At 37.9% G+C, this 57,671-nt stretch carries 51 protein-coding genes and 1 pseudogene (1 of these 52 running past the window's edge); 23 read left to right on the forward strand and 29 right to left on the reverse strand.

Annotated features, from left to right (window positions below):
• Window positions 1-152 precede the first annotated feature (152 nt).
• The 5 genes from AC4IF5_RS11900 (at window position 153) to AC4IF5_RS11920 (ending at window position 5,535) form a co-directional block, all read left to right on the forward strand.
• Window positions 153-806 carry an NAD-dependent epimerase/dehydratase family protein gene (locus AC4IF5_RS11900; protein ID WP_490734762.1) on the forward strand — a complete coding sequence of 218 codons (654 nt, stop codon included), beginning with the start codon at window positions 153-155 and terminating at the stop codon, window positions 804-806.
• On the forward strand, window positions 803-952 hold the full coding sequence (locus tag AC4IF5_RS11905) for a hypothetical protein (protein WP_490734764.1): 150 nt from the start codon (window positions 803-805) through the stop codon (window positions 950-952). Before AC4IF5_RS11900 ends, AC4IF5_RS11905 begins: the two co-directional genes overlap by 4 nt.
• 142 nt (window positions 953-1,094) lie before the next feature.
• The gene (locus tag AC4IF5_RS11910) at window positions 1,095-4,133 is read left to right on the forward strand and encodes a choice-of-anchor I family protein (protein ID WP_490734766.1); all 3,039 of its coding nucleotides are present in this window, start codon (window positions 1,095-1,097) and stop codon (window positions 4,131-4,133) included.
• Between the two features lie 91 nt (window positions 4,134-4,224).
• Window positions 4,225-5,052 carry an SIR2 family NAD-dependent protein deacylase gene (locus AC4IF5_RS11915; protein ID WP_490734768.1) on the forward strand — a complete coding sequence of 276 codons (828 nt, stop codon included), beginning with the start codon at window positions 4,225-4,227 and terminating at the stop codon, window positions 5,050-5,052.
• Between the two features lie 90 nt (window positions 5,053-5,142).
• The gene (locus AC4IF5_RS11920) at window positions 5,143-5,535 is read left to right on the forward strand and encodes a DUF3060 domain-containing protein (RefSeq protein WP_490734770.1); all 393 of its coding nucleotides are present in this window, start codon (window positions 5,143-5,145) and stop codon (window positions 5,533-5,535) included.
• Window positions 5,536-5,671: 136 nt separating this feature from the next.
• Here the strand turns inward: AC4IF5_RS11920 and AC4IF5_RS11925 are convergent, their stop codons facing one another.
• Window positions 5,672-5,920: a NifU family protein gene (locus AC4IF5_RS11925; protein WP_002977212.1), complete on the reverse strand. Its 249-nt coding sequence runs from the start codon at window positions 5,918-5,920 to the stop codon at window positions 5,672-5,674.
• A gap of 49 nt (window positions 5,921-5,969) precedes the next feature.
• Complete coding sequence (locus tag AC4IF5_RS11930; protein WP_490734773.1) at window positions 5,970-7,076, reverse strand: Mrp/NBP35 family ATP-binding protein; 1,107 nt, start codon at window positions 7,074-7,076, stop codon at window positions 5,970-5,972.
• Between the two features lie 149 nt (window positions 7,077-7,225).
• Here AC4IF5_RS11930 and AC4IF5_RS11935 point away from each other — a divergent pair, with 149 nt between their 5' ends.
• Together AC4IF5_RS11935 and AC4IF5_RS11940 are read left to right on the forward strand one after the other, a co-directional pair.
• Window positions 7,226-7,681 (forward strand): hypothetical protein, encoded by a 456-nt coding sequence (locus AC4IF5_RS11935; protein WP_490734775.1) that lies wholly within the window; start codon window positions 7,226-7,228, stop codon window positions 7,679-7,681.
• Between the two features lie 82 nt (window positions 7,682-7,763).
• Window positions 7,764-10,565, forward strand: a complete 2,802-nt coding sequence (locus tag AC4IF5_RS11940; RefSeq protein WP_490734777.1) for a GH92 family glycosyl hydrolase — start codon at window positions 7,764-7,766, stop codon at window positions 10,563-10,565.
• A gap of 154 nt (window positions 10,566-10,719) precedes the next feature.
• On the opposite strand, the gene AC4IF5_RS11945 is transcribed toward AC4IF5_RS11940, so the two are convergent.
• Together AC4IF5_RS11945 and AC4IF5_RS11950 are read right to left on the reverse strand one after the other, a co-directional pair.
• Window positions 10,720-11,442, reverse strand: coding sequence for a phytanoyl-CoA dioxygenase family protein (locus tag AC4IF5_RS11945; RefSeq protein ID WP_490734779.1), 723 nt, complete (start codon window positions 11,440-11,442; stop codon window positions 10,720-10,722).
• A gap of 3 nt (window positions 11,443-11,445) precedes the next feature.
• Window positions 11,446-12,696 (reverse strand): dicarboxylate/amino acid:cation symporter, encoded by a 1,251-nt coding sequence (locus AC4IF5_RS11950; RefSeq protein WP_490734781.1) that lies wholly within the window; start codon window positions 12,694-12,696, stop codon window positions 11,446-11,448.
• A 221-nt stretch (window positions 12,697-12,917) separates the two neighbouring features.
• On the opposite strand from AC4IF5_RS11950, the gene AC4IF5_RS11955 reads away from it, so the two are divergent.
• From AC4IF5_RS11955 to AC4IF5_RS11970, 4 genes are all read left to right on the forward strand, one after another.
• On the forward strand, window positions 12,918-13,400 hold the full coding sequence (locus AC4IF5_RS11955) for a BON domain-containing protein (protein ID WP_490734782.1): 483 nt from the start codon (window positions 12,918-12,920) through the stop codon (window positions 13,398-13,400).
• Between the two features lie 6 nt (window positions 13,401-13,406).
• On the forward strand, window positions 13,407-13,826 hold the full coding sequence (locus AC4IF5_RS11960; RefSeq protein ID WP_490734784.1) for an SH3 domain-containing protein: 420 nt from the start codon (window positions 13,407-13,409) through the stop codon (window positions 13,824-13,826).
• Between the two features lie 92 nt (window positions 13,827-13,918).
• Window positions 13,919-16,636 carry an outer membrane beta-barrel protein gene (locus tag AC4IF5_RS11965; protein ID WP_490734786.1) on the forward strand — a complete coding sequence of 906 codons (2,718 nt, stop codon included), beginning with the start codon at window positions 13,919-13,921 and terminating at the stop codon, window positions 16,634-16,636.
• Window positions 16,637-16,788: 152 nt separating this feature from the next.
• Window positions 16,789-18,648 carry a CocE/NonD family hydrolase gene (locus AC4IF5_RS11970; RefSeq protein WP_490734788.1) on the forward strand — a complete coding sequence of 620 codons (1,860 nt, stop codon included), beginning with the start codon at window positions 16,789-16,791 and terminating at the stop codon, window positions 18,646-18,648.
• Between the two features lie 185 nt (window positions 18,649-18,833).
• Here AC4IF5_RS11970 and AC4IF5_RS11975 read toward each other — a convergent pair whose 3' ends face one another.
• The 3 genes from AC4IF5_RS11975 to speB all read right to left on the reverse strand — a co-directional run bounded on the left by AC4IF5_RS11975 (window position 18,834) and on the right by speB (window position 21,355).
• Window positions 18,834-19,445: an alpha-ketoglutarate-dependent dioxygenase AlkB family protein gene (locus AC4IF5_RS11975; protein ID WP_490734790.1), complete on the reverse strand. Its 612-nt coding sequence runs from the start codon at window positions 19,443-19,445 to the stop codon at window positions 18,834-18,836.
• A gap of 140 nt (window positions 19,446-19,585) precedes the next feature.
• Window positions 19,586-20,428 (reverse strand): bifunctional helix-turn-helix domain-containing protein/methylated-DNA--[protein]-cysteine S-methyltransferase, encoded by an 843-nt coding sequence (locus AC4IF5_RS11980; RefSeq protein ID WP_490734792.1) that lies wholly within the window; start codon window positions 20,426-20,428, stop codon window positions 19,586-19,588.
• A gap of 69 nt (window positions 20,429-20,497) precedes the next feature.
• On the reverse strand, window positions 20,498-21,355 hold the full coding sequence (speB, locus tag AC4IF5_RS11985; RefSeq protein ID WP_490734794.1) for an agmatinase: 858 nt from the start codon (window positions 21,353-21,355) through the stop codon (window positions 20,498-20,500).
• Between the two features lie 184 nt (window positions 21,356-21,539).
• On the opposite strand from speB, the gene AC4IF5_RS11990 reads away from it, so the two are divergent.
• Window positions 21,540-22,199: an HAD family hydrolase gene (locus AC4IF5_RS11990; RefSeq protein ID WP_490734796.1), complete on the forward strand. Its 660-nt coding sequence runs from the start codon at window positions 21,540-21,542 to the stop codon at window positions 22,197-22,199.
• 188 nt (window positions 22,200-22,387) lie between these two features.
• Here the strand turns inward: AC4IF5_RS11990 and AC4IF5_RS11995 are convergent, their stop codons facing one another.
• Window positions 22,388-23,782 (reverse strand): type III PLP-dependent enzyme domain-containing protein, encoded by a 1,395-nt coding sequence (locus AC4IF5_RS11995; protein ID WP_490734798.1) that lies wholly within the window; start codon window positions 23,780-23,782, stop codon window positions 22,388-22,390.
• A gap of 712 nt (window positions 23,783-24,494) precedes the next feature.
• Here AC4IF5_RS11995 and AC4IF5_RS12000 point away from each other — a divergent pair.
• Entirely contained in the window at window positions 24,495-27,167 is a 2,673-nt protein-coding gene (locus AC4IF5_RS12000) for a M36 family metallopeptidase (RefSeq protein WP_490734800.1), read from the forward strand.
• A 75-nt stretch (window positions 27,168-27,242) separates the two neighbouring features.
• On the opposite strand, the gene AC4IF5_RS12005 is transcribed toward AC4IF5_RS12000, so the two are convergent.
• The 4 genes from AC4IF5_RS12005 to AC4IF5_RS12020 form a co-directional block, all read right to left on the reverse strand.
• Window positions 27,243-28,118, reverse strand: coding sequence for a tyrosine-protein phosphatase (locus AC4IF5_RS12005; RefSeq protein ID WP_490734802.1), 876 nt, complete (start codon window positions 28,116-28,118; stop codon window positions 27,243-27,245).
• A gap of 172 nt (window positions 28,119-28,290) precedes the next feature.
• Entirely contained in the window at window positions 28,291-28,938 is a 648-nt protein-coding gene (locus tag AC4IF5_RS12010; RefSeq protein WP_490734804.1) for a thiamine diphosphokinase, read from the reverse strand.
• Window positions 28,928-29,497, reverse strand: a complete 570-nt coding sequence (locus AC4IF5_RS12015) for a cob(I)yrinic acid a,c-diamide adenosyltransferase (RefSeq protein WP_490734806.1) — start codon at window positions 29,495-29,497, stop codon at window positions 28,928-28,930. The genes AC4IF5_RS12010 and AC4IF5_RS12015 overlap by 11 nt, the downstream gene beginning before the upstream one ends.
• Before the next feature lie 142 nt (window positions 29,498-29,639).
• Window positions 29,640-30,224, reverse strand: a complete 585-nt coding sequence (locus AC4IF5_RS12020) for a hypothetical protein (protein ID WP_490734808.1) — start codon at window positions 30,222-30,224, stop codon at window positions 29,640-29,642.
• A 172-nt stretch (window positions 30,225-30,396) separates the two neighbouring features.
• Between AC4IF5_RS12020 and AC4IF5_RS12025 the strand changes: the two genes are divergently transcribed.
• The gene (locus AC4IF5_RS12025) at window positions 30,397-30,888 is read left to right on the forward strand and encodes a DinB family protein (protein ID WP_490734810.1); all 492 of its coding nucleotides are present in this window, start codon (window positions 30,397-30,399) and stop codon (window positions 30,886-30,888) included.
• A gap of 216 nt (window positions 30,889-31,104) precedes the next feature.
• Here AC4IF5_RS12025 and AC4IF5_RS12030 read toward each other — a convergent pair whose 3' ends face one another.
• The 3 genes and pseudogenes from AC4IF5_RS12030 to lptB form a co-directional block, all read right to left on the reverse strand.
• On the reverse strand, window positions 31,105-32,058 hold the full coding sequence (locus AC4IF5_RS12030) for a helix-turn-helix transcriptional regulator (RefSeq protein WP_490734812.1): 954 nt from the start codon (window positions 32,056-32,058) through the stop codon (window positions 31,105-31,107).
• A 51-nt stretch (window positions 32,059-32,109) separates the two neighbouring features.
• Window positions 32,110-33,837 (reverse strand): ABC transporter ATP-binding protein, encoded by a 1,728-nt coding sequence (locus AC4IF5_RS12035; RefSeq protein ID WP_490735066.1) that lies wholly within the window; start codon window positions 33,835-33,837, stop codon window positions 32,110-32,112.
• A 506-nt stretch (window positions 33,838-34,343) separates the two neighbouring features.
• A pseudogene (gene lptB / locus AC4IF5_RS12040) lies at window positions 34,344-35,069 on the reverse strand (LPS export ABC transporter ATP-binding protein); the annotation flags it as partial.
• Window positions 35,070-35,251: 182 nt separating this feature from the next.
• On the opposite strand from lptB, the gene AC4IF5_RS12045 reads away from it, so the two are divergent.
• Entirely contained in the window at window positions 35,252-35,545 is a 294-nt protein-coding gene (locus AC4IF5_RS12045; RefSeq protein ID WP_490734814.1) for a TM2 domain-containing protein, read from the forward strand.
• A gap of 79 nt (window positions 35,546-35,624) precedes the next feature.
• Entirely contained in the window at window positions 35,625-36,353 is a 729-nt protein-coding gene (locus tag AC4IF5_RS12050) for a hypothetical protein (RefSeq protein WP_490734816.1), read from the forward strand.
• 141 nt (window positions 36,354-36,494) lie between these two features.
• On the opposite strand, the gene hemB is transcribed toward AC4IF5_RS12050, so the two are convergent.
• Window positions 36,495-37,484 carry a porphobilinogen synthase gene (gene hemB / locus AC4IF5_RS12055; protein WP_490734818.1) on the reverse strand — a complete coding sequence of 330 codons (990 nt, stop codon included), beginning with the start codon at window positions 37,482-37,484 and terminating at the stop codon, window positions 36,495-36,497.
• Between the two features lie 118 nt (window positions 37,485-37,602).
• On the opposite strand from hemB, the gene AC4IF5_RS12060 reads away from it, so the two are divergent.
• The 3 genes from AC4IF5_RS12060 (at window position 37,603) to AC4IF5_RS12070 (ending at window position 40,286) form a co-directional block, all read left to right on the forward strand.
• A complete protein-coding gene (locus AC4IF5_RS12060) occupies window positions 37,603-37,953 on the forward strand; it encodes a T9SS type A sorting domain-containing protein (protein ID WP_490734820.1) in 351 nt (116 codons plus the stop codon).
• 106 nt (window positions 37,954-38,059) lie between these two features.
• Window positions 38,060-38,971 carry an ABC transporter ATP-binding protein gene (locus AC4IF5_RS12065; protein ID WP_490734821.1) on the forward strand — a complete coding sequence of 304 codons (912 nt, stop codon included), beginning with the start codon at window positions 38,060-38,062 and terminating at the stop codon, window positions 38,969-38,971.
• A 4-nt stretch (window positions 38,972-38,975) separates the two neighbouring features.
• Window positions 38,976-40,286 (forward strand): ABC transporter permease, encoded by a 1,311-nt coding sequence (locus AC4IF5_RS12070; RefSeq protein ID WP_490734823.1) that lies wholly within the window; start codon window positions 38,976-38,978, stop codon window positions 40,284-40,286.
• A gap of 304 nt (window positions 40,287-40,590) precedes the next feature.
• Here the strand turns inward: AC4IF5_RS12070 and AC4IF5_RS12075 are convergent, their stop codons facing one another.
• The 8 genes from AC4IF5_RS12075 to AC4IF5_RS12110 all read right to left on the reverse strand — a co-directional run bounded on the left by AC4IF5_RS12075 (window position 40,591) and on the right by AC4IF5_RS12110 (window position 48,361).
• Window positions 40,591-41,262 (reverse strand): porin family protein, encoded by a 672-nt coding sequence (locus AC4IF5_RS12075; RefSeq protein WP_490734825.1) that lies wholly within the window; start codon window positions 41,260-41,262, stop codon window positions 40,591-40,593.
• Window positions 41,263-41,278: 16 nt separating this feature from the next.
• Window positions 41,279-42,151, reverse strand: a complete 873-nt coding sequence (gene sucD / locus AC4IF5_RS12080; protein WP_490734826.1) for a succinate--CoA ligase subunit alpha — start codon at window positions 42,149-42,151, stop codon at window positions 41,279-41,281.
• Between the two features lie 90 nt (window positions 42,152-42,241).
• Window positions 42,242-43,144, reverse strand: a complete 903-nt coding sequence (locus AC4IF5_RS12085; RefSeq protein WP_490734828.1) for a UDP-3-O-(3-hydroxymyristoyl)glucosamine N-acyltransferase — start codon at window positions 43,142-43,144, stop codon at window positions 42,242-42,244.
• Between the two features lie 70 nt (window positions 43,145-43,214).
• The gene (gene efp, locus AC4IF5_RS12090) at window positions 43,215-43,778 is read right to left on the reverse strand and encodes an elongation factor P (protein ID WP_047378738.1); all 564 of its coding nucleotides are present in this window, start codon (window positions 43,776-43,778) and stop codon (window positions 43,215-43,217) included.
• Window positions 43,779-43,846: 68 nt separating this feature from the next.
• Window positions 43,847-44,641 carry an acyl-ACP--UDP-N-acetylglucosamine O-acyltransferase gene (gene lpxA, locus AC4IF5_RS12095; protein ID WP_488837498.1) on the reverse strand — a complete coding sequence of 265 codons (795 nt, stop codon included), beginning with the start codon at window positions 44,639-44,641 and terminating at the stop codon, window positions 43,847-43,849.
• Window positions 44,642-46,039, reverse strand: a complete 1,398-nt coding sequence (locus tag AC4IF5_RS12100) for a bifunctional UDP-3-O-[3-hydroxymyristoyl] N-acetylglucosamine deacetylase/3-hydroxyacyl-ACP dehydratase (protein ID WP_490734831.1) — start codon at window positions 46,037-46,039, stop codon at window positions 44,642-44,644. It lies immediately after the preceding gene.
• Window positions 46,032-47,063 (reverse strand): UDP-3-O-(3-hydroxymyristoyl)glucosamine N-acyltransferase, encoded by a 1,032-nt coding sequence (lpxD, locus tag AC4IF5_RS12105; RefSeq protein WP_490734832.1) that lies wholly within the window; start codon window positions 47,061-47,063, stop codon window positions 46,032-46,034. Before lpxD ends, AC4IF5_RS12100 begins: the two co-directional genes overlap by 8 nt.
• Window positions 47,064-47,134: 71 nt before the next feature.
• Window positions 47,135-48,361 carry an HD domain-containing protein gene (locus AC4IF5_RS12110; RefSeq protein WP_490735068.1) on the reverse strand — a complete coding sequence of 409 codons (1,227 nt, stop codon included), beginning with the start codon at window positions 48,359-48,361 and terminating at the stop codon, window positions 47,135-47,137.
• Between the two features lie 265 nt (window positions 48,362-48,626).
• Between AC4IF5_RS12110 and AC4IF5_RS12115 the strand changes: the two genes are divergently transcribed.
• The 4 genes from AC4IF5_RS12115 to AC4IF5_RS12130 all read left to right on the forward strand — a co-directional run bounded on the left by AC4IF5_RS12115 (window position 48,627) and on the right by AC4IF5_RS12130 (window position 53,107).
• A complete protein-coding gene (locus tag AC4IF5_RS12115) occupies window positions 48,627-50,267 on the forward strand; it encodes a S41 family peptidase (RefSeq protein WP_490734834.1) in 1,641 nt (546 codons plus the stop codon).
• A gap of 132 nt (window positions 50,268-50,399) precedes the next feature.
• Entirely contained in the window at window positions 50,400-51,944 is a 1,545-nt protein-coding gene (gene porX, locus AC4IF5_RS12120; RefSeq protein ID WP_490734836.1) for a T9SS response regulator signal transducer PorX, read from the forward strand.
• Window positions 51,945-52,052: 108 nt separating this feature from the next.
• Window positions 52,053-52,343 carry a YciI family protein gene (locus AC4IF5_RS12125; RefSeq protein WP_490734838.1) on the forward strand — a complete coding sequence of 97 codons (291 nt, stop codon included), beginning with the start codon at window positions 52,053-52,055 and terminating at the stop codon, window positions 52,341-52,343.
• Window positions 52,343-53,107: an exodeoxyribonuclease III gene (locus tag AC4IF5_RS12130; RefSeq protein WP_490734840.1), complete on the forward strand. Its 765-nt coding sequence runs from the start codon at window positions 52,343-52,345 to the stop codon at window positions 53,105-53,107. Before AC4IF5_RS12125 ends, AC4IF5_RS12130 begins: the two co-directional genes overlap by 1 nt.
• Window positions 53,108-53,178: 71 nt before the next feature.
• On the opposite strand, the gene AC4IF5_RS12135 is transcribed toward AC4IF5_RS12130, so the two are convergent.
• The 5 genes from AC4IF5_RS12135 to rfbC form a co-directional block, all read right to left on the reverse strand.
• Window positions 53,179-53,550 (reverse strand): septal ring lytic transglycosylase RlpA family protein, encoded by a 372-nt coding sequence (locus tag AC4IF5_RS12135; RefSeq protein WP_490734842.1) that lies wholly within the window; start codon window positions 53,548-53,550, stop codon window positions 53,179-53,181.
• 755 nt (window positions 53,551-54,305) lie between these two features.
• A complete protein-coding gene (locus AC4IF5_RS12140; protein WP_490734844.1) occupies window positions 54,306-55,040 on the reverse strand; it encodes a hypothetical protein in 735 nt (244 codons plus the stop codon).
• A 20-nt stretch (window positions 55,041-55,060) separates the two neighbouring features.
• On the reverse strand, window positions 55,061-55,702 hold the full coding sequence (locus AC4IF5_RS12145; protein WP_490734846.1) for a phage tail-like protein: 642 nt from the start codon (window positions 55,700-55,702) through the stop codon (window positions 55,061-55,063).
• Window positions 55,703-56,058: 356 nt separating this feature from the next.
• A complete protein-coding gene (gene rimO / locus AC4IF5_RS12150; RefSeq protein ID WP_490734848.1) occupies window positions 56,059-57,360 on the reverse strand; it encodes a 30S ribosomal protein S12 methylthiotransferase RimO in 1,302 nt (433 codons plus the stop codon).
• Window positions 57,361-57,455: 95 nt separating this feature from the next.
• On the reverse strand, window positions 57,456-57,671 hold the final stretch of the coding sequence (rfbC, locus tag AC4IF5_RS12155) for a dTDP-4-dehydrorhamnose 3,5-epimerase (RefSeq protein WP_490734849.1). Its footprint extends 330 nt past the window's final position; 216 of the gene's 546 nt are visible here — the last part of the coding sequence; the start codon falls outside the window, past its right edge — the gene reads right to left on this strand; its stop codon occupies window positions 57,456-57,458.

Below are 57,671 nucleotides of genomic sequence, written 5' to 3' on the forward strand. Positions count from 1 at the left end.
TTTATCTTTTATCTTTTATCTTTTATCTTTTATCTTTTATCTTTTATCTTTTATCTTTTATCTTTTATCTTTTATCTAATAATTTCTTATTTTTTTAAAGTATTCCCCCTCCCCCATCCGTCATACAACTTACAACGATCAACAGCAAAACAATGAATCCGATCAAAATAATTCTTACAGGCGCTACAGGAATGGTAGGCGAAGGTGTTCTACTGGAATGTCTTGAAAATCCGAATGTCTCTGAAATACTGAGTGTAAGCAGAAAACCTTCAGGAAAAACGCATCCCAAACTGAAAGAATACCTGGTCCCTGACTTTTTGTCAATTGACATCAATGATGAAAATCTGAAAGGTTATGATGCCTGTTTCTTCTGTGCAGGCATCAGCAGCGTAGGAATGAGTGAAGAAGAGTATACCGGAATCACGTATGATACAACCCTACATTTTGCGGAAACTGTACTTCATCAAAATCCGGAGATCGTGTTCAATTATGTTTCAGGAGCCGGTACAGACAGTTCGGAGAGTGGAAAATTGATGTGGGCAAAGGTAAAGGGGCGGACAGAAAACGCATTAAAAAAGATGAACTTTAAAGGAGTTTATAATTTCCGTCCCGGATTTATGAAACCAGTTGATGGCCAATTGAATGTAAAATGGTTTTTCAAGCCTTTTATTTGGATTTTCCCTATTTTTTTGCCGACAAAATCACTAACTTTACACGAAGTAGGTAGAGCAATGATCAATGCAACACAAAAAGGGTATCCTACATCAACTTTAGAAATTAGAGACATTAAAAATTTAGCGATATGAGAGACATGTTAAAAAGAATTGTTCTGGTTATTTTTGTACTCTTACTTTTGACTGCCGTTTCAGGATTTTTCTACATGCAGAAACATCCGCTGGAAGATAATAAGGCAGGAAAGATTCTGAACTTTTCCGGACAGCGTGCAAAATAACGGAATGTAAAATATATTCACTTTTTATCATTTTAATCATTTATCTGAAATAAACCTATTTTTTAAACATTTCTTAAGATTCCATTAAAATAGTTGCGAAACATAAAGTTCATTTTTGTACTTATCTAATTGAAGTTAAAAAATGATCAACAACTACCTATTAAAAGGGGCTGTCATTGCCGCATTCTTTTTTCAGAGCGGACTTTTCGGACAGACACTGATCCACTACTGGAATTTTAATAATAATACATCCGCAGCTGCCATCACGGCACCTTCATCTACACTTACAAACGGATCTCTTACAGCTATTGCAGGAGGTACCAGTATAATAGACTTTGCAGGAGGTACGGGACAAAATTTTAATGTCGAGAATTTAAATGCCAGGAATGGTGACGGATCAGGAACTCATTTAAGATTCAATAACCCGATTGGAGGAGCGTTGCAGTTCAATCTTCCCACCACAGGATACCAGAATGTAATTGTCAAATTTACGACACGAAGATCCGGCCAGGGAGCGGGAACGCAGACATGGTCTTACTCTACAGATGGAGCGACCTTCGTTCAGTACCAGACAGTGAATCCTCAGGACGCCAATCCTCAGCTGATTACTTTTGATTTCTCTTCTGTTCAGGGAGTTTCCGATAATCCGAATTTTAAATTAAAAGTTGAATTCAACGCCACAGGAGGAGGAACAGAGGGGAACAACCGCTTCGATAATTTCACTGTAGATGCTGCTCCTGCCGGAGGTATTGACACAACTCCGCCAACCGTAACTTATCTTCCGGCGCATAATACCAATAATGCGTCCATTGCTGTAAACCCTACGCTCTCTTTTAATGAAAATATAAGATTGATAGACAATTCTGCGATCAACGATTCTAATGCACAAAGCCTTGTAGAATTCCGACAGGGAAGTTCTGCAGGGACACAAGTTCCCTTTACTACTGCTTTCAGTAATAACACCATCACAGTCATCCCGACTTCCGGCTTGATGCCGGGGCAAACTTACTATCTTGCTCTGAAACCTAATATGGTTGAAGATTTCAGTGATAATGCGGTAACAGCAGCCACATCCTCTACATTCACTACTGCAGGTACTTCAATTGCATTAGAAAAGAATTTTATTAAAGTCAATGAAAATGCAGGAAATCTCGCATTCAAAATTAATGTATCCAATCCTTCAGCAGCCACTGTAAATCTTGTTGTAAAGCCTGCTCCCTTCAGTACTGCTGACAGCAATGATTTTACCCTGGCCAACCAAACGATCAATATTACTCCTTCCACAACAAGCTATACCGTTAATATTCCCATTATAGATGATACGCTGGAAGAGCAACAGGAAGAATATTTTGTGGTAAGCCTTGAAAATCCGGTCGGAGCCACCATTTCAGGAGATAATACCGCAACAGTCTATATTGTGGATAATGATAAGCCTGCTCCTGTACCGTCCAATCAGATCCAGCTGAATTATATCGGTAGTTTTGATCCTTCAGGGACCAATAACAGCTCTACAGAAATCGTCGTTCATGATCCGGCAACTCAACGTTTATTTACCATAAGCTCTCTCACTGATGTTTTTGATATTATTGATTTCAGCATTCCAACAACCCCGTCAGTGATAAAAACAGTCAATATGGCTCCTTATGGAGGCATCACAAGTATTGCTGTGAAAAACGGAATTATCGCAGCTGCTTCTCCCAATGCCAATCCGCAGCAGAATGGCTCCGTGGTATTCTTTGATATTAACGGAAATTTCTTGAAGCAAGTTACCGTGGGCGCCTTACCGGATATGGTCACTTTCACTCCTGACGGAACAAAAATCGTTACCGCCAATGAAGGAGAGCCTAACGATGCCTACACCGTAGATCCCGAGGGCACGATCAGTATCATTGATATTTCGGGCGGCATCGGAAACCTTACCCAAGCCAATGTAACTACCCTTAATTTCAATAATTTTGATTCTCAGCTTGCTGCATTAACGGCTACAGGTCTGAGAAAAGTCAGAACCAACAATACCCTTTCCCAGGATCTGGAGCCTGAATATGTGACCATCAGTGCCGACAGCCAGAAAGCATGGGTTACACTGCAGGAAAATAATGCAATCGCTGAAGTAGATCTTGCAGCTAAAACCATTACAGGAATCTGGGGATTGGGCAAAAAGGATATGAGCCTTCCGGGGAATGGCTTTGATGCCTCTGACAATAACGGTGAGGTTTTAATTGCCAACTGGCCGGTAAAAGCCTATTATGTTCCTGATGCCGTGCAGAACTATAAGGTTGGAAATACCCATTATATCGTAACAGCCAATGAAGGGGATGAAAAAGACCTTTCAGGATATAGTGAAAGAACAACGGTAGGGGCAAGCAATTATATTTTAGATCCTGCTATTTTCCCAAATTCAGCCATATTAAAAGCATCTCACAATCTGGGAAGGTTCAGGGTTTCCTCAGCTACCGGAAATACGGATGGAGATGCAGAATTTGAAGAAATAGCAGCATTAGGGGCACGTTCATTCTCCATCTTCAATGCAGACACTCGACAAATCGTGTATGACAGCGGAGACCAGTTTGAAAGATATATCGCCGCCAATCATCCTTTACTGTTCAATGCTGACAATGAATCCAATGCCGTTAAAAACAGAAGCCGTGCAAAAGGTCCGGAGCCGGAAGGAATAACGCTGGGTACCATTAACGGCCAGACTTACGCTTTCATTACCCTGGAAAGAACCGGCGGTGTGATGGTTTACAATATCACTGATCCTAACAATCCTACTTTCACCGATTATAAGCACTCCCGCTCCACTTCAGCCTATGGTGGGGACAACGGTCCTGAAGGAATTATTTATATTGCTCCGGAAAATACAACGACCAATAAAGGCTACGTTATCATTGCCAATGAGATCAGCGGAACTTTATCGATGTATGAAGTAGCAATGCCACCTACTTTGGGGACCGGTGAAACGAAATCCGGAACAGCAACATTCAATATATTCCCGAATCCTGTCAACAAGGGGAATACACTTTACTTCAACAGAAAGCAGGATTATGAGCTGTATGATATGTCAGGAAAGCTGATCAGAAAAGAGAAAAATGCTTTAACAATCAATACTTCTAATCTTTCTGCAGGGGTCTATCTTGTAAAAACCTCAGAAGGACAATTAAAAAGAGTGATTGTAAAGTAGCATATATTGAGTTGATAGAAAAAGCTCCGGGAGATTTCCGGAGCTTTTTTGTTATAAATAAATTGATTAGCTTTAAACTTTTATATCATCTATGAAAACACAATTAGAAAATATTATTCATCATGTTTACCAAAAAGAAAAACGAAACCTTTTCACCTTCCTGACCGGAGCAGGAATCTCCTCCGACAGCGGGATCCCGACATACCGGGGTATAGACGGAATCTGGGTAAAGGGTACACAGTTTCATAAACCGGAAGAATTCGGGACCTTACGATATTTCAGACAGCATCCGGAAGAGGTTCTTCAGTATTCTCTTTTCAGAAAAAAGATGTTTGAGAGTGCTTCTCCCAATGAAAGCCATTTTGAACTGGCAGATATTGAAAACATGCTTCACGACAGATTTCATTTAATCACTCAGAATATTGATAACCTCCACCGCCGGGCCGGAAGCCAGAGAATCTATGAAATACACGGAAATAACCGGGAAATTAAATGTTCAAACGGATGTAAGGATATCCTGGATCTGCCAAAGGAAATAAAAGGGAAGGATATAGATGAAGATCTTACGGATCATGATAAAGAACTTCTTACCTGCCCTCATTGCGGCTACTGGATGCGTCCTAATATCTTGTGGTTTGATGAATATTATAATGAAAAAACAAACAAAAGATTCAGTGCTTTAAAAGTTGCCAAAAACAGTGGTGTACTATTCATCATCGGAACTTCGGGAGCAACAGGACTTCCTATCGCCATTGCGGAAACAGCCATAAAATATGGTGCATTTATAGTAGATATCAATATTGAGGATAATAATTTTACAGAGCTTATCAGAAATAAAAAAAATGCTTTGATCATCCGGGAAAAATCAACAGATGTATTGAAAGCGATCAAAGAGAGTATTGAAAATATAGCCATATAGTGTTCAATATTTAAGATCATTTAACTTTTGTTTTATTCTACTCCATTCATTTTATATCTATATTTACCCCAACAAAAAAACCAATTCACAATGAAAAGTATTAAAACGATGGGCGTTCTGGCCGTTCTGTTAGCCGGAACAGGTACAGTATTTTCTCAATCCCAAAAGACTGAATCATCAAAAGGAGTAGAGCAGTCAGACAATAACAAAAAAATACAGGTAGAAGGTGTAGGCCACAAGCTCAACTATACCCTTAACGGAGGAAATGCTGAGGTTGAAGGTAGTGGCAACACTGTGACCATCAAAGGAAGCGCAAAAAGAATTTCTGTTTCAGGAACGGGTAATAAAGTATACATCAATAAAGTGGATAAAGTAATCATAGAAGGAGGTGATAATGCGGTATACTATAAAACTTCAGGAACAAAGTCCGGAAAACCTGATGTTGCACTTACAGGAGTGGGGAATAAAGTAACGAAACAGTAATTAGAAGCCATTTGCTGTATGTTCGGATTTGCATTGGATACAGGTAAAGATCCTGAAATCATCACATTCAATAAAGAAATAAAAAGACAGGCCTCTTTATAAAAAAGCCTGTCTTAAAAATATCTCAGATATAGTTTTACTCTACGTTTATTACTTTTTCGATTTCCGGGGCATGTTGCTTGATTGTATTCTCAACGCCTAATTTCAGTGTTGAAAAGTTCAATGAGCATCCTGAACAGTTCCCCAAAAGTTTTACAAAAACCTGATTATCTTTCACATCAATAAGCTCTATATCACCTCCGTCTTTGTTCAAAAACGGTCTGATGCTTTCCAGAGCTTCCATTACTCTTGTTACTGTATCTTCGTGCGTTATATTTGTTTCCATATTTTTTCAGTTCAATTCGGTTTTTTTCAAATTTAATTGAAAGTCATTATTATTTTGCTTTTGGTGAGCATCCTGCCATTGTTGAAATTTTCACGGCTTCAGTCGGAGGTAGATTTTTGTTTCTTTCCACCAGACTCTCCACCATTTTCCTTGCTGTTTCAGTATAGATCTCTTCAATTTTAGAGCCTTCCTGTAATGCAGCCGGTCTCCCTACATCTCCTGCTTCTCTGATACTTTGGATCAAAGGTATCTCTCCCAATACCGGAATTCCCAGATCTTCAGCCAGATATTGCGCTCCCTGATTTCCAAAGATATAATATTTATTTTCAGGAAGTTCTTCCGGCGTAAAATACGCCATATTTTCGATTAATCCAAGAACCGGAATATTGATGCTTTCCATCTGGAACATCGCAATCCCCTTTCTTACGTCTGCCAATGCCACATGCTGAGGTGTACTTACGATCACGGCACCTGTTACAGGAACTTCCTGAATAATGGACAGGTGAATATCACCTGTTCCCGGAGGAAGGTCGATCAACAAGAAATCCAGCTCTCCCCATGCAGCATCTCTGATCATCTGATTCAATGCCTTTGAAGCCATCGGTCCTCTCCAGACTACAGCCTGGTTTGATCCTGAAAAATATCCTATAGAAAGCATTTTCACTCCGTAATTTTCAATAGGTTTCATCATGCTCTTTCCGTTAACCTCCACAGAAATCGGTTTTTCCCCTTCTGTATCGAACATGGTAGGAACTGACGGCCCGTAAATATCGGCATCCAGCAATCCTACTTTAAAGCCCATTTTAGCCAACGTTACTGCCATATTTGCAGAAACGGTAGACTTCCCTACTCCTCCTTTACCGGAAGCAATAGCGATTATATTTTGAATCCCCGGAATTTGTTTTCCTTTGATCTGACTTTGCTGAATTTCACTAGGCTCCGGAGAAACGATCTTAAGTTTTAAATGAACATTTTCTCCAAATTCACTGGCAAAAGCCTGTTTCATGGCAGCCTCCAGTTTTTTCTTTTCATGCATTGCAGGTGAGTGGGCAGTCATGTCAATATAAACATCATCACCCATAATCTGAAGATTATTCACCAAATCGTCTACTTCTATTTCTTTAAGGAAATCCTGAACCTTTTCTTTCGTCAACATATAAATATAAATTGTTTACAAATTTACGGATTTTTTCGGTAATTTAGAATCAATAAAATCTATAATATCAGGTGATAAATCAGATCGTTAAAAATTCTTCCGTCCTGTTTTTTATCTTATCATAATCTCTAATCACAAAAGCGGCAACCATGAATTCCAGCACTTATCCATCCAAATACGCTTCTCCAAAAGGGCTTTTCACCGTGGGGAAAACCAGATTCAAATGGTATGATCTGGCGACCGGTCCGGCTGAAATTACAGCACAGGATATTTACAATGCCAGGACCTGTATAGAAAATGCAGAAGAAAATTTCCAGGACATTGATGATCTTGGTTTTGTCATTATGCACCGGTGTGGAGAAAATTACCTTCTGCTCGTATGTACATGGCGAAGTGAGAATGAATTGTGGGAAAGTGTTTATTATGACGGTTCCGGAAATTTTGAAGTATGGGACAGGAATAAAATCCACCTTCCTACTTATTGCGTCTGGGAAATGGACATTGTCTTCCATGAATCCCGGACATGGAAAAAATACCTGGGCTCTGCAAGGGATGAAAAGAATAAGCTGGAATATCTTAATACTTTTTTCGAAGGAGAAGTATAGATATTCTTTACAAGCTATCCCCTCATTTTATTACATTTCTTTTACCGTTTTTTCAATATATTCGCTATTATAAAATTAGGATATGAAAAAAGGGTTCATCACATTTTCTTTGTTTGTCACCCACATTATTTTCGCTCAAAGCTACTCGCAATATGTCAATCCATTCATAGGAACCGGAGGCCACGGACATACTTTTCCCGGTGCCACAGTTCCTTTCGGAATGGTACAGCTTTCTCCGGATACAAGAATTGATGGAAGCTGGGATGGATGCAGCGGATATCATTATTCCGATTCCGTGATCTATGGCTTTTCCCATACTCATCTGAACGGAACCGGAGTTTCAGATTACGGCGATATCATGCTGATGCCTGCTATGGGAAATCCCGGTCTGAACAGCAAGGACTATGCTTCAAAATTTTCGCATAAAAATGAAAAAGCTACCGCAGGATTTTATGCTGTGAAACTGGATAAAAATAATATTGATGTCCGGCTGACCAGCACCAAAAGGGTTGGCTATCATGAATACAAGTTCAATAATGCGGGTAATGCCAATATTATTTTAGATCTTAACCATAGAGACAAGCTTCTGGAAGGTGAAGTAAGGATCATTGATGACAAAACCATCGAAGTTTTCAGAAGAAGTGAAGCCTGGGCCACCAATCAGCACATTTACGCCAGGATTGAGTTTTCCAAACCGATGAAGATTTCCAGAAAAGAGGTCAATGGAAAGCAGGAAAGCAATCTTTTTACCGGAACAAGACTGGCTTTGGCATTTTCAGCCGATGTTAAAAAAGGAGAAAAGATCGATGTAAGGGTTTCTATTTCTCCAACCAGCTATGAAGGGGCAGGAAAAAATATGCTGGCAGAAGGACAATCGAAAGATTTCGAAGCTGTAAAAAAACAGGCCGAAGCCGACTGGGACAAGGAACTTTCAAAAATTGAAGTGAAATCTGATGATAAAGATAAACTGACAGTGTTCTATACCGCTCTATATCATGTTTTTACCCAACCGAATATCAATATGGATGTTGACGGAAGATACAGAGGCCGGGATAACAAACTTTACACCGCAAAAGGTTTTGACTATTACACCGTATTCTCTCTTTGGGATACATTCAGAGGGGCTCATCCTTTAATGACCTTAATCGACAGAAAAAGAACTGCAGATTTTATCAATACATTTATCAGGCAATATGAGCAGGGCGGAAAACTTCCTGTTTGGGAGCTGGCATCCAATGAAACGGAATGTATGATCGGATACCATGCCGTATCTGTGATTGCTGACGCCATGGCCAAAGGAATTCAGGGATTTGATTATGAAAAGGCTTATCAGGCTTCCAAAAATTCTGCCATGCTGGATATTTTCGGATTGAGTGCTTACAAACAGAATAATTATATCAGCATAGATGATGAGCATGAAAGTGTTTCCAAAACAGTAGAATACGCCTATGATGACTGGTGTATTGCCCAAATGGCAAAAATTTTAGGTAAAAAGGAAGATTACCGGTATTTCATGAAGCGCTCTCAGAACTGGAAAAACCTTTATAATCCTAAAAATGGTTTTATGCAGCCCAGAAAAAACGGAAACTGGTATGAACCTTTTGATCCGAGGGAAGTAAATAACAATTATACAGAGGGAAATGCATGGCACTACTCTTATTCTGTACAGCAGGATATTCCGGGACTGATCGCAGCGCATGGCGGAAAAGAAAAGTTTGAACAGTTCATTGACACCATTTTTGCTGCCCCTGACCAAACAACAGGCAGGGAGCAGGTAGATATTACCGGATTGATGGGACAGTATGCCCAGGGAAATGAGCCCAGCCATCATATTGCCTATCTGTACAATTTTGTAGACAAGCCTGAAAAAACGGATGCCAAGATCAGGTACATCCTTGATAATTTTTATAAAAATAGCCCAGACGGCCTGATCGGAAATGAGGACTGCGGGCAAATGAGCGCCTGGTATATTTTAAGCTCAATCGGGATTTATTCTGTAACTCCGGGATTGCCTGAATGGGAGACAACAACCCCTTACTTTGATGAGATTAAAATTCATCTTGAAGACGGAACGACAAAAACCATCACTAAAAATACAGCAAAAGCGGAGCTTAAAAAACTGGGATTTGAAAATATAAAACCGGCTAAAGATTTTAAATACTCCCAGCTCACGGCTTCCCCCGTCATTGCTGCAGACCGAATCTTTGATTTTAATACTAAGGTTGAAATCACTCCGCTCAATACGGAAGACAAAGTCTATTATATGACTATGGATGAAAGTGACAGCAATAAAAGAAAAAACTTCACCGCTTATAAAGGACCGTTTTCTATCAGCAAAACTACCCGGGTTGAGGCTTACTCGGAAAGAAATGGGGAAAAAAGCTCGGTGACAGCAGCCAATTTCAACAGAAGACCCAATTACTGGGATATTGATATTCTTTCAAAAGCCACACCTCAATATACCGCCACTGGAAACCTGGCTCTTATCGATGGGATCAGAGGGGAAATAAACTGGAGAAAAGGCGAATGGCATGGCTATCAGGGACAGAATTTTGAAGCCATTATTGATTTCAAATCCCCCCAACCTATCACCCGACTATCTTCTACCTATCTCCAGGACAGCAGAGCCTGGATCCTGATGCCTAAAAAAGTGGAATATTACGCCTCAATAAACGGTAAAGATTTTATCCTTCTGAAAACAATCGAGAATGATATTGACCCAAAAGACGAAAAGGTACAGATCAGGGATTTCTCCACGGAAATTCTTCCCACCGAAGCCCGCTATATCAAAGTAAAAGCTTATTATTTTGGAAAACTTCCTGAATGGCATCAGGGAGCCGGTGGTGAAGCCTATATCTTTATTGACGAGATCTCTGCAAAATAATATGGTAAAGAAGATAGAGACTTGAAGATGGAAGCTCTCATAGCCAAAAGGTTACCAGATCTCCTTTTTATTAACCAAAAAGAATGCAGGAGCTGTTCCTGCTTACAGCCATAAAAAGACCACCCTCCGAAAAATTCGGAGGGTGGTCTTTTTATCAATTCATCCTTTCAGACCATTGCAGAGCCTCCGGAAGTTCCCTATCTGAAAATTCAATATGGATCACTCTCCTTTTCTTTCCGTTGGTCGTTCGGTTTGAGCCGTGAAGAGTAAGCGGTTTCATGATCATTACACCTCCTTTTTCTACGTTACAGATTTCCTCGGTTTCTACAGTCCAGTCAATAGTTTCCGGTCTGTAAATTCCTTTAGCATGAGATCCGGGAACCACTTTTAAGGCTCCGTTGTTTTCATCCGTATCATCCAGATGAATTCTGATTGTATAGATATTCTCTAAAATATCCAATGGAGGCTGAACCGCAAACTGGTTTTGTTTGGTGGTCCAGGGTCCGAAACCCGGTACATCCAGTTTTTTATCAACGGAAATAGTCAGATCCTGATGATAGGCCACATACCAGTTGGAGGTTTCAGGCTTATCAAAATAAATGCTTTTTACTATGAAATATTTTTCACCGAAGATTTCTCTAATTATTTTTTTAATCTTGTCATTAAAGATAAGATCCTTTATTTCCGGGACTTCTTTTAAAAACTGTCTTATCGCAAACAGGTCTTCAGATTTTCTGAAAGTTTCTTTTGAAGTATCGATATTCTGAAGAGCATTGGTTATTTTTTCTATTTCTTCGGGAGAAAAGACACGGTTAATAACAGTAAAGCCATATTCGTGAATATGGCTTTTATAAGTTTCTAAGTTTTTTACACTCATTTTTTAAATTTTGTCTATAGGTTCGGTTAGCTGTCCTTCCCACTTCGATACTGCAGATGTAGCCAATGTGTTTCCTAACACGTTCGTCATACTTCTTCCCATATCACAGAAGTGGTCAATTGGTAAGATTAAGGCAATACCTTCCGGCGGAATTCCAAACATGGAACATGTTGCGACAATGATTACCAGTGAAGCCCTCGGTACTCCTGCAATCCCTTTTGAAGTAAGCATTAATACCAAAAGCATGGTGATCTGCTGTCCAAGCGTCATTTCAATGCCATAGATCTGCGCAATGAATATAGAGGCGAATGTCATATACATCATACTTCCATCAAGGTTGAAAGAATACCCTAAAGGCAGGATGAAAGATACCACCCTGCTGTTACATCCGAACTTTTCAAGTTCTTCCACCAATTTCGGGAATACTGCTTCTGAGCTTGTTGTAGAGAAAGCGATCAATAATGGTTCTTTAATTCTTTTCAACAGGTCAAAAAGACGGTTCCCTAAGATAAAATACCCTACCAGTAAAAGCACTACCCAAAGAACTCCTATCGCAAAGAAGAAGTCTCTTAAGTAAATAGCGTATACTTTAAAGATTTCAAAACCGTTGGTAGCCACCACCGCTGCAATAGCTCCCAACACTCCAAAAGGAGCGAACCACATGATATACCCTACCATTTTAAGGATCGCATGAGCAATGATATCGAAAAGCTTAACCACCGGCTTAGCATATTCCTCACCCAGATTGGCTAAAGCCACTCCAAACATAATGGCGAATACCACAATCTGAAGTACTTCATTGGTAGCAAAGGCTTCAAATAAACTTTTAGGGATCATATGCTTCACGAAGTCTTCCATAGAAAAGCTTTTGCTGCTTTTAAGAAGTTCATCAGCAGAAGCAGCATCCTGGATTGGCAGCTTGGTGACATGACCGGGCTCCAGCCAGTTAACAAGTATCAATCCTATGAAAAGGGAAATAAGAGACGCGGAAATAAACCAAAGCATTGCCTTTGTACCTACTCTTCCGATCATTTTGATATCACTCATTTTAGCAATTCCCACAACCAGGGTGGTAAATACCAGCGGAGCAATGATCATCTGTACCAGCCTGATGAAAACCGTTCCCAATAATTTTATATTCTTGGAAAAGGGTTCTGCACTTTCCGGATACTTCACATGTACTATTCCTCCAATTCCTACTCCCAGGATCAGCGCAATGATAATGGCTATAAAAAGTTTATTTTGTCCTTTCATATATATAGTTCAATTTGCGCAAATATAATGGTTTTTCAATTGACAGAATATTTTCTTCACAGCAGTTTAATTCCGCATTAAGTTTTTAATCCCTGAAAATTAAATTACTGATTTAGATAATATTGTAAAAAAATTAAGAAACATTTATTGAATTTTTATTCTTTTGGTACAAATTTTATTATTACATTTGATTGTATAACAACGTTAAATAAATATACAATATGAAAAAAACTATCGCAATGGCTGCATTAGCTGTAGCAGTATCTTTCGGGGCAGTTTCTTGTAAAAAGAAAATTTCTGATGCCGATCTTCAGACTCAGGCTACAACTGTAGTAACTTCTAATCCCAATGCTTCTGTTGAAGTAAAAGAAGGTGTGGCACACTTAAGCGGAACTTTCGCGGACCAACAGTCTAAGGATGCCATGATTGCACAGCTAAAAGCAATCAATGGAGTAAAAGACGTAATGGATATGTCTACTATTGCAGCTGAACCTGCGCCGGTTGAAACTACTTCTGCTGTAGATCCTGCAGTTCAGAAAAAAGTTCAGGATGCAGTTAAAGATTTCCCTTCTGTAAAAGTAGAAGTGGTAAACGGACAGCTTACTCTTACAGGAAATGTTTCCGGACAACAGGCAAGAAAGATCAAAGAGTCTGTAGATGCTTTGAAAATCGGAAAGTATAACAACAACCTAATCGTAAAATAATTTAAGATGAGCGAATTACAAGATAAATATTCAAGCGTAGTTTCAGCAGCACAGTCTGCAGGAATTTCAAATCTTCAGGTTCAGGAGCAGGACGGAATTCTTTACGTTTCCGGAAACGCTTCCAATACAGCTGCAAAAGATGCTGTATGGAACGCTCTGGGAGTGATCGATTCTACTTATTCCGCTTCAGATATCAATATCGATGTACAGGTTGCAGGTCTTGCTTCAGGAGCTTCTTTAACCGTTGCAACGGAAGATTCTAACCTGAATATCAGACAGGAGCCTTCTACTGAAGCTGCTGTTGTAGGAAAAGCCGCAAAAGGTTCTTCTGTAACTCTAATTGAACAGACTTCTGACGACTGGTGGAAAGTAAAAACCGCTGACGGTCAGGAAGGATACGCTTATTCAAGATACCTGAGAGCATAATTTTTATTAAATAATAATAAATTATCACAAAAAAAATATAGAAACATCCCTGCTTAGGGATGTTTTTTTATTTTTACGCTTTGAAAAACTCAATGAAGAAAGTCTTACTGTTATGGATGCTGGTATGCAATATTCTTATTGTGCACTCCCAACAGCTGTATATTAATGGAAAAGTATCTGATTCCGACAAAAAAATTATAGAAAATGTCACCGTATATCTGCTGAAAGCCAAAGATTCATCTATTGTCAATTATACAGCAACCAATAAAGAAGGCAGATTTTCTTTGAAAATAGATGAGCAGGAAGGGCCTTCCATTCTGACAATCGATACTGAAAAGCTGTTTTACTCAAAAGTATTTGAAAAAATTGACAAGCCGGTAATCTTAGGAGATATAGAGCTCGAACCCAAAAAAGTGATCCATATTGATGAGGTAAAGATTAGCGCTTCTCCGGTAAAAATAAAAAATGACACGGTAGAGTTCAATGCCTCAGCACTCAAAGTGCGTCCTGACAGCAACCTTCAGGAACTTCTGAAACAGGTTCCGGGAGTGGAGATCGGTAATGATGACAAAATTACAGTGAACGGTAAAACTGTAGACCAGGTTATGGTCAATGGAAAACCATTTTTTGATAAAGACGGTAAAATGGCTCTGCAAAATCTCCCTGCTGACATCATTAAAAACATTCAGTTTACCACAACTAAAACAAAGGAAGAAGAATTCACCAAAAGACCCCCTAAATCCCAGAATACAACCATCAACTTTACTATTGATGAAAAGAAGAATAAAGGACTGATCTCAAGAGCCACCATTGGCTATGGCTCGGATAAACGATATGAAGGAAGCGGGATGGTAAGCTATTTTAAAGGAGACACCAAGCTCAGCCTTATGGCGTCTTCCAATAATATCAATTCGAGGAGTGTTTCCGCTGATAACGTTTTTGATAATATGGCAAGTATCAGAGGAGGAGGAACCCAAAGCAACGGAGGGGGCATCCAAAGGTCTTCAACCATTGGATTCAATTACAATGACAAGCTTTCACCAGATGCGGATCTGGATAACCTCAGCGTAAGATACTCCGAATCTGACAAAGAAACGCGTTCCAAAGTATCCAGAACCACACTCCTTCCGGATTATACGCTTAAAATCAATTCTGAAAACACCGGTGAAAGTGAATCCAGACAATATAATTTTGACAATTCCACCAGAATAAAACCGGATTCTCAGACTAATATTTATATATCACCATCTTTTTCAAGATCAGAAAACTTCAGCACCGGCAGATCAAAGTCTTCAACGTTAAGAAATGATCAGCTTCTTAATGAAAGCCAGTCATCCAATCATACAGATGGTGAGAGCAATACTTTCACTCCCTCTATCTATTTTACTAAAAATCTGAGAAAAAAAGGACGTGTGATCTCTGCTACGGTCAACAGTAGCATTTCCGAATCCAAAACTCATACAATCAATCAGTCACAAAATACATTTTACCGTGAATCCGGCACCACTACAGACAACAGGGATCAGTTGCAGAAAAACCTGAGCCAGGGTAATAATTATACCTTCAGAGCCGGATATATGGAACCGATCTCAGATTCTGCCACCGTAAGCCTTGATATCAACTATAATTCAAAATTATCCCGTGATTTCAGAGACGTCAGTGATTTTGACGATATCACCGGGCAGTATTCCAAGTACAACACTGTTTTGTCAAACAGTACGGAACAAAGGATTAACCAGCTTTCTCCGGAACTTTCTGTTTATCTTACCAAAAAGAAAATAATTACCTGGAGTACTCTGAGCCTTGATATTTCGGATATGAAGGTCAACTCTGTTTTTAAAGGACAGCAATATGATCTCCGGAAAAACTTTGTTCTTCCAAGATATATGGTGAATTTTCAGTACGCTTTCTCGGAAAGTAAAAGACTGACACTATCCAATTCTTCCAATTTCAATATTCCGGGGGCGGAAAGGCTAATTCCCTATAAAGACGAATCAGATCCTCTGGTCACTTACACCGGAAATCCCGACCTGAAAAATTCATGGATGAACAGCAGCTCTGTTTCTTTTGACAGTTATAGCAGGGTCTCAGGACTCAACTACCATATCAATGTAGGTTTTGTTTACAGCAACAACGATGTTATCAATTATACAAGATATGATGATGCCGGAAAGCAAATTGTCACCTATGATAATATCAGCGGGAATAAAAGCTTTACTATCAGCACAATTTTGAATAAGACCTTTAAATGGCAGGATAAAAAAATCATGATCAGCCCCAGGTTTTCTATGAACCATACCTACAACAACACTTCTATCAACGGGCAGCTCATCAAAAGCCGCTCATATAGCATAAATCCTTCATTAAATCTAAATTTTGAGATCAAAAACAAGCTCTCAATAAAACCATCCTATAGAATCGGATACAATTTTTCCCAATATTCCAATTCCAATATTGACAGGATCAATACCACCAACCAATCTTTAAAGCTGGAACTGACCAATTACCTGTTCCAAAGCAGATTTGTTTTCGGAAATGACTTTGAATACAATACCAATTCGAATATCGCTCCCGGATTCAAAAAAGACTTTTATTTCTGGAATACCAGTCTGGGATACTCATTCTATAAGAAACAGTTTACGGCAAAAGTGAAAATTTATGATGTATTGAACCAAAATCAGAGTGTGAGGAGAAATATTACGGATTCTTATTTTGAGGACCGTGAAGACCTTATCCTGAAACGATACATCATGTTCTCTTTAAGCATGAAGCTGAACACATTTGTCGGTAAAAAAATGAAAAAGAAATAATGTATTCTGATTACTTTGTCGTCCTGAAAACATTTTTATACATTTTAATGATTTTTGGAGTTATTCCTGAGAGATCCATTTTTAAAATAAGATTTAGCTGATAAAATTCTACAGCAACATTTTTATTTTTAAATTAGCTGCAAATTTTTTTTATGAAAATCCATATTTCAGTTCTATTTATTCTTTTTTTCATTCTTGGAAAAGCTCAGAAAACGGAAGAGAAAGACAATTTCGTTAAGGACAATTTTACCAAGAAAGAATTTTATATTCCGATGCGTGACGGAGTGAAGCTTTTCACTGCCGTATATATTCCCAAAGATATTTCGAATAAGAACAAATATCCTTTCCTGATGCAGAGAACCTGCTACAGTATTGCACCTTATGGAGAAAGTGAATACAAGACAAAGCTCGGTCCCAACTCCTATCTTATGAAAGACAAATATATCTTTGTCTACCAGGATGTTCGCGGACGATATATGAGTGAAGGAACTTTTACCAATATGACCCCGCAGGTGGAACATAAAACAAAAAAGGATGTTGACGAAAGTACCGATACTTACGATACGATAGAATGGCTTTTGAAAAACGTAAAAGACAACAATGGTAAAGCAGGGCAATTCGGAACTTCCTATCCCGGGTTTTATACTGCTGTGGGAACACTGGCTCAGCACCCTGCTTTAGTGGCCTCATCTCCCCAGGCCCCTATTTCTGATTTCTGGAATGATGATTTCCTTCATAATGGCAGGTTTATGCTAGCATATTTCAGAACGTTTCCTGTTTTTGGAATTCAGAAGACCAAAGCAGAAACCAATGCCTGGTATATGGATTCTTTCGTCAGACAAACCTCCGAAGACGGATTAAAGTTTTACCGAGAGCTTGGTACGCTGAAAGAGGCTTATGAAAAATATTATAAGGATAATTTCTTCATGACAGAGATTATGAATCATACCAATTATGATGAATACTGGCAAAAAAGAAACCTTCTTCCTCACCTGAAAAACATTAATCATGCTGTAATGACCGTAGGAGGATGGTTTGATGCTGAGGATCTTTCCGGACCATTGAATATTTACAAAACAATAGAAAAAAACAGCCCTAAAGCTAAAAATACGATAGTAATGGGACCATTTTCCCATGGAGGCTGGTCTCAGGAACAGGGTAAGCATTTCCACAGTGAAACCTATTTTGGAGACAGTATTGCTACCTATTATCAAAAAAATATCGAAACGAAATTCTTCAATCATTATCTGAAAGGAAATACCAAAGAGGATGCAGGCCTTCCCGAAGCTTTAATGTATGACACAGGTGCTAAGGAGTGGAAAGAATTCGCTTCATACCCACCGAAAAATGCACAGAAAATTAATTTTTATTTATCGGATAAGACGCTGAAAAAGACTTCAGGACAAGGATATTCTGAATATTATAGTGATCCTGAAAATCCTGTTTTAAGCTCAGATCACCTGAAGGATTTCAATGGTTTTACGCCTAAAAATTATATGTCAGAGGACCAGAGGTTTGCAGTAGGGAGACCGGATGTACTGACATTCACTACAGATGTCCTGACTGAAGATATTACTTTCGCAGGAGAAATCATGGCTAAGCTGAACATCGCCTCTTCTTCTACCGATGCTGATTTTGCAGTGAAACTGATCGATGTATATCCTGAAGATTTTAAACCTGCTGAAAGGAAAGATGGTGTTATCTACGGAAACTATCATCAGATGGTAAGAAGCGAGATCATGCCTGCCAGATTCAGAAACTCGAGAGAGAAAGGGGAAGCTTTGGTTCCTAATCAGAAAACAGCTGTCAATTTCAGGCTGCAGGATGTGGTTCATACTTTCAGGAAAGGACATAAAATCCAGATACAGATCAGCAGCACATGGTTCCCATTGTTTGCTGTCAATCCACAGAAGTTCCTGGATAATCCTAATTTTGCATCAAAAGAAGATTATACAAAAGCATTTATCAAAATATATGATGACAGTTCGATTGAAGCTGAGATCATTAAATAAACTGAAAAAGCTGTTCGTTTGAACAGCTTTTTTATTTTTTTAGTCCCGCAAATTGAGATGATCTTGCAGATGATGCAAAAAGATCCGTATCATCTGCCTGATGAGAAACAAAACATTTAATGTAATGTCTTTATTCTTTATTCTTTATTCTTTATTCTTTAAATACTATCTCCTCTGTATCAATATTACTCTTCGATCGTTCTGAACGTAAGGTTCACTCTTGGGGTTTTCACTTTGGTAGTAGGTGGAAGCCTGTGAAGCCAGTTATCCTGGGTCGTCCCTTTCATGATCAATAGGCTGCCGTTTTCAAGGAATAATTCAACCTTTTCTTTTGTCCTTTTGTGTTTGAACAAAAACTTTCTCTCTGCTCCGAAGGTCAGAGAAGCAATGGCGCCATGTTTTTTCAGATCCGTTTCACCATCGCTATGGTAAGCCATTCCCTCACTTCCGTCATGGTATAGATTGAGCAGGCATGAATTATAGGTTTCACCTGAAACCTCCTCACACTTCTTCTTCAGCTCCAGCAGCTCCGGAGTCCAGGGCTTTGCATATTTTGTCCTTTTTGAATAGGTATACTCAAAAGGCTTTTCTCCAAACCAGGCTACTTTCCGTTTAGTAAGGATCAGCTTTCCGAAGATCATTGCCTCATCATTTTCCCATGGAATCTGATTGAATAAATAATTATAATACTGATCAGATTTTTCTTTAGAAAAAACCTTACCGTAATAATGAACCGTTCCGTCATGCGGAAGGATGTTTAAAGGATAATCTGATATTTCTTCGAATAGACTCGTCATAGTGGCTGATAATCTGTGAAATGGACAACGTACAATGTATTCATTATTTTATTATTGGGAAATACAAATTACATGATGATTTTTTATCAATAGAAACGTTTAGCCCCGTTTAATAAAAAAAGGGATAAAATAAATTGGCTTTACAAATAAATCCGTGAGCTTTCCCATCCCATCATCAGCTGCTTTCTTTCACTTCCCCATCGGTAACCGCCCAAATGTCCTGTAGATTGAATAACACGATGACAAGGGATCAGAAAGGCTACCGGATTGCTCCCGATTGCCGTTCCTACAGCTCTTGAAGCTTTGGGATTTCCGATCTTTTCTGCTAAACTGCCATAAGTAGAGAGTTTTCCCATCGGAATCGTTAATAAACTTTCCCAGACTTTCAGCTGAAAATCGGTTCCTTTTAAATGAAGTTTGATGGTATCGAGCTTTGTCCAGTCTTTATCGAACAGGGATAATGCGTTTTTCTGAAGCCTGTCCTGCTTTTCAAAAAAAGAAGCATTGGGGAACTTCTGCTTCAGATCCCCTAATGCTGTTTCTTTAGCGTTTTCAAAAGCCATATAACAGATTCCTTTTTCTGTAGACGCTACCAATAGAGTTCCGAAAGGACTTCCGGAAAAACTGTAATTGATGCTTAGGCTTCTTCCTCCGTTTTTATATTCTGCCGGAGACATTCCTTCTATCTTTACAAACAGATCATGAAGCCTGCTTGTGCTGGATAATCCTGTCTCATAGGCCGTATCGAACAAACTTGCTTTTTCTTCCTTCAATAAATTTTTAGCGTGTTCAAGACTGATGAACTGTAAAAATTTCTTCGGACTTGTTCCTGCCCAATCCGTGAATATCTTCTGAAAATGGGCCGGACTCAGGTGAATATTTTCTGCCACTTCATCCAAACTTGGCTGAAGCCTGAAATTGCTCCGGATATATTCTATCGCTTTGGCAATTCTGTTATAATCTATCTGACTTTGTGTGGACATTTTGTATTGTTTTTACCTCACAAATTTCCAAAGAATACACGGCAGAAAAAATCCGATTCTTGCGGAATATTAGTTGTTGTTATAAATATCGTAGTAGGCAAGCATTTTGTAATATAACTTAGCCGCCAGGAAAGCTGTTGGCTTAGCCATTGGAGAATCCATTAATTCTACAATATCAAATGCTACCACATTACATTTTTCAAATACTTTTCTTAATAATTCCAACGTTGGATACCACTGCAATCCACCTGGTTCAGGAGTTCCTGTAGACGGAGCAATAGAAGGGTCGAATGCGTCAAGGTCAATAGTAATATAGACATTTCCCGATACTTGATCCAATACATCATTGATCCAGTTCTCATTGTTGGCAATTTCGTGAGCAAAGAATACCCTTCCTTCCGGTAAATACTGAGTTTCTTCAGCATCCATAGAACGGATTCCCACCTGTACTAAATTATGCTTCTGGTTGGCTTCAAAAACAGCACAAGCATGGTTTGATGTAGAACCGTGGAAATCAGGACGTAAATCTGTATGAGCATCTAACTGAAGAACGGTAAGGTTTTCAAATTTCTCACCTACCGCACGGATAGAACCGATAGAAACAGAATGCTCACCACCGAAAAGAGTAAATAGTTTACCCTCGTTATTCAAAAGCTCTTTTGTTTTCTGATAAACAGCTTCTGTCATCGCTTCAGGCGTAGAATTTTCAGACACTTCTCCGGCCAGGTATACTCCCTGAAGGTAAGGCTCAGTCTGTGTTTCAATATCATAAAGCTCCATGTTTTCAGAAGCATCCAAGAACAATTCCGGACCTTTATCAGCTCCTTTGCCCCATGTTGAAGTTCCGTCATAAGGAACCGTTACCAACATTACTTTCGAATTCTCTAACGTTGCGTTTTCCTCGGGAATTCCTGCGTATGTTTTCATATATAATTATTAATTAAAAAATTAAATGATTTAAAAATTTAAAGATTCCACAAAGATACAAAATAGTACTTGAGTTATAAATGATGAGCGGTTTGTTATGAATTTTTAACCTTGGTACAATCTTTAAATTTTTAAATCTTTTATTGTTTAAATTTTAAAAGTTATTTTTGTAAAAACTTTCAATATGTCCTTAAAAGCTGTTCTTTTCGATATGGATGGGGTGATTGTAGATACAGAACCATTGCATAGAAAAGCTTATTTCAAAACGTTTGATGAATTGGAAATTGCAGTTTCCGAAGATCTGTACACTTCTTTTACGGGAGCTTCTACCAAAAGGGTTTGTGAAACTTTGATCGATCGGTTTAATTTACATCATACCCACGAAGCCATTGCCGGTATCAAAAGGGCTCATTTCAAAGATTATTTTTACAATGATGATGAATTTGATTTAATTCCGGGGGTAAGAAAACTTATTGAGCATTATCATGAAAATGACATTAAGCTGATATTGGCTTCTTCTGCCACGATGACTACCATCAATATGGTATTTGAAAAGTTTGGACTCGAGAAGTATTTCTCTGGAAAGATCAGCGGTGCTGAACTAAAAGAATCCAAACCTCATCCTGAAGTTTTTTTATTGGCAGCAGAAATGGCTGGTGAACCGGTAGAAAACTGCATGGTCATTGAAGATTCCACCAATGGAATTCTGGCAGCCCACAGAGCAGAAATTTTCTGTGCGGCTTACAGAAGCCCACATTCGAAAAATCAGGATTATACGCTGGCCGGTACAGTGATCTCTGATTACGAAGATCTCGAACTGGATAAAATTTCAAATTATTTTTAAATAACAAAAGCTCTCAGGGAAATCTGAGAGCTCTTGCTTTATATTTCGTTGCTGCCATTCTGAATAAGACGAAATGAAGAACCTCAATTGTTTTTAATCTTTCACAAAAATCTTAATGGTTAAATTTTCATGAAAATGAGATTGCTTCGTCACTATCGTTCCTCGCAATGACAGGAACAGGTTATATCTTATTTGTAACCCAAAAGCTTCAAAATGTCTTCAGGTTCCTGCTTCTCACGGAAAATTTCGTATTGCAGTTCACCGTTTTCATCTTTCTGGATCAGGATGTGTCTTGGCTGAGGCATCAGGCAGTGGTGTACTCCACCGTAGCCTCCGATGGTTTCCTGATATGCTCCTGTATGAAAGAATCCGATATACAAAGGTTTCGTATCGCTGAAAACCGGTAAATAGATGGCGTTGGTATGCTGTTCAGAATTATAATAATCATCTGAATCACAGGTTAATCCTCCCAGAAATACTCTTTCATATGTATCTTCCCAACGGTTGAGCGGAAGCATGATAAAGTGTCTTGAGATAGCCCATGTATCAGGAAGTGTAGTCATGAAAGAAGAATCGATCATATTCCACTTCTCTCTGTCATTCTGACGTTTCTGAGAAATGATCTTATAAAGGTTAGCCCCACTCTCTCCTACTGTAAAGCTTCCGAATTCAGTATAGATGTTGGGTTCTTCCACCCCTTCCTCTTCACAGAATTTCTTGATCTGAGAAACGATCTCTTCCACCATATACTGATAATCATAATCAAAGTTCAGGGAAGTTTTGATCGGGAAGCCTCCACCTATATTCAGTGAATCCACTTCCGGAGCAATTTTCTTCAAACGTGCATATACACGAAGACATTTGTACAGTTCATTCCAGTAATATGCGGTATCCTTGATCCCGGTATTGATAAAGAAATGAAGCATTTTCAGCCTTGCATTCGGATGTTCCGCAATTTTTTGGCTGTAATACGGGATAATATCTTTATATCCGATTCCTAATCTTGAAGTATAAAACTCGAACTTAGGCTCTTCTTCAGAAGCAATTCTGATTCCGATATCGAAAGTGGAATCTATGCTTTCTGTAAGCTTATCCAGCTCACGGTAGTTATCCAGAATAGGGGTAATATTTTCAAAACCACTGTTGATCATATCCGAAATCTTCGCCAGATAATCATCGGTCTTAAAACCATTACAGATCACTTCGATATTTTTATCTACCTTACCTTTTTCATAAAGGGATTTTACAATATCCATATCATAGGCAGAAGAAGTTTCTATAGAAATATCATTCTTTAAAGCTTCTTCCAATACAAAGTTGAAGTGGCTGGATTTTGTACAGTAACAGTAGGTATAATTCTTTTTATATTCGGTCTTCTCAAAAGCTTCTTTAAACCAGCTTTTTGCTTTCTGAATATTTTGAGAAATTCTCGGCAGATAGCTAATTTTTAGCGGGGTGCCAAATTGTTCAACTACATCCATCAAAGGAATATCGTGAAACAACAAATTGTTCTCAGAAACATTAAATTCCTCCGTAGGAAAATATAATGTCTGATCAATAAGTTCCGAGTACTTTATTTTCATTTCTAAACAAGTGAATTAAGAAATGCAAAATTGCTAAAAAAGTTTCATTTTTAGGTGTTAAATTTATTATAATTTTCCACAGAAATCGAGTTCTGTTCTTTCGCTATCTTCCAGCAGATAAATTTACTTTACCATACTGAATATCATAAATATACAAATACAAACATTTTATTATCAACCATTTCATCTTTTGTCATGTGGTAAAATTTAATATGAATACATCAATAACCTTAGTTCTGAATAAGATATTGTGTTTTAGAAGAAGATAAAGAGACTGGAAGAAGAAGTTATTAAAATTTGAAAAAATAATCTAAACCCAGAGCCTGTTTAAATTTGTATTAAAATATTATTTCTCGCTGATTCTGCAAATCTCGCTGATTTGATTTACGAATAATTATCTATCTGCTGAATCGGGAAAATCAGTGGGAGAATAAAAAATAAAGCATTAATTAATTAGACAAAATTATCAGCAATTACATTTAAACAGGCTCTCAATAGTGTTAATTTTTAAAATACATGTCTGGGATTTTTATTTATGAATCAGTATCGGCTTTGTGATAAATAAAAAGATATCGGTTCACATTAACGTCCACTTCTCTTCTTCCAATCTTTAACTCCTAATTTCTTAATCCGGACTCAAGGTTAACTAACTGAGATTCTATTTGTAACAAAATCCAATTTATTCTACTAACTGTGAAAAATTGAATTAATTATGAAAAAAAACTTACTTCTAGCCACCATGTTATTTTCGATTGGTGCCATTGCACAAAATCGTCTTGAAATTGTAAACCATTTTCTGAAAACAACCGCTGTAAATCAGAAAATAATCACTAGCCCTGTTGAATATAATGTCATCAATGACCACGAAACCATTAACGGGACCGAGTATGTAAAAGTACAGCAAAAGATCAATGGAATCCCTGTTTTCCAAGCCTTTGGAACATTTGCCCTGAAAGATGGAAAAGTACAGAATTTCAACAACAGTTTTATTACAGTCTCAAAAAGTAAGAGCCTGGAAACCTCTCCGAAACTCAATGCATCAGAAGCCATCGAAAAATTTGCCCGGAAATCAGGAAAAAATTTCATTCTTATTCAAAACGCTGAGGATATTAAAAAAAATCCTGAACAGCTAAAACAGAAAGTTACAGGCAATGATGTAGCGTTCATAGAGAATTCACCTGCCTATCTGATGTATTATAACGATCATAATCAGCTTAAATTAGCCTGGATTTTACTCGCAGATATTAAAACTCCGGGAGCTGATGATGAACACGGTCATCAGCATTCTGCCTATGAGACCATTATTGATGCCAATACCGGGGATCTGCTATCTAAAAAACCGATTATCAATTCCTGTACATTCCAACCTGGTTTCCCTAACAATAATATCTATAAAAATAATCCTGAAGATTTTGAATGGATAAAAAAAGAATACCAGACAGCACCTTATACAGCCGACGGCTCTTACCGGGTCGTACCTGCAAATTTTAATAGTCCGCTGGACCACGACTACACCCTGCTGAGCAATGTTTCAGATCCTGTAGCCTCTGCCGAAGGATGGCATAAAAAATTGAGCTACGTTACTAACGCTTCTGTAACTGATGAATATACGATAGGGAACAATTCACATGTCGGATATGACGCCAATGGTGAATTCAGTGATCTGGTTAACGCATTTGCTTTAATGCTTATCATGAATAAATCATATATCAAAAATGAAACAAAAGGTAACAATTACGTTTTTGACTTTCCCAACCCTGGTAACTCAACCAATTATGATCCTTTAGCGTATACAGATCTTGCCAATACTCAGATGTTCTATTCTACGAATTTCATTCACGATGTACTTTATCATCATGGATTCACTCCGGCAGCCGGCAGTTTTCAGGCCAATGAAGGAGAGGGGAATAATTTAATTGGTTTTACCTCTTCGGGATTAGGACAGTCCAGAGTAGTGAATAATGCGGTAATGGGCTATTCAGGATTATTAGTAAAAAATCCTACCGCCCTTTTCTATACTTTCGAAACCCCTAACAATGCGGGAGTAATGAATATTTCCCAGGGACCTCTCACCGGACATTATCCGGGAGTATTAGGAAATAATAGTTATCCTTATACAACATCTAATATTACCGGAGATCTTATATTATACAATGACGGTACCGGAGGAGATCCGAATGACGGATGTGAAGTAGCTGTCAACTCCTCTGAATTTTCAGGCAAAATCGTTGCCGTTAACAGAGGGACATGTAATTTCACGGATAAAGTAAACAAAATCAAAGATTTCAATCCAAAAGGAATTATCATTCTTAATAATTCCACTACTGATATGTCCGGAGCGCTTGACATTGGAAATCCAACCCTGGCAATACCGGTAGCAGCAATAAATAAAGGGATCGGAGATCAGATCCGTACTGCACTGAATAATAATCAGACCATCACAGCCACTCTTCCTGCTGAAGGTTTTGCTTTAACCAAAAGAAACGGAGGGCTGGACAGCCAGGTTATTCTACACGAGTATACCCATGCTGTAAGTAAACGTCTGATGAATGATGCCCAGAGCGGAGAGGAGCAGATGGGAGAAGGATGGAGCGATTATTTTGCCATTAATCTTACCCAACAGCCCAGCCAGACAGCCGCTGACCAGATCAATATGGGATCATATGCCTTTGGCGGCAGCGGTATGCGTGTACTTCCCTATACTACAGACATGAATGTAAATCCTCATACCTATGATTACCTGAAAATAATAGGTGCCGGAGCAAACCTTGAACACCCCACCGGCTATCTGTGGGCTTTGATGCTCTGGGAGATGCATTGGGCTTTAGTCAATAAATACGGCTTTAATCCGGATATCAAAGGAAGCACCGGAGGAAATAATATTGCTCTTAATCTGGTCATACAGGGAATGAAAATGGGAGTAGCGAATCCAGGATTTGTAGATGGACGTAACGCTATACTTCAGGCAGACGATGCTCTATATGGAGGACAAAATAAATGTGATATATGGGAAGCTTTTGCAAAGAGAGGATTAGGCTACAGCGCAAATCAGGGAACCTCTGCGTCACGTATCGATGGTACTCAAGCATTTGATATGCCTCCTGCCGATGTTTTGAGCTGTTCTTTACTGGCTGTGGATGAAGTCATCAAAAATGACCTTTCCATATTCCCTAATCCTGCCAAAGATGTGGTATATATCAATACTAAAGATAAATTAACCAGAGCTGAACTTATTGATATGACCGGACGTCTGATTTCCAGACAAAGCCTTCAACAGAACGGGAACAAGGCGCAAATTGACACATCGGGTTTACAGAAAGGTGCTTATATCCTAAAAATCTATACTGAAAAAGGAGAGATCACTAAAAAAGTACTTAAAAATTAACGACCTGAAATTCAAATATCATTAAGCCAGTCCAGAATATTTCTGTTCTGGCTTTTTCGTTACCTTATTACAGAATCAAAACGTAAACTTTTGAATATATTCCTCTCTTTTAGTATCTGAAATTCCTAATACCTGCTGAATATAAGCATCAGTGGAGCCATACTTTTTATTGATTTCCTCAAAAGCGGCATCAAGGTATCTTTTTTCTACCCAGCTCAGTTTTTCCAGCACCTGCAAATCCATTTTCGGATACAGAAAATGCAGGTTGCTAGCCAGCTTGAGTCTTTTCTGAACAAGATCTTTTCTGTAGTTATTAGACAAAAGGTATTCGTTGTAAATGGTTTCCTGATCAAATTTTAATATCGCCAGGATCAAGGCGGTAGTAATACCGGTTCTGTCTTTACCTGCAGTACAATGATAAAGAACCGGCTGATCAGACTCCAGAATTCCGGTAATAATTTTCTTTATCACTTCCGGATTTTCAGTAACATATTCACGATAGAAATCCATCATTCTTTTATCCGCATCCGCAGCGTTTACCTTCCCTTTAAGGACAAGCTTCTTTGCCTGCGCAAGCTGATCTCCTTCATCTTCAAAAGCTGAATATTTTTTATAAGTTATTTCATCAGGAAGCTGATCTGGTTTTTGTGCGATCTCCTTTGAGTTTCTGAGATCAATGATTTCTTTTATTCCCAGCTCTTCAAGAGCATTAAAAGATCTCTTTTTCAGCTTATGAAGATGAGCACTTCTATACAATTTTCCTTCCTTTAAAATCCGGCCTTCTGTATTTTTAAGATTTCCAACTGTCCGGAAATTAGTTACCTTTCTGATTCTGAATACTTTATCAGCTTCATTTTTGCCATATTCCGGAGCTTCAAAATGCTGCGTTTTACATGATAAGGTACAGCATAATGAAATCGTGAAAACTGATATTTTGATTAGTTTATTCAAATGTTTTTATTTAATTGAGAAATTTTAACCACCCGTCAAATCCTTGGAGGAGGACATTTTGGCAGATCCGATGGTGGTACTGTTCAAAATTTATTCATGATAAGCCAATTGACTTTGTTTTTATCAAGTGGAAAGCTCTTTCTATCAATAATTACCCAATGAAAATATTGCTTTAATAAATATTGGGATATTCTACTTCATTGATCCCTACAAATAACAACAGATCCCCCGATTCATATTCAATGGAAACCTCGTCTTCAATAGCAAAATTTCGGGTACCTATTCTTGAGGTAATACTTAAATGTCCATTCGTCAACGGCCAGTTAAGCCCTTTGGTCGTTATATTATTTACCGACGGAAAAGGATAAAGAGAAATCATTTTACTTTTTACTCCTTTAATTTTAAAACGGCTGGAAATAAAATAATATTCTGAAAATTCATCATAAAACCTGATATTCATACGTTCTTTGAATGCATAGGCTACGGTAAGATTTCCGAGGAAATGATCCTGCTCTCCCCCGCTTCCTCCGAAAACATCAATCTCTGAAAAGCCTTTTTCCAGAATGATTTCCAAGGCTTTATGAAAATCTGTCTTATCTTGGTCTAATGTAAGGATAAATTTCTCCTCATACATCTCTTCATCCGATCCGCAATGTGAATCAAAATCACCTGAAATAAAATCGAGCTTATCCGGAGGAAAAGCCATTCTTTTTAAATAGTGAAAGGCACCGTCCGTACAAGCGATCAGGTCATAATTTTCAAGATCCGGTAAGGATTTTGGAGCATCTCCATTGATGAAAAGTAATGCTTTATCTCTCATTCGGGTTCCAGTATTCCTCCGGTTCGTTGTTCAGTTTTGATATATACCTTGCCAGTACAAAAAGATAATCTGAAAGCCTGTTTAAATATTTGATCAGTTCAGGACGTACTTCTTCAGATTCATTTAAGAATACCAATGAACGCTCTGCCCTTCTGCAGATGGTTCTTGCTGCATGTAAAAATGTCGCTGGCTTTCCACCTCCGGGAAGAATAAAATACTGAAGCGGTTCCAGCTTTTCATCAAAGGCATCCATCCACTGTTCCAGCTCTTCGATCTCGGCTTCTGAAATAATGATAGGAAGACGTGATTTTCCGTTAGCCAGCATCAACTTATCCACTGGTGTTGCGGCTTCTGAACCTACAGTGAACAGGTCAAACTGTATTTTCTTCAGTTGTCTTAATACCTCTTCATCTTCAATATGGCTTTTGGCAATTCCGATGAATGAGTTCAGCTCGTCTATATTTCCGTAGCTTTCAACTCTCGCACTGGCTTTGGAAACTCTTGTTCCGCCATAGAGCGCCGTCTGGCCCTTATCTCCTGTTTTTGTATAAATTTTCATACTACTAAAATACTTTTTTTTGTACAATGTAAAAAGTAAAATGTATTAATGATCATAGGTCTAAATCAAAGATTGATTCTCTTTTGGCTCGCCATGACATTATACCACAAAAATGGCCGGCAAAAAACCGGCCATATCCAAATTATTTATTTACCTCTACGTACTGTATGATGGTCTGATTTTTTGGGTTGTAGATAATTGTACTACTATTAGGAAATCTTTTCAGTTTATAGTATTCAATGTTCTTATCATTCTTAATATCTTCCAGGAAGCTTGTATCGAAAGTATTTTCAGGAAGGAATTTAGAGATAAAATTTATTTTGTCAAGGATACTTTTTCCATCGATCCTGCGGGCTTTCTTTTCAGATTTGCTTTCATCTGAAGCAGGCTGCTCTTCCAGAAAAGGAAGCAATACGGCAATGTCAGCCTTGTATTTGAATATATATCCTTCAGGTCTGCCCGGAATTTTAATTTTCTTCCCTCTCTCTTCTGAAACAATAGCACTGCCGGTATCTGGAAAAACCTCATTGAATTTGACGTCCTGGGAATTCGTTAAAGAGTTTATAGATTCATTGACCGTTTTTCTAACCGTTTCTTCTACTATCTTCTCGGTTTTTTGCTGCACCGTTTCGGTAGTTTTTTGAACGGTCCGGTCGATCTTTTCTTCAATTTTATTGCATGATACTAATAAAAGAGTCGTAACAACAGGCAAAATATACTTCTTCATAATTCTAAATAATCAATTTCTTTTTATTAATATCCTCTCTTCTAACGGAAAAGTAGTTCCGGATATTTTAGCAAAGAAAAAAATATTTTTCCAATATGAAAAATCCTGCTGACAAACTGTTGTCATAATCTCCTCTTACCTTTGTTTCAACAACAAACAAAAACAATATATTATGACAACTACAGCAACAGCCACAAAGCAATTTATGACCACAGAACAGTTATTAAAAGACTGGCAGGGACACAGAAATCTTACAAGAAGAGTCATTGAAACTTTTCCTGAAAAAGAGCTATTTGAATTTTCAGTTGGCGGGATGAGACCGTTCGCAAAACTGGCCGTAGAGATGATCAGCATTGGCGGCCCGGCATTAAAGGGAATCGTTGAAGGAAATACAGAAGCTTATGATGAGGAAGGCTTTACTCCAAAAACAAAAGAAGAGATCTTAAAAAAATGGGACGAAGAAACTGAAGTGATCAACCATTATTTCAATCAGATTTCTGAAGAGCGCTTCCAGGAAACATTCAATTTATTCGGACAATATGAATTTCCGATATATGAAAACATTCTTTATTTCATAGACAACGAAATCCATCACCGTGCACAAGGCTACGTCTATCTGAGAGCATTGGGAATTGAACCACCTTTCTTCTGGGAGAGATTTTAATAAAAGCGGAAAGGTAAAAGGGCAAAAAAACAGGCAGATCTACCGATGTTATTATCCTCAATAATGATCTGTACACTCAATCTAAACAAAACTCATATCAATTCAATTGTATCATCTGCTTGCGGCTTTGCCTTTTTGCTTTTTGCAATTTTGCCACAATAAACCATTTCATCTATTGTCTTAAAACAAACCTCAACAATTACTCTGTTGGGGTTTTTACTGATGTCTTTCAGTCATTTTTACAAGCAATTCATTGAGACGTACGCGAAGGCTTTCCGGTTCTAACACGGTGGCATAGTCTGCAAAAGTAATCAGCCATCGGGGAAATCCATCCTCTATCCACTCTGTTTCAAAGGTCATTTCTACTCCATGATCAGTTTCCACTTCTTCGACCAGTCCGTAGTATCTTTTGGAGTTGACCAGATAAGCCATAATCTTTTTGTCGACCAAAAGTTTAGCTTTGACTTTATTTCCATGTGATCTTTTTCTGTAATCATTTATCTGACCATATTCCTGCAAAAATGGATTCTGGGTTTTCGAAATTTCCAGAATTCTGTCCACCCGAAATTGTCTGAAATCTTTTCTCAGGGTACAGAATGCCATGATATACCAAAAATTAAACTCAAGGAAAATTCCTACCGCTTCTATAGTCCTGTTGGTCACTCTCCCGTCTACTGTCTGATATTCTATATTCAACTGAGTTTTCTCTGCAATACTTTCCAAAATAATGGGAATAACGTTTTTAAGAGAGTCTTCTGAATGGGCATGAAAGCTAAAGACATCAATCTGCTTTTCGATATTCTGAATCAGATTTTTGTCTGAATAGCGCAATACTGACCGTACTTTTTCCATAGCGGCCTGATAATGGCTCCCTAAGCTCTGATGGGAGAATTTCTCCATCAGCTTTTCAGCAGTGATGAAGCTTAACACTTCCTCTTTGGTAAACATCACCGGAGGAAGCTTATATCCCTCCATTAAGGAATACCCGTTTCCCGCTTCACCAACAATAGGAATTCCGGCATTTTCAAGGGTTTTTACATCACGGTAGATCGTTCTGATACTTACATCAAATTTTTCAGCCAGATCCTGTGCTCTTACAACAGGCCTGGACTGCAGCTGGGTAAGAATAGCGGTTACCCGGTCTAGTTTTTTTAGGTAGTGATCGTTCATATTGCTCCAACAAAGCTAAAATTCTTTTCCGAGGTATGAATTGCTTTTTATTTAATTTTCTTTATATGTATTGACCAGCTTATCCAGATTCAGACTTCGGGCTGACGCATCAAAAATTTCACGGTAAGTACCCTCTTTATTATAAAGCTCATCATGCGTTCCGTTTTCAACTACCCTTCCTTTTTTCATGACATAAATAATATCCGAATCCAAGATCTGGGATAAAGAATGGGAAATAATGATCACTGTTCTGCCCTCTTTTATAGCATCCAGGGAATTTTTGATCTGCTCTGTTGCAATAGCATCCAAACTGGCTGTAGGCTCGTCCAGAAAAATGATCGGAGGATTCTTTAAGAACAGTCTTGCAATCGCAATCCTTTGCTGCTGGCCTCCTGAAAGCTGTGTCGCATCATGTCTGTACTGATCAGGGAGATCCATGATCTGGTCATGCAGATAGGCTTTTTTTGCCGCTTCTTCAATCTGCTCAAAGCTGGCATTCATATCTCCATACCTGATGTTATCTTCGATACTTCCCTGAAAAATGTGATTCCTCTGAAGTACCAGTCCAAGATCACTTCGGAGAAAGCTATTGTCGTAATCATTCAGGTTTACCCCATCCAACAAAATTTCTCCGGAATCCGGAAGATAGAACTTACATAAAAGATTAATTACCGTAGATTTCCCTGCGCCACTCAGCCCTACCAAAGCAGTGGTCTTCCCATTTTCAATTTTCATGGAAACATTGTGAAGAGCCTTTGTACCGTTAGGATAAGTAAAATCAACATTCTTCAGTTCGAAAGTTCCTTTGATCTCTTTTTCTATGAAGTTTCCGTTCGGTTCAGTTTCATCATTGGCATTTAAAATATCAAAATATCCTTCAGCATAGATCATGGCATCATTCATATCATCATAGATCCTGTGCAATTGACGGATAGGCGCTGACACATTATTGAAGAGCATAATATGGAGCATGATCGCACCAATGGTCATTTGCTGGTCAAGTACCAGATAAACCGTTAAGAGAATGATTAAAACCACTCCGAACTGCTCGATAAAGGTTTTTAAGCCATCATAAATAAAGTTGGTCTTTCTGGTAAACATCTGGCTTTCCATCAGCTGCATCTGAAGATCATACTGTTTTTTACCTTCAAATTTTTCACGGACAAAGCTTTTAATAACCATAATAGAATTGATCAGATTCAGAAGTCCTGAGGTCTTCTTTTCCCTCTGATTTCTGAGCTGCCGGCGTACTCCGCTCAGTTTTTTAGCCTGCAGGGAACTTATATAGAAATAAATAGGAACGATAATCGTAGAAACGGCTCCCACATATACATTCTGCATATACATAATGATCAGGGCTATGATCGCATTGGAAAATAAAGGAAGAATATCGATAAAAAAGTTCTGCACCAGCTTGGTAAGACTTTCAATCCCACGGTCTATTCTGATCTGCAGCTTTCCGGATTCGTGGTTCTCATCATTAAAATAAGCAACCTTGTAAGTTAAAATTTTGTCAATCGCTGATTGTGCCAAAACAGAGCTTACATTGATCCTGATCTTTTCACCATAGAATTTCTGTCCGAAATTGATAAAGATATTTAAAAGCTCCTTCCCCAATAAGATCACAGAAATAACGATCAGAATGTGAATTCCTTCTGACATCGGATGCGGAAGATGCGTAAGTTTCGTCACCTCATCTACCGTATATTTCAAGACAATCGGGTTTACCTGTGCTGCCAGGGCTCCTAAAAAGGTCAGAAATAAGGTCCCATAGATCATTGGCCGATAAGGTCTGATGAATGGAACAAGCTGCTTATAAATTCCGAATAAAGTAACTGTTCTGTTAAAAGGTTTTGCCATAGGAATTATTTAAAACTAAAAAACGTACCGTTTCCAAGAGAAAAAGGTACGTTTTTATTATGATTTTCAGCAAATAAATTGCTTAGATTTTATCCTTCATACATATAGGTAGTGAGATAATGCAGTTCCGGTTTGCTTATTTCCTTAGATTCTGCTGCGGCCTGTTCCAGCGAATACTGGGTATTGATTTCTTTTTTCTGGAAAACAAATGAATTGTTGGCATTCTTATCTACAACATCATTAAAGATATGTTCTATTTCAGAGTTTGCCAGTGAAGCAAAGCTGATATCTTCGAAACCGTACATCAGTCTCAGATCATCAAACTTTTTAAAGTTTTCATCCACAAACCCCTGTAGCTTAGCTTTTGAGTCAAAATTACCCGCCCAGATGTTGTAGGCATATTTTTTCTTTTTAGGCTTATCCAGAATACTTTGATAGACGAAGTTTTCACCGAGATAGGCTTCTCTTACCTGCGGATCATTCGCAAGATCTTCAGGAAGTCCTTCTTTCAGGATCTTTCCTTCAAACATAATGTAGGTCTTGTTGGTAATGGCAAGGGTCTGCTGTACGTTGTGGTCTGTGATCAGAATTCCGATATTTTTGTCAACAAGGCTTCTTACAATTTTCTGGATATCTTCTACCGCAATCGGGTCTACCCCTGCAAACGGCTCATCCAAAAGAATAAAGTTCGGGCTTGTGGCAAGACAGCGGGCAATTTCCGTTCTACGTCTTTCCCCTCCGGAAAGAAGATCTCCTCTGTTTTTACGGACATGCTGTAAAGAAAATTCTTCGATCAGTTCATCACATTTGATTTGCTGCTCCCGCTTTGAAAGCTTAGTCAACTGTAACACACCCATAATGTTCTCTTCCACAGACAATTTTCTGAAAACGGAAGCTTCCTGCGCCAGATACCCGATTCCCTTCTGGGCTCTTCGGTACATGGCATCGGTAGTGATCTCCTGTTTATCCAGAAAAATCTTCCCTGAAGTGGGCTTAACCAAGCCTACGATCATATAAAACGACGTGGTTTTCCCCGCTCCGTTCGGCCCCAGCAAACCAACAATTTCTCCCTGTTGAACCTGTACAGAAACGCCTTTTACAACTTTTTTAGGACCGTATTCTTTGATTAAATTTTCTCCTCGTAAAATCATAGGGCAAATATATCAAAAATATAAACTTGCTGATAGGCGAAAAAGTAAAAAGGTAAAATCGTAAAACGATCATCAACAAATTTGCAATTTCGCCTTTTTTGCCATTTTGCTCCTTGTAACTTTTTACCATTTTAATCTACTTATTCATAAAAGCAAATCAATCCACTACAAAACATTAAGAAATGGAAAATTACGGTTACACAAAAACAGATAATATGCAGAACCAGCAAAGCAATATGCCGTACCGTTCGGAAAAGAAAATTCCAGCTGCGATATTAGGCATTCTGGTAGGCTGGCTGGCTTTAAATAAGTTTTATCTTGGATATACCAAAGAAGGTGTTATTCAGCTGATCCTTAACGTTGTTACTTTAGGAGCGGCATCTATTATTCCTTTTATTGAAGGTATATTATATCTCTTTATGAGTGATAAGCAGTTTGATGATACTTATGTTTACGGAAAAAAAGGCTGGTTATAAAAAATAATTGAGCGGGAATATCCTCAGTTAAGAATTTATTTCCATAATTTTATAAAACCAAATCAAGAATAGAATTATTATGGAAAATAACCAGGAACTGACAGATCTGCTGGCACTGGATCTGGGCATTAATATTGCCAACCGAAGGCCTTATGCCAAAGAAGTATTCAAATGGCAGGACATGGACCTCCTTCCCCATTCTTCAGCAGATACTCTTCTTTGTGAAATCTTCGAATGGAACGGACGGAACTGGAGAACTACCGGAAACAACCTTATCGGCTATTTATTTTCCGATGGAGCTTTAAATACGGTGAAAGAGCAGCTCATCAATACTCCCAAGCATCCTGCCCTTATCCCCGATTTTGAATTCACCAAAGAAAGCATGATCGAATATGGATTATCACTACCTTCCCTATTCAATATAGGAATCAACGGGAATATAAAAAATGCCAAAAGCTTATCTGTAAGGGTAAATAATGTTACCAAATCAAGAGTTACCAATATTGATTCTCCGGGCATTGAAATCCTGAAAAGCTATTCCCTTTTCACACAGACAAAGTCTAAAACTTACAGAAAGAATATCAAATTTAATTATCTGAGTACTTCATTATTCTATGCAGAAAGTGTGGAAATCTTTCTGGAAAAAGATTCTGCCGTTGGGCTGGATCTCAGTTTTCAGACTCAGAATGTAGACGTTGATGCTAAAATTGATACAGACACACAAAAGCATTTTGTTTTAAAATATTCCGGAAACCAGGCTCCTTTTGCCGCGAAGTTTACAAAAGGTAAAGATTTCAATATCATGTGATCAACTGATCATAAAAATTAAGAGAAAAGATTGAATAAGAATTAATATAAAAACAGGCTGTTCGGATGAACAGCCTGTTTTTAATTTTTAAAATCATTAATATCATTAACCTTTATGTGTCGGCTCAACGATAGTTACCTGCTATTTATTCAACAATATTGCCGCTTCTTTTGCAAAATAGGTAAAGATCATATCTGCTCCTGCTCTTTTAAAGCAGGTAAGGCTTTCAAGAATCGTTTTATCGTTATCGAGCCATCCGTTCTGAGCGGCAGCTTTTACCATAGCGTATTCCCCGCTTACATTGTAAACCGCAATGGGAAGGTCAATGGCTTCACGAACTTTGGAAACGATATCCAGATAAGGAAGTCCCGGTTTGATCATGATCACATCAGCACCTTCTTCAATATCTTTATAAACTTCATTCAGTGCTTCACGTGAATTGTGGAAATCCATCTGATATGTCTTTTTGTCTTTCGGAATTTCCATATCATCTTTCGGAGCACTGTCTAAAGCACTTCTGAAAGGTCCATAGAAAGAACTTGCATATTTGGCGGCATAGCTCACAATACCTACATCTGTAAATCCGCTTTCTTCCAATGCTTCACGGATCACCAATACTCTGCCATCCATCATATCACTTGGTGCCACAAGGTCTGCTCCTGCTTCCGCATGAGATACTGACATTCTTGCCAGCGCATCATTGGTGGCATCATTTATTATTTTTCCGTTTTCGATGATTCCGTCATGCCCGTAGATCGAGTAAGGATCTAAAGCTACGTCCGGCATTACGATCATTCCCGGAACCGCATCTTTGATCGCTTTGATCGTATTCTGCATCAATCCGTCTTTGTTCCACGCTTCTTTTCCTGTATTATCTTTCAGATGATCTGACACTTTCATGTACAAATTGACAGCTTTTACCCCCAAAGAAAATAATTCCTTACATTCCTTCACCGTCAGATCTATACTCCGCCTGAAAATTCCCGGCATCGACGGGATCGCCTCCTGCTTGTTTTCGCCCTCCATTACGAAGATCGGCATTACAAAATCATCAGTCGTAAGCACATTTTCTCTTACCAAACTTCTGATAGATTCATTAACTCTAAGTCTTCTATTTCTTGAATGTATCATTTTGGAATACTTTTTGAATAAGTTTCTACAAATTTAATATAAGTTCTATAAAAAACTATTGTATGAAATTGTAGAATTTATTACATTTGTTACATATATTCGAGAAATTATAAATTTGATGAAAAAACTTTTACTTTTAATTTTATTTGTAGGCACTTTTGTTGGATTTTCCAACAATTTACAAGCTCAGCTTAGAGAGCCGAGTTCCATCACCCAGAAAACAGATGATGGAGTATTGCTTGCCTACCCAAATCCTGCAAAGGATTTCCTTATCATTAAGGCAAAAGATTCTTCTTTAAGAATCAAAAGTGTGACCTTTTATTCTATTTTGGGTATGCAGGTTGCTAACTATACGGTCAATATGAATTCCGGTGAAATCAATATTGAAAAATTAAAGCCCGGAAAATATATGATCCGATATATTTTAAGCGACAATACGCAAAAAGTTACTCAAATCGTGAAACAATAAATTAAAATCCTGATAATCATCAGGATTTTTTCTTTTACATTAATTCTGTTTTAATATTTCCGTAACTTTCGGGACTTTTTTATACTAATTATAAAAAAACGATTTAATGCTAAAAGCTGAACATATTAAAAAGACCTATAATTCCGGAAAAAAGGTCGCATTGGATGATTTCAGCATCCATGTTCCAAAAGGCAGTATTTATGGCCTTTTAGGTCCTAACGGAGCCGGAAAAACTTCTTTCATACGAATCATTAACCAGATTACCCAGGCCGATTCAGGAGACATCTTTATCAATGGAAAAAAGCTGAATCCCCATCACATTAAGGATATCGGCTATATGCCGGAAGAAAGAGGTCTCTACAAAAATATGAGCGTGGGGGACCAGATCCTCTATTTCGGAGAGCTGAAAGGAATGAGCAAGAATGATGCCCTGAATGAAGCTAAAAAATGGTTTGAAAAGCTCAACATCGACCAGTGGTGGAAGAAAAAGCTGTCTGAACTTTCAAAAGGAATGGCACAGAAGATCCAGTTCGTTGTAACGGTACTTCACAGGCCTCATCTTTTAATTCTTGACGAACCTTTCTCCGGTTTCGATCCCGTCAACGCCAACTTAATCAAAGATCAGATCATTGATCTTAAAAATAACGGAACAACAATCATCCTTTCAACCCACAGAATGGAAAGTGTGGAAGAAATGTGTGATTATGTTGCCCTGATCAACAACTCCAGGAAAATTATCGACGGAAGGGTTTTTGATGTAAGGGAAAAATTCAAGAAAAATATTTTTGGGATTACGCTTTCTGAGGTGAACCATGATCAGCTTGAAAGCTTTAAGAGCAAGTATGAGCTCTTCAATTTCTCGAATGAGAACAGCCTTGTTTCTTTTGATCTGAAAAATGAAGCTGATCAAAACAATATTCTCCTTGATCTGATACACGTGGGTAAGGTGAGATCATTCGACGAAAGAATTCCGAGTATGAATGAGGTGTTTATTAATGCTGTAAGTAACCATTCCTAATTTTATGAATAATATTTTTTTAATTACAAAGAGAGAATTTCTTACGCAGGTTAAGAAAAAGTCTTTCATCATACTTACTTTACTGGCCCCCGTTATGATCATTGCCTTTGGGGCTGTAATCGGATTAATGTTCAAAGCGAACGAATCGCACAGTATCATAGAGGTAGTTGACAAAAGCGGACTTTTTACCCACCAGCTGAAATCCAATGACAAGCTGAATTATGTATTTGTTTCTGCTGCTGACGAAAAATCCAAGATCAATAATTTAAAAGGAAATGAATCACTGGATGGCATTCTGATCCTGCCTGAACTGAAAAATCAGAATTTTGATGAGCTTGAAAAAGAAACAAGGCTGGTCATGAATACCAAGATCGGATTTGACACCAAACAAAGAATCGTTTCTGACATCAGTAATGTTGTCAAAAAAGAAAAGATCAAACAATTAGGTATTCAGGAGGCTCAGCTAAACGATCTTGATAAAAGCTTCAGCCTGAAGACCATCAATATTGCGAATAATAACAAAGAAGACTCTGATCTTTCTTTCGGGGTAAAGTCAGGATTGAGCATGGTGCTGATGTATGTTACTTTTATGTTCATCATTATTTATGGAGTAAGGGTGATGCGAAGCGTTCTTGAAGAAAAAAACAACCGTGTTGTGGAAATCATCATTTCTTCCGTAAAGCCTTTTGAGCTGATGATGGGAAAGATCTTGGGAGTCACTATGGTTGCTCTTACCCAGTTTCTGATCTGGATCACCATGTCTGTCATTGGAGCATTGGTTTTAAATACAGGTTTCTCTCCGCTTCAGAAGGGTATTCCCGGCGGAAATGAAGAGATTGCCAGTAAGCTGGATATGGGGCAACTTGCCACTCAGATCTCTCACAGCTTATTGGAGCTGAATTTTCCTCTGATCATTTTTGTATTCATTGTTTTTTTCCTGTTAGGATATATTTTTTACAGTTCTATTTACGCAGCTATAGGTTCCGCGGTGGATAATGAAACGGAAACCCAGCAGTTCACTTTATTTGCTATTTTGCCACTGACATTAGGAATGTATGGAAGTTTCACATTGATGAACAATCCTGATGGTCCGCTAGGCTTCTGGTTATCAATTATTCCATTTACTTCACCTGTGGCTATGATCGCAAGAATTCCGTTTGGAGTACCGGCATGGCAGATTGCATTATCTATTGTATTATTGCTGGCAACGACCGTTTTTATGATCTTCCTGGCCGGGAAAATCTACCGTGTAGGTATTTTAATGTATGGGAATAAAGCGACCTTGAAAGAGCTTTGGAAGTGGATTAAAGGATAGTTTATTGGGCGAAAAGGCGAAATCGCAGAAAAGCGAAAGGGCGAAGAGAGCTGGAAGCGAATAATATAATAAAAGGGCAAATTTGCAATGAATGTGAATTTGCTCTTTTTGTTTTTAAGCGTTAATATTTGCATTTCTATTAACCGGGACAATGTTCTAAATATATTATAAAAAGCTCCTGATACCAAGGTATAAAAGCAAATTAGCAGTTTCGCTTTTCTGCGATTTTGCTCATAAAGTATATAAAAACAAAAATCCCGGAAACTTTCATTTCCGGGATTTTTTATATTCTGAATAAATGATCTTATTTGAATATGTAGCTTAAGCTAAGCGCTATTACCTGCTCTGATTTTTTCTTATCAGTACCTCCTTTTTCTTTTGCAAGGTCAGGATAAGTATCTGAAAGACCGAGGTCATATTTTAAAGCTACTTCGAGTTGTCTCTTATAGCTATATCCTATTCCCAGTCCAAGTCCCCAGTTAAAGCTTTTTGCTTTTCCGCTTACTCCTGCCGGCTGCCTAGGATCCGTAACATCCGGATCATAATAAGGTCTGCTTGCAGGTGGATTTTTAACATCCTGGTTCAGCAAAAAGTTAAATCTTGGTCCTAACAATCCAAAGAATTCCGATTCAGCTTCTGAAAAGTATCCTTTAAAATAAAGAGGAACACTCAGATAGTTATTGGCATATACCGCATCATAACCATCTTTTCCTTTCGCATCTTTATCTTTCCCGGTTTCTCCTGCACCATAGTACAGTACTTCAGGTTGTATAAAGAACTGATTTGCCTTCCCTACGGGGATCAAAGCCAAAGCTCCACCTTGAAAAGTGTATCTTGGGCCAGAGGGATTATGGGCATTTGCTACTCTTGAGTAGTTTAAACCTGCTGTAAGACCGAATCTTGTGCTATTCCATTGCACCTGTGCAAAGGATAAAGCGGAAAGGGTCAAAGCTGAGGCTAATAAAAGTTTTTTCATATGGTTTGGTTTTATATTATCCTAGAACTTTTGCTACAGTAGCACCGATATCAGCCGGAGAATCTACTACGTTGATACCGTTTTCTTTCATGATCTCCATTTTGGCCTGAGCTGTATCTTCTGCACCTCCTACGATAGCACCAGCGTGTCCCATTGTTCTTCCTTTTGGAGCTGTCTGCCCGGCGATAAATCCTACAACAGGCTTAGTAGATCCGCTTGCTTTATACCATCTGGCAGCTTCAGCTTCTAATCCTCCACCGATTTCACCGATCATTACAACCGCTTCCGTTTCAGGATCGTTGATGAATAATTCTAAAGCTTCTCTTGTTGTTGTTCCGATGATCGGGTCACCACCAATACCGATTGCTGTAGAAATACCGTAACCTGCTCTTACTACCTGGTCAGCAGCTTCGTAAGTAAGGGTACCTGATTTTGAAACGATACCTACTTTCCCTTTTTTGAAAACGAAACCTGGCATAATACCAATTTTAGCTTCTTCAGAAGTAATGATTCCAGGGCAGTTCGGACCGATTAATCTACAGTCTCTGTCAGCGATATAAGATTTCACTTTTACCATATCAGCTACAGGAATACCTTCAGTAATACATACAATTACTTTGATCCCTGCTTCAGCAGCTTCCATGATAGCATCTGCAGCGAATGCCGGTGGTACGAAAATGATACTTACGTTTGCTCCTGCTTTTTCAACAGCATCAGCTACTGTGTTGAATACCGGCTTTCCCAAGTGCTCGCTTCCTCCTTTTCCTGGAGTAACACCACCTACTACATTGGTTCCGTATTCAATCATCTGGCTAGCATGGAAAGTACCTTCGTTCCCTGTAAATCCTTGTACAATTACTTTAGAATCTTTGTTTACTAAAATTGACATTTTATTGTTGTTTTAATTTATTTATTATTTTATTAATGCTCACAAATTTACTCAAATTTCTTTGATTTTGGATAAAACCTTTGGAATTGTTTATTTGAGATTTCTCAGTTTTACTTCTTTTTTCAGATAAGTTTTGAAATCTTCCGCAAACATTCCTATATAGGTTCCTTTTTCCAAGTCTCTGTTCACTCCCGTTTTTCCTAAAATTACGGATCCACTCTCGATTTTATTTCCTGAAGCGATACCCACCTGTCCCCATAAGGTAACTTCATCCCCTATTATACAGCATCCGGCAATTCCTACCTGAGAAGCGATCAGACATTTTTTCCCAATGACAGTATCATGCCCCACCTGAATCTGATTATCCAGAACTGAACCTTCACCAATGACTGTAGAATCTGTAACCCCTCTATCAATGGTACAGCCATTTCCGATCTCCACATTATTTTCGATCACAACATTTCCCACCGAGATTAAACGGTCAAAGTTTCCATTTAATTTTCTGTAATAAAAAGCATCTCCTCCCAATACGGTATTGGACTGGATGATAACATTATCTCCGATAACGGTTCTGTCACCAATCACTACATTCGGGAAAATTAAAGTGTTTTTTCCAATTTTTACATTGTTTCCGATTACTGCGGATGAATGAATTTTTGTTCCCTCCCCAATTTCGACATCATGAAGCTCTTCGGTGAAGTTGTAAATTCTTGTAAAGTGAGTATTGATCTTATTAAAATCTCTGAAAGGGTCATCAGATACCAAAAGGGCCTTGCCTTCAGGGCAGTCAACTTCTTTATCAATCAAAATAATGGTAGCGGCAGAGTTTAATGCCTTGTCATAATATTTCGGGTGATTAACGAAAACGATATCCCCCGGTTTTACCATGTGAATTTCATTGGTTCCCAATATTTCAAAGTCTTCCGGACCGATGAATTTTGAGCCTATCAGATCTGCAATCGTTTTAAGCTTTTGCGGAGAATGGAATCTCATAACAATAGATTTTCTTATAAAACAAAATTCGGACTGCTGATGCAAACCGAATTCATGTAAATTTTACTTATTATTTCACTCTTTCTAAGTAGCTGCCGTCTTCAGTGCTTACTTTAATTCTGTCTCCCGGCTCGATAAACAAAGGAACCATTACTCTTGCTCCTGTTTCAACGATAGCGTTCTTAAGAGCGTTGGTTGCTGTATTTCCTTTTACTCCCGGATCAGCTTCGATCACATCCAGATATACCGATTGTGGAAGTTCAGCGGAAAGAGGAGTTTCATCAGCTTCTTTCAAAATGATCGTTACTTCTTCACCCGCTTTCATAAACTGAGCGTTCTCGATCATTTCTTTATTGATGTATAACTGAGAGAAGTCATCATTATTCATAAAGTGAAATCCGTTCTCATCATCATAAAGATACTGGAACTTTCTTGTGATTACTTTTACTTCATCAATTTTGTGTCCTGCAGAGAAAGTATTATCAATTACTTTACCGTTGGTTACTGATTTTAGTTTTGTTCTTACGAAAGCAGGTCCTTTCCCTGGTTTCACGTGAAGAAACTCGATTACTTTAAAAATATCATTGCTATACTCGATGCAAAGACCTTTTCTGATATCGTTACTTGTTGCCATTAATATATATTATCTTTTTTTACTTAATCTTTTAGGCTATCGGCAATTTGCTTTTTAGCTTCGTTTTATTAGTTGCTGTCTTTACCTGTTCCGTATCCTTTTACAATACCTCTCGGTGAATTTTGGATAAATTGAAGGATTTCATCTCTCTCGGCTGTTGGAAGCATTTCCTTTTCAATATGAGAGATTGCCTGGGAAACATTCATTTTCATCTGGAAGATCGCTCTGTAGATTTTCTGGATTTCAAAGATTTTTTCATTGGTAAATCCTCTTCTTCTCAATCCTACGGAATTGATCCCTGCATAAGACATCGGTTCTCTTGCTACTTTTACGTAAGGCGGAATATCTTTTCTTACCAAAGTTCCTCCGGAAATCATTACATGCTTCCCGATCTTACCAAATTGGTGAACAGCCGATAAGCCTCCCATTACAGTATAGTCTCCAATCTCAACATGGCCTGCAATACCACACCCGTTTACAATGATCACATGATCTCCGATCACACAGTCATGTGCAATATGTGAAGTAGCCATAATAAGGCAGTTTGCTCCTATTTTAGTATATCCAAGAGCTTTTGTTCCTCTGTTTACAGTAACACATTCTCTGATTGTAGTATCATCACCAATGATCACCTGAGTATCTTCACCGTCAAATTTCAGATCCTGAGGGATTGCAGATATTACAGTTCCAGGAAAAATCCTACAGTTTTTACCTATTCTTGCACCATCCATGATGGTAACGTTTGGACCGATCCATGTTCCTTCTCCGATTTCTACGTCCCCTGCAATTGTAGTAAAAGGTTCTACAATTACATTTTTGCTGATTTTCGCACGTTTATCTACGGCTGCTAATTGATGAATCATTTAATCAACTTTATTTTTTGCAACTTGAGCCATCAGCTCTGCTTCTACTGCCACTGCATCTCCTACATATCCATACCCCTGCATGTGAACGATACCTCTTCTGATCGGCTCTATCAATTCAATTTTGAAAATAATAGTATCTCCCGGAACTACTTTTCTCTTGAACTTTACTTTATCAATTTTAATAAAATAAGTAGAATAGTTTTCAGGATCCGGAACACTTGCCAATACCAGGATACCTCCGGTCTGCGCAAGAGCTTCTACCTGAAGAACTCCAGGCATCACAGGCTCTTTAGGGAAATGTCCAACGAAGAACGGTTCATTCATAGTAACGTTTTTCAACCCTACTACATGAGAGTCTGAAAGTTCAAGAACTTTATCAATCAGTAAGAACGGTGGTCTGTGAGGCATAAGCTTCATGATTCCGTTGATATCGAATACCGGCTCTCTGGTCAGGTCAAAATCCGGAACATTTTTCTTTTTCTGCAGCTTCCACTGACGGTTCAGCTTTTTTGCAAACTGAGTGTTTACATAATGTCCGGGTTTGTTGGCAATCACTTTACCTTTTATTTTCACTCCTGCTAAAGCTAAATCACCGACTACATCAAGTAATTTGTGTCTTGCAGCTTCGTTAGGATAGTTTAGGTTAAGATTATCAAGAATACCGTTTGGTCTGATAGACACATTGTCTTTACCGAAGGCTTTCTTTAGTTTTTCTGTTGTTTCAGGAGTAAGATCTTTGTCTACGTACACGATGGCATTGGAGATATCACCTCCTTTGATCAATCCGTGGTCCAAAAGCATTTCCAATTCGTGCAAAAAGCTAAATGTTCTTGCAGAAGAGATCTCATCTTTAAATTCTGAAATATTTTTAAGAGTGGCATTTTGAGTACCTAAAACTTTGGTCCCGAAATCTACCATCGTTGTTACTTCGTAAGTATCTGAAGGGATAATCGTGATTTCCGAACCGGTAGCGGGATCGCTGTAGGTAAGAACTTCTTTCACTACCAAATATTCTCTGGCAATATTCTGATCTACGACACCAACGCTTTCAATCGCTTCAACAAAGTATTTTGAAGATCCGTCCAAAATAGGCGGCTCGGAAGCGTCCATTTCTAAAACCGCATTATCGATATCACAACCTACCAGGGCTGCTAAAAGATGTTCGCAAGTGGTAATTTTTACCCCTAATTTTTCTAATGTCGTTCCTCTCTCTGTCGCTACAACATAATTTACATCTGCTTCTACCTGAGGATGTCCCTCCAAGTCCGTTCTTACAAATACAAAGCCTGTGTTTTCTTTAGCAGGTTTAATGGTAAGTTTTACTTCTTTACCTGTGTGAAGTCCAATTCCAGAAAGAGTTACCTCTTCCTGAAGCGTTTTTTGCATATCACTCATTAGTATTATCTTTTGAGTTATTCTCAAGATTATTTATTCTGTTTACTATTTCAGTGAAATTTCTGAAATGAACATAGCTTCTCAAATAGTCATTGTAGCTGATGGCTGGTGAACCGTATAATGTTTCTTTATCGTTGACGCTTGAATTCACACCACTCTGAGCCTGAATTTTCACCTGGTTTCCGATCTTAATATGTCCAACCACTCCTACCTGACCTCCTATCTGGTTCCAGTCACCAATGGTGGTAGACCCTGCAATTCCGGCCTGTGCCGCAATGACATTGTTCTGACCGATTTTCACATTGTGGGCGATCTGAATCAGGTTATCGATCTTTGTTCCTTTTCCAATGATCGTAGAGCCTATCGTAGCTCTGTCGATACTACAGTTTGAACCGATTTCAACATCATCTTCAATAATAACGTTTCCAAGCTGTGGAATCTTTTTGAATCCCTCAGCTGTCGGCTGAAACCCAAAGCCGTCGCCTCCTATTACGGTATTGGAGTGAATCACACAATTATCCCCAATGATACAGTAATCGTAAATCCTGGCACCACTGTCTATTTTACAGTTTTTACCGATTTTTACGCCTTTTCCTATATACACATGCGGATAGATCTGTGATCCCTCACCGATTTTAGCTTTTTCAGAAACATAGGTAAATGCTCCGATATAGGCCCCATCACCTATTACAGCTGTATCATGGATGGAAGAGCCATCTTCAATACCTTCTTTTCTTCCTCTCATTTCCTGGTACAAATTCATCAGTACCTGGAAAGAAAGATAGGCATCTTTTACAACGATTAAGGTAGGGATATAATTATTTCTGTCCAAAAGTTTTTCCGAAACGATGATAACAGAGCATTTTGAGGTATCTAAAAAATGAGAAAACCGATCTTGTGCTATAAAAGAAAGATGTCCTGATTCTCCATTTTCAATTGGAGAAACCCCTGTAATAAGCGCATTCTCGTCACCTATTATTTTTCCGTCAATAAAACTTGCAATTTGCGAAGCTGTAAATTCCATATTCTGCAAAGATAAGAAATTCTATAATTTGCAAACATTTTTTGATTTCAGATCGTAAATTTTAAGATTATTTAAGAGTCCAGTGTGGAGATATCTCTCGGAAACATAAGGATATAACGTGTTGTCTTATTCACCATTAGCCCTGATAAAAGTTGATCTTCCGACTCATGAAGCTTCATTCTTTTACCGTTTTTCTGCAATAAATAAATCGGTTGTTTTTCTGTATCGTAAGGTAAAAGGTTTCTTTTTATCTCACATACGAGTTCCTGACCATTATCAATTCTGAAAAATTCATTGGTATTTTTCACTTTTTCATCAATTATTTCTTTTTCAAAAGGATGTGATGAAATGATCGTTTTAGGCAGATTTCGCTGAATTACAGATTGACACCAATATGACAGAACAAAATCTTCCGAATTTTGCCATTCTTTCATCGCCTGGATCACATCATTATCATCAAGCCGGGTAAATCTTTCCACATCTTCGTCTGTAGCAGCACTTTTCCCACGGTACAAAAAATATTTCAGGTTATCTGTCGCAGGAAGCTCTGTTCCCTGAGAAATCAGATATTTGGCCCTTTCCAGGATCTTTACCAGAAGAAATTCAGCCAAAGCGGATGTTTTGTGGTAATAAACCTGCCAGTACATGAACATTCTCGCCGTCAGGAAATTTTCAATGGAATAAATTCCTTTGGCATCAATGACCAGTTCTCCTTCTTCACATACATTCATCATGGAAATAATCCTTTGTGTATTAATATTCCCTTCTGATACTCCTGTAAAGAAGCTGTCTCTCTTCAGATAATCCAGTCTGTCAACATCCAATTGTGATGAAATCAGCTGATTGAAAAATTTTCTGTGATACCTTCCCTGGAACATTTCTATAGCCATGGATAATTGTCCGTCAAATTCCTCATTCAGTTTATTCATCAGCAACAGGGAAAGCTTTTCATGATGCCAGTCATCCATCAGCATACTTTCCAGTGCATGGGAAAACGGACCATGACCAATATCATGCATCAAAATCGCCAACATCGCCCCTTTTTCTTCTTCTTCAGAAATTTTCACCCCTTTCTGCTTCAAAGTTTCCAAAGCTGTAAACATCAGGTGCATAGCTCCTAAGGCATGATGAAATCTCGTATGGGTAGCTCCCGGAAAGATCAGGTTCAAAAGCCCGGTCTGCCCTATTCTTCTTAATCTCTGGAAATAGGGATGCTCAATGATATCAAATAAAATTTCGTGTGGAATCCTGATAAATCCGTGAACGGGATCGTTGATGATTTTTAGCTTATTCTGCATTGAAACGTCAATATTAGTAAACAAAGTTAGGGATTTTAAATTTGAGGTTTTTATTAAATTATTATTAAACAACAGAGAAGGCTGAAAGCCGGGAGAGGGAAATTACGGACTGTGGTCAATAATTGCTTTATCCAGGATTACTCCTGGATTTAATGGTAATTATTAAATCTCGGTAATTTCAAGTATTCTCCTCTTTTTAATATTCTTCAAAAACCATTGCGGCTGTTATTTTAAAAATTTATCTTTGAAAGAAACACGATAGCCTTTGAGAAAGCACTCTCTTTTCATTGTATTCTTTTTAAGTTTAAGTTTTCCAGCCCAGATCTTATCTGACACACAAAAGCTTGAATCCCTTTGCCGGGTTTGGGGGTTTCTTAAATACTATCATCCCAATGTAGCAAAGGGAAATATGGATTGGGACGGACAGCTGCTCCGGAAAATTGATGAACTTGAAAATATTGATAATAAGGCCGCTTTAAATACTTTATATTCCGGATGGATCGAAAGTCTGGGAAAAATTGAAACCTGTAAAGAATGTTCAAAAAAAGAAAATAAAACGTATTTCTTAAAAAACTTTGACCTTAGCTGGATTGACAATTCTGATGTATTCAGTAAAGATACTTCACAAAAGCTTCGCCATATTGAAAACAACAGAAATACCGGAAGCCATTATTATTTCGGCATAGGCAACAGAAAAATATATTTCCGGAATGAAAAGTCATATGGCTCCAAATTTACATCTAAAGCTACCGGACTCCTGGAACTATTCAGATATTGGAATTATATAGAATACTTTTTTCCTTATAAGTATGAAACAGATCAGAACTGGAACGATGTTCTTCCAGAAATGCTTCAGAAAATCCTTATGGTGGACAGTGATGAAAGTTACCATCTGGCCCTGGCTGAACTGGTTGCAAAAACCGATGACTCACATGCTTATCTTTATTCAAGACACATCAGCCGTAATCTTTATGGAGGCAGAAAAGTTCCTGTAGAATATTCCTATGCAGAAGGAAAGCTGGTCGTTACAAAGGTAAATTCCAACCGTTTCAATGAGAAAAGTCCGCTGGACATTGGAGATGTTATTTATGACATTGAAGGAAAAACCATTCCGCAAATGGTCAATAATTTCGGAAAATATATTCCTGCATCCAATTCCTGGGGGAAAATATACAAAGTGAGAAATAATTTCCTTTTAAGCCATAAGGATTCTCTTACTGTAAGGGTTGAAAGGAACGGGCAAAATGTAACCGTAACTGCAAAAACCTATTTTGCAAAAGATATTATCCGTGAAAAAAGCACCACTCCTGAAAAATGGAAATTTATTGATCCTGAAAAGAAAACCGGCTATGTCAATATGGAAATTATAGAAAAAGAGGATCTGAACGAAATGTACAGAGATTTAAAGTCCACTCAGTCTATTATTTTTGATCTCAGGAATTATCCCAAACAGACCATTCATCCTTTAAGCATACTTTTATTGCCGGAATCTACCCCCTATTATCTGTTTACTTATCCGGAAACCAATTATCCCGGCAAATTTTATGGACGCATAAACAGTATTGGAAAGAAAAACCCGGAATACTATAAAGGCAATGTCATCGTTTTAGTAAATGAAAGTACACAGAGCCAGGCAGAGACCACCGCAATGATGTTCAAACAGCATCCGAAAGCCAAGATTATCGGCAGTAATACTTCCGGAGCCAATGGAAATGTCATTGCTTTTAAGATTGCAGATCTCGACACCCGTTTTAGCGGGCTCGGCGCTTATTATCCTGACGGCAGAGAAACACAGCGAATCGGGATCGTTCCTGACATCCTTGTAAAGCCCACTGTAGAAGGAATCAGAGAAGGAAAAGATGAAGTTCTGGAAAGGGCATTGAAGTATATAAAAAACAATAACTGAATGCTACAGGAAACGGATCTACCGAAGGGTATTTCCATTTAACTAATATTTAACTTTTAATCTTTCGATTTTGTGAGATTTTAGAAGGATTTGGTCAACATTTTGATACAATAACCATGTAAAAAATAAATTATGTCAGAAAAGATATTATGGATCGATGATGAAATAGATTTACTTAAACCTCATATCGTGTTTTTGGAAAAGAAGGGTTACCAGGTAACCCCTGTCAATAATGTGAATGAGGCTTTGGAACTAATGGACTCAGAGAAGTTTGCTTTAACGCTAATTGATGAAAATATGCCGGGTATCTCCGGGCTGGAAGCAATTCCTATGATCAAGGAAAAGGACAATGCTCTCAAAATTGTCATGGTCACCAAAAGTGAGGAGGAGCATATTATGGAAGAGGCCATCGGTTCCCAGATCGCCGATTACATTCTTAAGCCTGTAAATCCTAATCAGATATTGCTTTCTCTAAAGAAAAACCTTCAGCAGGATAATCTGGTGGAACAGAAAACGATCCTGCAATACCAACAGGAGTTCAGAAACCTTTCTATGGAACTGTCTTACCTGAGAACCTATCAGGATTGGGCTGAATACTATAAAAAGATCCTTAGCTGGGAAATCAAGTTTGATAAGGTTGCGGATAATGAATTTGCCGATCTTTTACAGTCGCAGAAAGAAGAAGCCAATATTCAGTTTGCCAAGTTTATTGAAAAAAATTACGAAGACTGGCTTACCGACTCAGATAAGCCTATGATGAGCCACACGCTTTTCAAAGAAAAGGTAAAGCCTGAAGTTGAAAAGGAGAAAGTTCTTCTATTAATGGTTGACAACCTACGTTATGATCAGTGGAAAGTTATCGAACCATTATTTACAAAATATTACAATAAGATATCGGAAGATTATTACTACAGTATCCTTCCTACTGCTACCCAATATGCAAGGAATTCCTTTTTCGCCGGTTTAATGCCGTCTGAGATCGAGAAACGTTTCCCTGATAAATGGTTCAATGATAATGAGGAAGGAAACAAGAATGAATTTGAACGTGACTTTCTGGAAGACCAGATGAAGAGAATTGGTCTGGGATCAAAATCTATGAAATACCTGAAAGTGCTGAACGCTGATTTTGAAAGAAAGATCTATGATGATTTCAATCAGCATAAAAACAATGATCTGTTGGTCATTGTATATAACTTTATTGATATTCTTTCTCACGCCAAGACCGATAACCATATTGTAGATCAGCTCATCCGCGATGATAAGACTTTCCGCTCACTGACCCTCAACTGGTTTGAAAATTCCTCATTATTGAAGATCATTAAAGCTGCTGCTGAAAGCGGATACAAACTGGTGATCACAACAGATCATGGAACGGTATACGTTAAAAAGCCAAGCAAAGTGGTAGGTGACCGGGAAACCTCTACTAACATCCGATACAAAACAGGTAAAAGTTTAACATATGATGACAGTGATGTATGGGCTATTACCAATCCTGAAAAACTGTTCCTTCCCAAAGGGAATTTAAGTTCTAAATATATTTTTGCCAAAAACAATATATTTCTGGCCTATCCTAAGAACTACAATCATTTTGTAAATTACTATAAAGAAACCTACCAACATGGAGGAATTTCACTGGAAGAATGTATCATTCCTATCAGTATTTTAGAACCCAAGTAGTTTTTTCATAGTTTATGTAATTTGGGGTCTAAGCGGAAAAAATCAATTGATTTTTTCCGCTTCTTTTTTATAGTCTGTAAGAGTTTATATCTTCGTAAAAAATACATTATGTTTATTATTTCACTTACCTATAAGACTTCTCTTGAAAATGTGGAACGGCATATTCCCCAACATACTATTTTTCTTCAGAAACATTACGAGGAAGGAAAGTTTATTGCCTCAGGGAGAAAAGAGCCCAGAACCGGAGGAATTATTATAGCAAATGCAGGGTCTAAAAATGAGCTTGAGCAGATTATCAGTGAAGATCCGTTTTATATTCATCACATCGCCGATTATGAGATCACCGAATTCATTCCATCGAAATACAACGAAAACTTTAAATTCTTTATAAAAGACTAATGAAATTAATCACCTACAATGTCAACGGAATCCGAGCCGCATTTACCAAGGATTTTCTGGGCTGGCTGAAGACTGCCGATCCGGATATTATCTGTATTCAGGAGAGCAAGGCCGGAAACGATCAGATAGATATCGAAAGCCTTGAAAAATTAGGATATCACAGCTATTGGCATTCAGCAGTAAGAAAAGGCTACAGCGGGGTCGGAATTGCCTCAAAAGTAAAGCCCAATCATGTGGAATATGGCTGTGGTATTGAAAGCTATGATAATGAGGGCAGGATCATCCGTGCCGATTTTGACGGATATTCAGCAATATCTGTTTATGTTCCGTCTGCATCCAATATTGAAAGGCTGGACTTTAAAATGCAGTTCTGTCATGATTTTCTGGAGTATATCAAAAGTTTAAAAAAGGAAATTCCAAACCTCATCATATCGGGAGACTTCAATATCTGTCACGAGGCTATTGATATTCATGATCCTGTCCGCTTAAAGAATGTTTCGGGATTTCTTCCTATGGAAAGGGAGTGGATGACCGATTTCATTAATGAATGTGAACTGATCGACAGCTTCAGATTCTTCAACAGTGATCCTGATAATTATACATGGTGGAGCTACCGGCAAAATTCCAGGGCTAAAAACAAAGGATGGAGACTCGATTATAATTTCACGTCTTACAGCTTAAAGGATAAGCTCAGCAGGGCTGTTATTTTAAAAGAAGCTGTACATTCTGACCATTGTCCTGCCCTGTTGGAATTAGACGTATAATAATATATAAGGTATATCCCTAAGCAAAAAGCCAGCTGAATCAGCTGGCTTTTTTAATTTAAATCATAAATTTAATCGACAATTTCATATTCCACCGGAATTGTACCATGACTGATATTTCCGATTTCATCGAACGCTGCTTTAGACATATCTAAAGATCTTGATGAATGGTAAGGTCCTCTGTCATTAATTCTCACTATTACTTCTTTACCATTTTTAAGGTTCGTTACCTTAACGTTTGTTCCAAATGGAAGCGTTCTGTTTGCTGCAGTAAACTTTGAGTTATCAAAGATTTCTCCGCTGGCGGTTTTTCTACCGTTAAATTTATCGTGGTAGTACGATGCATAACTTGTTTTTTTCGCATCTAAGGCATTCGCTGTAAAAGAGTAAATACCTAGGGTTGAAATCATCATTATGATTACGAGAATGAATCTTTTCATCATTTTGAACTTTTATTGGTTTTGACAGGGCAAAAGTATCAGGAATCTCATTAAGTCCCTATTCAATATGTTAAAAAACGTTAATAAAAACCAAAACATATCTTAAGTAACCCTGTAATCTCCTATGGATAGGGAGTTTAAAAGCTATTGTTAAAAAATGTTAAAAAAAGACCATAAAAGTTAATATAATTAACTAATTTGTGCATAATTTAAAAAATTACAAAATGTAATAATTTAAAAATCAACAAGTTATAAAATTATAAAATTTCATTTTTTGTTATAAGGAGTTCTATTATTGAATACAATTTTTTAAGAACCTAAACCTGAGTAAAGTATCTGGCAGAAGATGTTTAAAACTAAAAGAACAGGTTTTATAAATCCATTTTAACAGCAATTCAGATCCTGAAATGTATACTTAATTGAATGATCTTACCTATTTAGTCTATATAACAGAAATTTTTATAAAAGCATACTCTAAACAGATCCGGTTTTGAAGTGGCTGCAACATGTGTAAAGGGCTCAACAAAATATGAAACTCATCAACTGCCTATCTTATCCTGAAGCCAAGACTTACATAAGTTTAAATTTTTGTTTACTTACTTCTTTCTACAGACCTCTTACAATCTTCAGATCTATCCACAAGGCTTTAAAAGCCTTTAAAATCTTTCTTGCCGGACAATTAATAATATTGTTAAAAATAAAAAACCAATGAGATTACTCATTGGTTTAATATGTAATTAAATAAAGTTCTTTTATTTTTATTTTATATATTCTAATACGTAATCATAAGTATCGGCAGGATACACTACAGACATACTTGGCGAGCCAGTAACAGCATTATTTGTAGCACCAATGTTATAAGAATAAAGATCTCTTGAATAAACTACTTTATTTCCTGTACCTGAAGTTTTATAGATTGTAATACCATATAATGAAGTCATATCTGCCGGAGAAGGAATACTAACAGTGGTAGATGTACCAGTTGTAGTGAAAGTTCCTTTGATCGCATAAACCTGCTTATCAACACCTGGACTAACATTTATAAGGGTATTTGTTGTTGTTTCAGTAGTTCCTATTGTTACTTTAGGAGAAGCTCCTCCTATTGGAACCCATCTACCGTTAGTAATACTACCTGGATTCCCTGGATTAGAAAAATAATAAAATCCCGGAGCAACAGCTGTTGTTACACCCTGACCAGCTGCCGTATTACCTGTAGCTGTATTATACACTACCATACCATCAAAGTCAGAAACAATTACCGTATTATCCATTGGAGAAGTATCAAAGGTAAAAGTAGTCAAATTTGTTCTAGGAAACCCTAAACCTCTACCATAGCTTTGGTTTGCTAATCCTTCAAAATTACTACCATCCATGAAATAGTTTGTATTATTTAAAGCTGAGGTAACATTTCCGTTGCTTATAATTTGAGCATTAACGGTTGTACCAAGGAACAATAACGCACCGCCTGCTATAGTTAAGAAAATATTTTTCATTTTAATTTATGTTTTATATATTAATTTCTACCTGAAACAAGATACCAATTTGTACCGTTGCTATAAATCTGTATAGCAGCAATTCCCGTAAGAGAATTCATACCTTTAGGAGTAGCAACACCATCGGTACCAGCAAACTGTAAAGTACCTCCTGTTTGGTTTCTTACATAAATTGTTCTTCCGTTATAAGCTGTAGGAGCCGGTAAAGAAAGTTGTGTTCCACTGGTAAATTCCCAATAATCAAAATTAGAGTTAGTCCAGTCATAAGCAGTAGAAGCAGCTTGTGATAAATTCACTCTAAATGGAGTTGCCGGAGCTGCTCCTCCCCCTAATGCTTTCCATTCTGAATTTGGAGCATCATAGTAGTAAAAACCAACTGCAGTAACGTTGGTGGTCTTAGCAGTTGCAGTACCATCAATCGTTGTAACGAAAGTAAGAGCTCCATTTTGTTCTGCCACATAGGCATTGTCTTTAGCTATTAGCTGGGCTCTTGTCAAACGAGGGACCAATACAGCATCAGGTCTTGCATTATCTGTAGTATTGGCTACTACATCTAAAGTTGCGGCAGGTGTGGTTGTGTTAATCCCCACTCGCCCTTGCTGAGCCTTGGAAACTGCCGAAAGGCAAACAAGCATAGTTGTTGTTAATAAAAATTTTTTCATAAGTTTTTAAAGATTTTAATTACATTATTTTTCATCAATACTCCCATAGGGAGGATGCATCTCAACTTGTGATTATCATCATAAAGCTAATATAAACAAAAAAATACACATTCTTACAAATAACTTATTGAAAGTATATGATTTAATCAATATTGCTTATGCCGCAAATTTAAGACATAATTTTTGAATTTATATACTTTATGAAAGAAATTTAAAAATTCTTAATACTAGAAAACAATAAACAACTGATAATCAATGGTATAAAATTATTTAACATAAAAATATTTATGTTAAATCACATTAATTTCTTATTCATTGAATAATTTTTCCTAATTGATTTATAGCTATTTAGCTTTTTAAATTAATTCCCCATAGAGGTCAAATTCCTCAGCTGATGTAATCTTTACATCAGCGAATTCTCCTATAGAAATATAGGTATCTTCAGCTGAAACCAAAACCGTATTATCTACATCCGGAGAGTCATATTCTGTTCTTCCGATAAAATAATTTCCTTCTTTACGGTCAAAGATACATCTGAATGTTTTCCCTACTTTTTCCTGGTTCTTTTCCCATGAAATCTGTGACTGTAGTTCCATAATCTCTTCTACCCTCGCCTCTTTTACTTCCTGTGGGATATCATCTTCCAGGACATAGGCTGTCGTATTCTCTTCATGAGAATAGGTAAAGCATCCCAATCTGTCAAATTTCTGCTCTCTTACCCAGTCTTTAAGTTCCTGGAATCTTTCTTCAGTTTCACCGGGATACCCTACAATAAGAGTTGTTCTGATCGCCATGTCAGGAACCTTTTCTCTGAATTTTCCTAACAGGGCATCTGTTTTCTCATGCGTAGTTCCTCTTTTCATTGATTTCAGCAAATCAGAATTGATGTGCTGTAAAGGAATATCTATATAATTACACACTTTAGGTTCTTCAAGGATAATGTCCAGAACATCTTCAGGGAAACCACTTGGGAAGGCATAATGAAGGCGGATCCACTCCACTCCTTCTACTTTTACAAGCTCTTTCAAAAGATCACCCAACGCTCTTTTTTTATAAAGGTCTAATCCGTAATAAGTAAGGTCCTGTGCAATAAGAATCAATTCTTTTGTTCCTTTTTTCGCCAGTTTCTGAGCTTCAGAAACCAGTTTTTCGATAGGTGTTGAAATGTGGCCCCCTCTCATCAAAGGAATAGCACAGAAAGAACATGGCCTGTCACAGCCTTCTGAAATTTTCAGGTATGCGTAATGCTTCGGAGTTGTCGTAAGTCTTTCTCCTACCAGCTCGTGCTTATAGTCAGCCCCAAGGTGTTTTAACAGTATCGGAAGGTCTCTTGTTCCGAAGTATTGATCAACATCCGGAATTTCCTTTACCAGATCCGGCTTATATCTTTCTGAAAGACATCCTGTAACAAATACTTTTTCTACTTCTCCTCTGTTTTTAGCTTCCACATAATCAAGGATGGTATTGATAGATTCTTCTTTAGCATTATCAATAAATCCACAGGTATTAATAACCACAATGTCCCCACGATCTTCGTGAACCACTTCTTTCCCATTGGCTTTCAGCTGGCTCATTAATACTTCAGAATCATATACATTCTTGGAACATCCAAGAGTGACTACATTGATTTTCTTCTTCCCTACAGATTTTGTACGCATCTTTTTGATTTTGAGTCTGCAAAGATACAAAATATTGAAGAGTTAATATTAAAAAATAAAAACCACTTTTCTAAAGTGGTTTTCAGGGAGATCTTTTAAAAGTTTCTTTCTTTGAAGCCTGGGGCATTCTTATCTTTATCAGAAAGGACAGCATCTTTTTCGTCAATCTTCCAGTCTATAGCAAGATCCGGGTCATTGAATTTCACACCGCCTTCTGACTCTTTGTTGTAAAAGTTATCACATTTATAAGAAAATACAGCATGGGTACTCAATACAGAAAATCCATGGCCAAAACCTCTTGGCACGTACAG

Source organism: Chryseobacterium sp. UF-290 (genome assembly GCF_058245615.1).

Excerpts from the sequence above, each read along its gene's own strand:
- AC4IF5_RS11900 (WP_490734762.1), top strand. The coding sequence starts at position 153 with ATGAATCCGATCAAAATAATTCTTACAGGCGCTACAGGAATGGTAGGC.
- AC4IF5_RS11905 (WP_490734764.1), top strand. The coding sequence starts at position 803 with ATGAGAGACATGTTAAAAAGAATTGTTCTGGTTATTTTTGTACTCTTA.
- AC4IF5_RS11910 (WP_490734766.1), top strand. The coding sequence starts at position 1,095 with ATGATCAACAACTACCTATTAAAAGGGGCTGTCATTGCCGCATTCTTT.
- AC4IF5_RS11915 (WP_490734768.1), top strand. The coding sequence starts at position 4,225 with ATGAAAACACAATTAGAAAATATTATTCATCATGTTTACCAAAAAGAA.
- AC4IF5_RS11920 (WP_490734770.1), top strand. The coding sequence starts at position 5,143 with ATGAAAAGTATTAAAACGATGGGCGTTCTGGCCGTTCTGTTAGCCGGA.
- AC4IF5_RS11925 (WP_002977212.1), bottom strand. The coding sequence starts at position 5,920 with ATGGAAACAAATATAACGCACGAAGATACAGTAACAAGAGTAATGGAA.
- AC4IF5_RS11930 (WP_490734773.1), bottom strand. The coding sequence starts at position 7,076 with ATGTTGACGAAAGAAAAGGTTCAGGATTTCCTTAAAGAAATAGAAGTA.
- AC4IF5_RS11935 (WP_490734775.1), top strand. The coding sequence starts at position 7,226 with ATGAATTCCAGCACTTATCCATCCAAATACGCTTCTCCAAAAGGGCTT.
- AC4IF5_RS11940 (WP_490734777.1), top strand. The coding sequence starts at position 7,764 with ATGAAAAAAGGGTTCATCACATTTTCTTTGTTTGTCACCCACATTATT.
- AC4IF5_RS11945 (WP_490734779.1), bottom strand. The coding sequence starts at position 11,442 with ATGAGTGTAAAAAACTTAGAAACTTATAAAAGCCATATTCACGAATAT.
- AC4IF5_RS11950 (WP_490734781.1), bottom strand. The coding sequence starts at position 12,696 with ATGAAAGGACAAAATAAACTTTTTATAGCCATTATCATTGCGCTGATC.
- AC4IF5_RS11955 (WP_490734782.1), top strand. The coding sequence starts at position 12,918 with ATGAAAAAAACTATCGCAATGGCTGCATTAGCTGTAGCAGTATCTTTC.
- AC4IF5_RS11960 (WP_490734784.1), top strand. The coding sequence starts at position 13,407 with ATGAGCGAATTACAAGATAAATATTCAAGCGTAGTTTCAGCAGCACAG.
- AC4IF5_RS11965 (WP_490734786.1), top strand. The coding sequence starts at position 13,919 with ATGAAGAAAGTCTTACTGTTATGGATGCTGGTATGCAATATTCTTATT.
- AC4IF5_RS11970 (WP_490734788.1), top strand. The coding sequence starts at position 16,789 with ATGAAAATCCATATTTCAGTTCTATTTATTCTTTTTTTCATTCTTGGA.
- AC4IF5_RS11975 (WP_490734790.1), bottom strand. The coding sequence starts at position 19,445 with ATGACGAGTCTATTCGAAGAAATATCAGATTATCCTTTAAACATCCTT.
- AC4IF5_RS11980 (WP_490734792.1), bottom strand. The coding sequence starts at position 20,428 with ATGTCCACACAAAGTCAGATAGATTATAACAGAATTGCCAAAGCGATA.
- speB (WP_490734794.1), bottom strand. The coding sequence starts at position 21,355 with ATGAAAACATACGCAGGAATTCCCGAGGAAAACGCAACGTTAGAGAAT.
- AC4IF5_RS11990 (WP_490734796.1), top strand. The coding sequence starts at position 21,540 with ATGTCCTTAAAAGCTGTTCTTTTCGATATGGATGGGGTGATTGTAGAT.
- AC4IF5_RS11995 (WP_490734798.1), bottom strand. The coding sequence starts at position 23,782 with ATGAAAATAAAGTACTCGGAACTTATTGATCAGACATTATATTTTCCT.
- AC4IF5_RS12000 (WP_490734800.1), top strand. The coding sequence starts at position 24,495 with ATGAAAAAAAACTTACTTCTAGCCACCATGTTATTTTCGATTGGTGCC.
- AC4IF5_RS12010 (WP_490734804.1), bottom strand. The coding sequence starts at position 28,938 with ATGAGAGATAAAGCATTACTTTTCATCAATGGAGATGCTCCAAAATCC.
- AC4IF5_RS12015 (WP_490734806.1), bottom strand. The coding sequence starts at position 29,497 with ATGAAAATTTATACAAAAACAGGAGATAAGGGCCAGACGGCGCTCTAT.
- AC4IF5_RS12020 (WP_490734808.1), bottom strand. The coding sequence starts at position 30,224 with ATGAAGAAGTATATTTTGCCTGTTGTTACGACTCTTTTATTAGTATCA.
- AC4IF5_RS12025 (WP_490734810.1), top strand. The coding sequence starts at position 30,397 with ATGACAACTACAGCAACAGCCACAAAGCAATTTATGACCACAGAACAG.
- AC4IF5_RS12030 (WP_490734812.1), bottom strand. The coding sequence starts at position 32,058 with ATGAACGATCACTACCTAAAAAAACTAGACCGGGTAACCGCTATTCTT.
- AC4IF5_RS12035 (WP_490735066.1), bottom strand. The coding sequence starts at position 33,837 with ATGATCTATGGGACCTTATTTCTGACCTTTTTAGGAGCCCTGGCAGCA.
- AC4IF5_RS12045 (WP_490734814.1), top strand. The coding sequence starts at position 35,252 with ATGGAAAATTACGGTTACACAAAAACAGATAATATGCAGAACCAGCAA.
- AC4IF5_RS12050 (WP_490734816.1), top strand. The coding sequence starts at position 35,625 with ATGGAAAATAACCAGGAACTGACAGATCTGCTGGCACTGGATCTGGGC.
- hemB (WP_490734818.1), bottom strand. The coding sequence starts at position 37,484 with ATGATACATTCAAGAAATAGAAGACTTAGAGTTAATGAATCTATCAGA.
- AC4IF5_RS12060 (WP_490734820.1), top strand. The coding sequence starts at position 37,603 with ATGAAAAAACTTTTACTTTTAATTTTATTTGTAGGCACTTTTGTTGGA.
- AC4IF5_RS12065 (WP_490734821.1), top strand. The coding sequence starts at position 38,060 with ATGCTAAAAGCTGAACATATTAAAAAGACCTATAATTCCGGAAAAAAG.
- AC4IF5_RS12070 (WP_490734823.1), top strand. The coding sequence starts at position 38,976 with ATGAATAATATTTTTTTAATTACAAAGAGAGAATTTCTTACGCAGGTT.
- AC4IF5_RS12075 (WP_490734825.1), bottom strand. The coding sequence starts at position 41,262 with ATGAAAAAACTTTTATTAGCCTCAGCTTTGACCCTTTCCGCTTTATCC.
- sucD (WP_490734826.1), bottom strand. The coding sequence starts at position 42,151 with ATGTCAATTTTAGTAAACAAAGATTCTAAAGTAATTGTACAAGGATTT.
- AC4IF5_RS12085 (WP_490734828.1), bottom strand. The coding sequence starts at position 43,144 with ATGAGATTCCATTCTCCGCAAAAGCTTAAAACGATTGCAGATCTGATA.
- efp (WP_047378738.1), bottom strand. The coding sequence starts at position 43,778 with ATGGCAACAAGTAACGATATCAGAAAAGGTCTTTGCATCGAGTATAGC.
- lpxA (WP_488837498.1), bottom strand. The coding sequence starts at position 44,641 with ATGATTCATCAATTAGCAGCCGTAGATAAACGTGCGAAAATCAGCAAA.
- AC4IF5_RS12100 (WP_490734831.1), bottom strand. The coding sequence starts at position 46,039 with ATGAGTGATATGCAAAAAACGCTTCAGGAAGAGGTAACTCTTTCTGGA.
- lpxD (WP_490734832.1), bottom strand. The coding sequence starts at position 47,063 with ATGGAATTTACAGCTTCGCAAATTGCAAGTTTTATTGACGGAAAAATA.
- AC4IF5_RS12110 (WP_490735068.1), bottom strand. The coding sequence starts at position 48,361 with ATGCAGAATAAGCTAAAAATCATCAACGATCCCGTTCACGGATTTATC.
- porX (WP_490734836.1), top strand. The coding sequence starts at position 50,400 with ATGTCAGAAAAGATATTATGGATCGATGATGAAATAGATTTACTTAAA.
- AC4IF5_RS12125 (WP_490734838.1), top strand. The coding sequence starts at position 52,053 with ATGTTTATTATTTCACTTACCTATAAGACTTCTCTTGAAAATGTGGAA.
- AC4IF5_RS12130 (WP_490734840.1), top strand. The coding sequence starts at position 52,343 with ATGAAATTAATCACCTACAATGTCAACGGAATCCGAGCCGCATTTACC.
- AC4IF5_RS12135 (WP_490734842.1), bottom strand. The coding sequence starts at position 53,550 with ATGATGAAAAGATTCATTCTCGTAATCATAATGATGATTTCAACCCTA.
- AC4IF5_RS12140 (WP_490734844.1), bottom strand. The coding sequence starts at position 55,040 with ATGAAAAATATTTTCTTAACTATAGCAGGCGGTGCGTTATTGTTCCTT.
- AC4IF5_RS12145 (WP_490734846.1), bottom strand. The coding sequence starts at position 55,702 with ATGAAAAAATTTTTATTAACAACAACTATGCTTGTTTGCCTTTCGGCA.
- rimO (WP_490734848.1), bottom strand. The coding sequence starts at position 57,360 with ATGCGTACAAAATCTGTAGGGAAGAAGAAAATCAATGTAGTCACTCTT.